This window comes from Sporosarcina cascadiensis, assembly GCF_009650995.1.
In the GTDB taxonomy this organism is placed as follows: Bacteria; Bacillota; Bacilli; order Bacillales_A; family Planococcaceae; genus Sporosarcina; species Sporosarcina cascadiensis.
The window spans coordinates 1-57671 of sequence record NZ_WHVV01000017.1; the positions used below are offsets into that span (position 1 = coordinate 1).

The following is a 57671-nucleotide window of genomic DNA, read 5'->3' on the forward strand; positions in this document are numbered from 1 at the left end:
ATATGGTTGACAGCGTCCGAATCAGCGACATTACCAGTAGAAGGAATCATCATTTCCGGAAATACACAATTCGCATCTGCGACAGCCACGCGAACGTGCAGCTTGATACCACAGGAATCGGTGGAGATCGCTGTCCAGTCCGCTGCGTTGTTTGGCAATTTCACGTAGGTCCCATCAATAATCCGAATGAGTCCCACGTTCGGTTGTAATCCTTTCGCATCCCCTTTGATTTGCCAAAAGTGAGAGGCGAGACGTCCTAATAGGTCTGCTAAATGCCCCGTATCAAGAGCGGCAAGCCGCCTGCTTAACTGCGCGTGGCTAAAGGACTCTGTACAAATTTCTTTCTGAAAATCTCGTTTTGCACGGATACCGATCTCCATCTTGCGAAGGCTTTTCCAACCGCATACGTTGGCCATAATAAAAATTTTCACGATGGCAAGATCGGTAAGTTTCCGGGCATCATAATTAAAGAGTGGGCAAGCTAACACATGGTTTGGCAAGTTCGATAGATATTGACAAAAGACTAAGTTTTGGTTTACACTTTTCATGAGAAATACTCCTTTTGATAGTGTAGGGAACTGATTTAGTCGTCGTCCCTATCTACAATAGGAGTTTTTTTGTGTCTTCGCAACGATAAAACGCTAGGATATTCAATATATTACTATTTTTTACTGGTATGCAACGCTAGTGGGCACTCTCTGGCAATTATCCGGCTAATTTCAATCCGATTGCCGAGCACAAAATAATTGCTATAAAAACCATCCTTCTCCAGTCTTTTGATTCACCAAAGAATATCATGCCGACTAATGCACCACCGACAACACCAATCCCCGTCCAAATAGCATAACCAGTTCCCATAGGGATAAATCGCAATGAATAACTGAGTAACGCAAGACTTGAACCTAATCCTAAAATTAATAAGATGACCGTTCGCAAATCACGTTTTACAGTAAGTTGATTTATCATTGCGACGCCAAATGTCTCCAACAATCCAGCCACAATCAGAGCAAACCATGCCATCAGGATTCAACTCCTTTCTTCTCCTTTTCCGGCGTAACTAACTTTAATCCGATAACTCCAATCAATAACGTTATAATCAAAATAATCTTTCCCCAATTGAATGACTCACCAAAGAAAAGTGACCCTGCAACGACCGTGCCAGCTGTACCTAAACCCACAAAAACGGCGTAAACCGTCCCAGCTGGAAGCACATATGCTGATGTAATCATTAAGTAATTGCTGACTATGATAAGGACGATTGTTCCAGTCCAAGTCAAGAAGTCATAAGCATGAGTTAAACCAATCACCCAAAAGATCTCAATAAATGCGGCAATAAAAACCGTAATCCAATTTCGATTCACGAAATGACACCTCTCAATCAATTTTTATAAAAATAAAAAAGCCCAGAAGAACGCTGTTAAACAGCATCTCCCAGGCTTTTATCCCTCCGTGACATAGCGAAAGCTATGAGTTTTCTCTCGGTCCAGTCCAACAACTTGTTGCGGAACCCTAGAAAACATTTGATTAATTTAATTAACCCCTATTTTACATTAAGATGTGGCAGTTTTCTACTAAATGGCTCTGTATATTGCAGTAACAGTTGGATACCAATAAAATTATTCAGCATTTTGCGTGACAATTTTAATATCCTAAATAAGTTGAATTAAAAAATCTGTATTCTATAAGTTACTAGTACCGCTGATTTCCGTTCCAGGCGAACGCTTTCTGGAAGGTTCGCTTTGCCGTATTTTTGCGCTCTTTGCAAAAATTAAGACAATACAGGGTTCCTTCTACATGCTATTTTCGCTCCGCTCCCTTTAGTTATCTCATCCTATCGGGCTGATCCAATCAACTGAGCACAGAACATAGCTTCCTTATGATGTAAAAAGTTTATTCGCTTATATAATACACTTTTCAAAAGTAGAAATTTCTACTTTTGATAGATGTTGTGGTGAAACCCCGATTATCCTCGTACTACAACGGAATCCCGTTTAATATCTGACTTGTCAGATCCCAATCAGTTTTGTCTAAAAGGAAAAACCTCACCCTCAATGCACTTCCTTACTCCGCAAAGGAATCGATTTCCTCCTAAGCTCCACATACCGCAGCAACCGGAAAAGTGGAGGCAGAGTAACACAGACGACGATGACCCGCAGTACTTGCACCGTCACGACAAATGTTGCGTCGCCATTGAGCACGAGGGCAGTCGTTGACATTTCGGCAATTCCACCCGGCGCAAAAGCCAGTCCAGATGTCAGGAAGCTGATGTCGGAGAACAGCGAGACGGCATACGCGCAGGCAAGCATTGCAACGATCATGCCGATCGTGCTCACCATGGAAACAACAATCATCCTGCCTAATCCTGCGAACATTTTTTTCGTGAAACGGGAACCAATGCTGGCGCCGATCAATACTTGTGAAATGATCAGCAGGCTGTGCGGCCACCAGGCAATGAAGTCAAAGCCCAGCCACGCGAATCCGATAATTTTCACGCCGGCCACGCTGAACATCGCGCCGATCAACCAAGGGGCAGGCAGTTTCAGCAGTTTCCCCGCTTTGTATCCCGCCACAGCCAGGACAGCAAATAAAACCGTAACGCCAACATGCTGTATATCAAATCCAGCCACTGCAGCTGTCGTCACATCAGACGCAGTATGACCGAACCAAATAGTTATAGCGATCGGTATAGTCAGGATAACCAAAAACGCCCGCAACGTCTGTACAATACTAACCGCGCCTGTATTCGCGCCAAATTCCTCCGCAATCCCCGGCATCGCAGAAAGTCCGCCCGGTGTAGTGGCGAAGAAACTGGTCAGCATATCGAGTTTGCTGTATTTCCATAAAAACAGTCCCGACCCCAATGAAATCACCACAGACAGCACGAGCATAATAACAATACTCAGCCAGCTCTCATGAAACACAGAAAGAACGGTGCCGTTCACTCGCTGTCCGAGTTCAATCCCCAAAATCGCTTGACCGATATACAGCCAGTACTTCGGAAGTCCGTTTTGATTGGGAGGGAGCTTGACAATTGCCGGATAAAATATAGAGAGGACGGTCGCTGTCAGGAGTGTTCCAATCATCCAGCCGATCGGAAGCCCGGTCAATGAAACGATGAATCCGCCGAAACCGCTAAGTGCGATGAACAGTAGAAATTTGTGCAGAGGTTTTCCTTTCTTCATGTCTATTCCTTCTTTCAGTCATTCTAAGTTGTGTGTATCGTCCAAATCCATTGCTTGTTATCTATAGTATAAGATACTATTAATGATAAATAAAATACTCGTTTTGTATCCTCATCCATAACCTATACCTATACCAGAAAAGGAGGAATTCATTTGAATGAAAGAGACTGGCTGGTGCTGCAGACGCTATACGAAGAAAAGAATATTACAAAGGCGGCCCAGCGGCTGTATATTTCGCAGCCTGCGCTGACCAATCGCCTGCAGGTGCTGGAGAGGGAATTCGGAGTGCAGATCGTCAATCGCGGGAGAAGGGGAATCCAGTTTACGCCACAAGGGGAGTATTTGGCAAAAAGTGCGCGCGATATGCTGCTAAGGATCCAAAGCATTAAGGAAAATGTCATCAATATGGAAGAGAATCTGACTGGTACACTGCGGCTCGGAGTTTCGACATTCTTCACCGATTATATGCTGCCCAATCTGCTGAAATTGTTCAAAGAGCAGTATCCGGATGTTGAATTCAAGGTGACGACCAATCTCAGCAGCCAGATTGCGCATCTGACGTATAATCAGGACGTGCATATCGGCATTGTAAAAGGAGACTTCAGCTGGAAAGATGAGAAGCATTTGCTGATGGAGGAGACGATCTGCATCGCTTCGAAAGAGAAGATCGATATGGAGAATCTCCCAAACCTTCCGCGAATTGATTATCATACGGATGCCCTGTTGAAGAATTCGCTCGATAATTGGTGGACAGAACGTTTCGCCCAGCCGCCGCTCGTCAGCATCGAAGTGGATAAGGCGGATACGTGCAAAAAGATGGTGATGAACGGGCTTGGCTATGCTATTTTGCCGCGGCTAATCTTGGACGACGCACCAGAGCTTGAGAAAATCGATATTTATTCTGTCGATGGAAAACCGATCGTGCGCAGGACTTGGATGCTGTATCATAAGGAATCTCTTCATTTGAATATTGTGAAGGCGTTCGTCGAGTTCATGGAAGAGGAATTCAACAAGTAAAAAACAGGCTGCCGTTCAGGACGAAATCGTCTCAAGGGCAGCCTGTTTTTTGCTGTTATACCATCATTCTCCGTTCTGACAGAACTCCCGAATCAACCGGGAAGCTTTGGACTGGCTGATCTGCAGATCTTCGGCCACTGCCCTCGTTGAACCAAACTTCTCATACGATCTTCTGACCATGGTCCGGGTTACACCGTCCAAAGCGTTTTCCAATGAATTTGAATACAGCAGTTCAGGAATTTCCTTCACCTTCTCCAAAATTACTTCCGGCAGATCTTCCACTCCTATGACTGCTTCACTCGTAATCACCAAACGCTCCATCAAATTCTCCAGCTGCCGCACATTGCCGGGCCAAGAATAGTGGTAAAGAACAGTTACGCATTCTTCTGAAATAATCTTAGTGGAATTGTATTTATCATTGAATTTACTCAGAAAACTGTAGACCAGGGGAATGATATCCTCTTTGCGTTCGCTTAACGGCGGCATCTGGATGTCGATTACGTTGAGCCGGTAATACAAATCTTCCCGGAACGTTTTATTTTCCACCATCTTCAGTAAGTCTTGATTGGTCGCCGCAATGATGCGGATATCCACCGTCTTGCTGACATTACTGCCGATCGGAATGAATTTTTTATCCTGAATCACTTGCAGGACTTTAGCTTGCAAAGTCAGAGCCAATTCCCCGATTTCATCTAAAAAGATCGTACCCTGGTCTGCTGCTTCGAATAAACCTATTTTCCCGTCCTTTTTGGCTCCTGTAAATGAACCTGCTGCATATCCAAACAGCTCTGACTCCAGCAAATCATCTGGGATAGCGGCACAATTCACATTTAGAAAAGGACCTTCTTTTCTCTGACTCAATTTATGCAGATGGTAGGCGATGACCCCTTTGCCGGTCCCCGACTGACCCTGAATTAATACGGTGGAATCCGTAGGCGCCACCTTTTCGCAGAAACGCAGGATTTTGCGCATTTTGGGGTTGTTCATAATGATGGTATTTGCCAATTCCTCTTCCATCGCACTCGGTGAAGGCTGTTCTTCCGTTTTGATGAGCCGGGTAAAATCTTTTATTTCAGTTGCCGTAAACACCATATATTCAATTTCATTTTGTGTGTTCAATATAGGGAAAGCCCTAGTCAGCAAGTCAGCGCCGATATTTGTTTGCTGACGCATTGAAATAGGGGTTTTCTTTTCTAAGACAAGCGGTACAGCAGAAGGTGACCAGTAGCCTTCGTTAAAAAAATCGTCATTATATCTGCCAATCACATCATCTTTTTTCACTCCGTAATGCTTTTCGCAGTTTCGGTTGACATAAACAATCCGCGATTCCCCGTCTAACACATAGATTTCATCTGACGAATAATCCAGTATTCTAAGCAGTGAATCCACGGATAAGTCCATTTTTATTTGTTCTTTGTCATCAGGCATTTTTATCACCTTCCTGCTGGTTGATGTGAGTCAGTTTTAAAAACACCTCTGCTTTTTCGAATCAAACCTGACTCAATTTTGACTCAATTGTAACAGCATAATGAAAAAAAACGATAGAAAACTTATTCCTATGCAAATTTCAAAAGTTGGCATGATACTTGCAATAGTATTTAGTAACGCGGTGCATGTGAGGGAATTCCCTAGTTGTCCGCAAGTAAATAATAGCTATAAGGAGGAACAACATGAATAGAACAGCTGAAGTCAGCGACATAACCATCATCGGCGGCGGTCCGGTTGGCCTGTTTACAGCTTTTTATGCAGGACTTCGTCAAATGTCCGTAAAAGTCATTGAAAGTTTGCCACAGCTTGGCGGTCAGCTTGCTGCACTGTATCCTGAAAAATACATTTATGATATCGCCGGTTTTCCTAAAGTGAGAGCACAGGAGCTTGTCGATAATCTGATTGAACAGATGAATCAATTCGAAACCACCGTATGTGTAGGCGAAACGGTAATAAAAGTCGAGAAAGAAAATGATGGCGTTTTCAAACTGACGACTAATAAAGAAACACATTATTCCCGGACGATCATCATCACTGCTGGAAACGGTGCTTTCCAGGCAAGAAAGATGGAAATAGAAAGCGAAGAGAAATTCCAAGAACAAAATATTCACTACTTCGTTCAGAACATGAATCAGTTTGAAGGTAAGAAAGTGGCTTTATTCGGCGGCGGAGATTCTGCAGTGGACTGGGCGCTGATGCTTGAACCGATTGCTGAAAAAGCATCCATTATCCACCGCAGGGATAAATTCCGTGCGCATGAACACAGCGTGGAACTGTTGAAACAGTCCAAGGTAGAGCGAATGACACCTTATGTACCGGTTGAGTTGGTAGGCGATGGGAAGATTGAAAAAGTGATTATCAAGCATTCAAAAACAGACGAGCTGGTAGAGCTTGAAGTGGATGACGTGCTGGTCAATTACGGTTTTGTCTCTTCACTCGGGCCGATTAAGGACTGGAGTTTGGAAATTGAAAAGAACTCGGTTGTCGTCAACTCGAAAATGGAGACGAATATCGAAGGCATTTATGCGGTAGGCGATATTTGCACATACGAAGGAAAAGTAAAGCTGATTGCGACCGGTTTTGGAGAAGCGCCTGTAGCAGTAAGCAGTGCGAAAGTATATATCGATCCAACTGCAAAAACACAGCCGCTGCACAGCACAAGCATCATGGGTGACCAGGAAGGGAAGCCGGAGAAAGCTGCTGCCGGAGTCAACTGATTACGTATAACAGGAGGTAGAGAAATGGCGCAATATACAATGGTGGAACGAAGTACATGCATCGCCTGCGGGGCATGCAACCCGGTTGCACCTGACTTATTTGAGTACACGGCTGACGGATTCGCCTTTGCTTTATTAGATGATAACGAAGGCGTCACAGAAGTTCCCGAAGACTTGATCGAAGACTTGGAAGACGCATTCGAAGGGTGCCCGACCAACTCTATCAAAATGTCAGAAACTCCTTTCGCTTGTCAGAGAATTGAAGCTAGTTAACGATTTAAATATAAAAACACAAATCCAAAGGAGAATGAGAAATGGCTTATAACAAAGTACAGAACGCGACAAACAGAACATTCGAGAGAACGATGCCTTATAATTTATTCACAGATCCGGCAGTATTGGAAAAAGAAAAAGAAATGATCTTTGCGAAAAGCTGGCAGCTCGTCGGTCATGTGAGCCAAGTGGAAAAGAAAGGTGCATTCTTTACAGCTGAAATCGGTGATGATCCGATTATCGTTATCCGTGGAACAGATGAAGTTCTCCGCGCGTTCTATAATGTTTGTCCGCACCGTGCGACAAAGCTTGAAAAAACTGAGTCCGGCAAAAAGAAAATTTTACAGTGTTCTTACCATGGCTGGACGTTCAAGACAGATGGCGCACTGAATAAAGCACCGAACTTCCGCAGTGAAGAAGATGCAGCCTGCGTACAGGATGCATGTCTGCGCGCAGTACGGATGGAAGTGGTTGAATCATTGATCTTTGTTAATTTGGACGATGATGCGAAACCGCTGGCTGAATCATATGGTGACTTCTTTGACCGTCTTGGGAAGTTTGAGTTCCTGAAAAACTTACAATTCACTCACCGGAAATCCCGTCACATCAAGGCAAACTGGAAAGCATTCATTGAAAACTATCTGGAATGCGACCATTGCCACGTGGCACACCCAAGCTTCATTGATACACTGGATATGGATGATTATCAGATCATTACTTGTGAAAACTACTCCATTCAGGGCTCCATGGTGAAGCCTGACAAGCAATACGGGGAAGTGAACCTGAATGAAGCCGAAATGCAGGGTGGATCATTCTTCTGGTTATGGCCGAATCTCATGCTTACTATTTATCCGGGACCTGCAAATATGGCTTCCATTCAATTGGTGCCGATCGATCATGAAAATACTGAAATCGTTTACACATACTATTTCAGCGAAGACAGCTTGGACAAATTGACTCAGGAAGAGAAAGATTTGATGACATTTGCGGAGCAAGTCCGTTTTGAAGATATAGAACTGGTTGAACTAGAGCAGCTCGGCTTCAAATCCCGTGCATTTGAAAAAGGCCGTTATTCTCAGTCTGAACAAGCAATCGTACAATTTCATGAAATGGTTCTGGAGGCGCTCAATGAATAAACTAATTGATAAATCAACGACTAAACAATTGATCATTAACGGAGAATACGTGGAAGCACCAAGCTATGCCCCACTTTTCTCTCCGTATTCCGATGAAAAGATCGCAGACATCGCGATGGCAGACCAGGCATTGACGGAGCAGGCGATTGAAGCCGCCTATCAAGCCAGAAAAGTAATTGGCAATATGCCTGCATATCAGCGGGCAGAAATCTTGGAAAACGTTGCCCGTATTCTGGCGGAAAGAGCAGAGGAAGCAGCAATTCTCATTTCTACTGAATCTGCTAAGCCGATTATGTTTTCAAGAGCCGAGGTTTCAAGAACGATTGAGACATATAAATTTGCTGCAGAAGAAGCGAAGCGCATTCACGGCGAAACGATTCCTTTTGATGCAGCTTCAGGCGGAGTGGGGCGGATCGGTTACACATTGCGCGAGCCAATCGGTGTCATCGCAGCCATTACGCCATTCAATTTCCCGATGAACCTGGTCGCGCACAAACTGGGACCGGCAATCGCTGCTGGTAATCCGGTCGTTCTGAAACCGGCATCTCAAACACCGCTGTCTTCTCTGTTCATCGCAGAAGTATTTAAAGATGCAGGTCTTCCGGCGGGCGTATTAAATGTAGTGACAGGACCCGGCGGTGTCATCGGTGATGTTCTCGTCATGGATGACCGCGTAAAATTGGTCACATTCACTGGCAGCCCGGGTGTCGGAATCGGCATCAGCAACAAGGCTGGATTGAAGAAAACGACTTTAGAACTGGGTTCCAACTCTGCATTGATCATTGATAAAGATATCGAAATCGATTCTATTATTGACCGCTGCATTATGGGTGCTTTCTCAAATCAAGGCCAGGTATGTATTTCCACACAGCGTATTTACGTTCACGAAGACCGTTACGAAGAATTTACAACGAAATTTGCGGCTGCAGCCATGGAATTGAAATTGGGTGATCCGCTGGCAGAAGATACGTATATTTCTTCTTTAATTTCGAAAAAAGAATTGGAACGAACGCTGAGCTGGATTGAAGAAACAAAGAAAGGCGATGCGGAAATCCTTGCGGGCGGCCAGGCGCAAAATGGCGTGCTAAAACCGACAATCATCGTCAACGCAGATCATGCGCTGAAAGTATCCTGCCAGGAAGTATTTGCACCGATTGTTGTAGTCAATAAAGTGGATTCTGTGCAGTCGGCGATTGAACTGGTCAATGATTCACGTTTTGGCCTGCAGGCTGGAATCTATACGAATAATGTACAGCACGCGCTGTATGCGGCGAAAACTATGGAAGTGGGCGGCGTCATTATCAATGACGTACCGACCTACCGCGTGGATCAAATGCCGTATGGCGGAGTGAAAGAAAGCGGAACCGGACGCGAAGGACTGAAATATGCCATCGAAGAAATGACAGAAATGAAACTTGTCGTCTGGAATCAAGGATGAAAGTAGTGAGTGCTAAATGAAGACTTATAAAATTGGAGTAATCGCCGGAGACGGCATCGGCCCGGAAGTCATTGATGAGGGGATTAAAGTGTTGAAAAAGGTGGCGGAACTGGACGGCGGCTTCGTATTTGATTTCACTTATTTTCCTTGGGGATGCGAATATTATACGCAGACCGGACGCATGATGGCGGAAGACGGTATGGAACAACTGAAGGGATTTGATGCCATTTACTTGGGTGCTGTCGGATTCCCGGGTGTTCCCGACCATATTTCCTTATGGGATCTGCTGCTAATCATCCGCAAAAGTTTTGATCAGTACGTCAATATCCGTCCGGTAACATTGCTGGAAGGGGCACATACCCCGCTGCAAAATGTAGAGCGCAAAGATATTGATATGCTGTTCATCCGGGAAAATACGGAAGGCGAATATTCAGGAGCAGGGGACTGGCTGTTCAAAGGGCAAGAGCATGAAGTCGTCCTGCAAAACGGCGTGTTCTCCCGCAAAGGAACAGAGCGGATCATCCGCTATGCTTTCGAGACAGCTAAAAAGCAGGGACGCAGCCTGACAAGCATCAGTAAGGCAAATGCCTTGAATTACTCGATGGTTTTCTGGGATCAGGTATTCGAGGAAGTGAGCGCAGATTATCCGGAAGTGAAAACCGCTTCTTATTTAGTCGATGCGGCCGCGATGCTGATGATTACAGACCCGAAACGGTTTGAAGTCGTGGTCACGTCGAATTTATTCGGCGATATCCTGACTGATGTCGGTGCGGCGATTGCTGGCGGAATTGGTCTGGCTGCGGGTGCGAACATCAATCCGGAAGGCACATTCCCTTCGATGTTTGAACCGGTACACGGTTCGGCACCGGATATTGCCGGTAAAGGAATTGGTAATCCGTTAGCAACAATTTGGTCTGCAAGTCAAATGCTTGATCATTTGGGTTACGAACAATACGGCAAGAAGGTAGTGGATGCCATCGAAAGATTGCTGGTGGAGGATGAAGTTCTCACACCTGACATGAAAGGCAGCGCTTCTACTTCTGAAGTAGGCGACCGGATTGTAGACATCATAGGAAACTTGCAGTCAGTAAAAGCGTAAATTCGATTTAATCGGTGTTATGCAAATAACACCGATTACAATATAACAAATGCCCGCTCGTTTGGCTGTATGTGGGGATTCTCGATACATCCACACAAGTGGGTCTTTGAAATAGGAGCGGTAATATGAGAGATAAAAAAACTGTGTTTTATTCTTCATTGGCTGTTAGCTTAGTTTTAATAAGTATCGGTATATTTGCGCCGAAGCAGCTAGAGAACTTCTCCAATTCCTCACTTAGTTTCATCTATAATAATCTAGGTTGGTTTATTTTGGGAAGCGTTTTCATCTTTTTCGCTTTTTGTATTTATATCGGAATGTCCAAATTCGGTCATATCCGATTGGGAGATGATGACGACCGGCCAGAATATAAGACGGCCACTTGGATCGGTATGCTATTTAGTGCTTCCATAGGAATCAGTCTTGTCTTCTGGGGAGTTGCAGAACCGGTCTCCTACTACATCGATCCTCCGTTCGGTACGGGTTATTCGGAAGAATCTGCAAAAACAGCCATGCAATACGTTTTCCTGCATTGGGGAGTTTCGGCATGGGCCTGCTACGCATTGGTCGGCGTATCATTAGCATTTTTCCAGTTCCGGAAAAAGCTGCCCGCTTCTTTAAGTTCCGTCTTTTATCCGTTGGTCGGCGATAAAATTCGAGGACCTTTCGGCAAGAGCATCGACGTCATCGTCATCCTGTCCATTGTAATTGGGATTGCAACTTCGCTCGGTTTCGGGACATTGCAAGTTAATAGCGGTATGAACTATCTCTGGGATGTGCCGATTGGCATCTCCACACAAGCTATCATTATCATAGTCGTCAGTATTATTTATGTGGCATCGACTGTCTCGGGCCTTCAAGGGGCAATGAAGCATCTATCAAACTTGAATATGTTTCTGGCGTTCGTTTTATTGGGGTTGGTGTTTTTCTTTGGTCCGTCACAGATGATTATGAAAATCTTCTTCCAAGGAATCGGTGATTATGCGCAGAACTTCATCAACATGTCTTTCCGTACGGAACCATATGGAGACGGTTCATGGATTTCTAGTTGGACGTTGTTCTATTTCGGCTGGTGGATCGCATGGGCTCCGTTGGTCGGCAGCTTTGTAGCCAGGATTTCGAAAGGCAGAACGATAAAGGAATTCATGTTCGGTGCGATTTTTATCCCAGTATTGGGATCTTTCGCTTGGTTTTCGGTCATGGGCGGCTCGGCGCTTACGTTTATCCAGAATGCGGGCGAGACTGCACTTGCAAATGCGGTGGAAGCCGACATTACTTCGGCACTGTTTAAGTTTTTTGAATATTTGCCAATGAGCGTATTTTTGAGTATTTTAGCCATGGTGCTAGTCATTGTTTTCTTTATTACTTCCGCAAACTCAGCAGTATTTGTACTTGGTATGATCAGTGAAAACGGCAATCCGAATCCCTCACATCTGACGAAGATCGTATGGGGAGTAATTATCGCAGCTATCTCTGTCGTGTTGATCATGACCGGTGGCTTGGCAGGACTGCAATCGGCTCTTGTTGCCACAGCCATTCCAATCGCAGTCTTGATGCTCTTCATGTGCTACTCTACATTTATCGGGTTAAAAGAAGAAGCTGCCATCATTTCTGGGAGAGAAGCGAAAGAGATGGAGAAGGCGAAGCCGAAACTTTCTAAACCAGAAAAGCCGGAAGAAACGAACATAGAACCGGCCATCTTAGCAGAAGTGGAAGAGGCACGGAAAGAGGAAATGTTAGTCACGAACAAATGATTTCTCTATCAAAAAGTAATAAGTGAGTCAGAACCGTTGTAAGCGGTAACAATGACAGGCAAAGTAAAAAAAGTGAAAAGGGCTGTTTCGGGAATTCACTACCGGGACAGCCCTATTTCGTTGCTTGGGACAAGTGTTTCAATCGTTCTCATGTAGGGCGATGATTTGGAAGCACTGCAGACGCCCTCCTCCATTATTACAGCACTGCCTGTCGCTTCATCATCTAATTGATCATGGCTATGTTTATGTGATGGATGGGAAAGATCACTCGGCAGATGTTCTCAGCCTGGCAGCTTTTTGTCTTGACTTTTTTAATAGCCGGCAATATAATAAAATCAATTACAGATATCTGGTGTCTGCGATATCTACTAATGGGAAGGAGAGAAAATAATGAGATATTCAAAAGCGACAAGCTACGCATTGCATACAATGGTCCATATTCTGCTGCAGCCTGAGGGAAGTACAGTCGGCGTGCAGGAATTGGCTGAAATGCAGCATCTTTCCCCGACGTATTTGTCCAAAATATTGACGAAACTTACGAAAGCAGGATTGATCCGTTCGACGCCGGGTGCGAAGGGCGGGTACAAGATAGTTCGCCTCAAGCATGAAATATCTTTTTTGGATGTCATTAATGCTATTGAAGGAGATGCTAGTTTGTTTGATTGCTCGATTCATCATGAAGGCTGCTTGATTGAAAATGTCATGAGAGAGGCTGAAGATCATTTGAGAAATGAACTCTCCTCGAAGCTCCTAATCGATATCGCAAAAGAAGCGGAAGCGAAGCACATAAATGAAAAGGGGATGACGCAATGATATTGGACTGTGCTGTGATTGGAGGGGGGCCGGCTGGGCTGAATGCCGCGCTCGTACTTGGCAGGTCCAGACGCAAGACGATTCTGTTTGATGATAACAAGCCGAGAAATGCTGTAACTTCTGAATCTCATGGGTTCATTACACGTGATGGCGTAAATCCACAGGAACTCAAAAGGATCGCTCAGGAAGAATTAAGCACGTACCCGGATGTGAAAATTGTAAAACAGCGGGTTCACTGTATTCATAAAGTAGATGATTTGTTCAAGTTGGAGACAGAAACTGGAGAAGTGCATCACGCGAAGAAAATTATTCTCGCAATCGGCTTCAAGGAAGTTCTTCCGGACATCCCGCGATTGAAAGAGTTCTATGGCAAGAGCCTATTCAGCTGTCCTTTCTGTGATGGATGGGAAATGAAAGATCAGCCGCTCGCCGTAATTGCAGATGACAAGAAAGCATTTCATCTGGCAAAGGTAGTCTCCAACTGGACAGATGACCTGAGCGTCTTCACGAACGGAAACAAAGTGCTTTCTTTGAAAGAACAGGAATTGCTCAAGAGTAAAGGCATCTCCATATATGAAAAAAAGATAGCTGCATTCATCGGCCAGGAAGGCAGGCTGGAAAAAATCGAACTCGAAGATGGGACAACAGTATGCATTACCGGTGGATTTGTTACCGCAGAATGGCAGCAGGCAGCTGCTTTTGATTCAACACTTGGCTATTCATTGAACGAGTACGGAGGAATTATGACAGACAGCTGGCAGCAGACGAACATTCAAGGTGTATATGCTTGCGGAGACACGAGGATTGCTGGTCCATCTCAATTAATTATGGCAGCGGGAGAAGGCTCGATGGCCGCCATAGCTGTCAATGGAGCACTTATAGAGGAGAAGTTTAACAAAAAAGAACAGCAAGCTTAAAATAAAGAGGAGGGTTCACATGCATCACTCACACAGCAAGCATCACAAAGGAAAAGTATCGTATTTAGAAAGTGCTGAAAGAAGAAAAGAATTTTCTCCGGATATGCTGTTTAATAGCATACCTGTAAAAGAAACGGCCAATATAGTAGATTTCGGTGCTGGAACCGGCTATTTTACCATTCCTGCTGCAGAAAGAACAAAAGGAAATGTTTATGCGCTCGATCAGGATGTTGATATGGTGGAAATTATAAAGGAAAAAGCTATGGAGAAACAACTTGCGAATATCGTGCCGATACTGGGAAGCATGGAGTCGCTGCCTGTAACTGATAGCTCCATCGATATCATCATCGCATCTCTTGTACTTCACGAAATCAAACCGCTGGGACCCATTCTGAAGCAAATGAAAAGTGTGCTTGCGAGTGATGGATATCTCGTTTGTCTTGAAATTAAACCAAAAGAGAATTCCGAGAGGGCTCCAAGAGTAACGATGGAAGGGATGGAACGGGAAATGATAGAAGCAGGATTCCAGGTAACAGAGAAATTTTTCCCGTCAAAATCTTTGTATGCGCTGATTGTCAGGAAAGTGAATTAACTTATTTTTTTATTCTTATTATAGATATAGAGGGTCTACGCAGTATTTAATTAAATGAGGTACCAAGTGTATTGCTGATCTTTTTCAATAAAAGGTCAGATTTTTGGAAAGTTAAAATATAGGAGTGATCATATCGTGGGAATGAAAAAGGCATTAATTATAGTTGATGTACAAGAGGCTTTTGAGGACAAAAAGTGGGGGGAACGTAATAACCTCAACGCGGAAGAAAATATCAGTCGCATTCTAAAGCTATGGAGGGAGAAGGGCTGGCTGGTGATACATATACAACACACCTCCGATAATCCTAGCTCAGTATTTTATCCGAAGAATGAAGGCTTTGCCATTAAAGAAATAGTAGAACCTATTGGTAAAGAAGTAGTCATTGAAAAGAAAGTAAACAGTAGCTTTATTGGTACAAATTTAGAAGACTTTTTAAAAGTAAATGAAATATCACAAGTTGTTATTACTGGTTTGACTACGCCACATTGTGTATCAACGACTACAAGAATGAGTGGCAATTTAGGTTTTGAAACATATCTGATTTCTGATGCAACGGCTGCTTTTGGCTTGAATGATCAAAATAATATATATTACGATGCTGAAACTATACACAATGTATCTCTAGCTACAATAAATGATGAATTTGCTACAGTACTTACAACAGATCAATTGATTAATGATTTTCTAGTCTAACCCTATTAATTGGCGCGAGGGTCCAGCAAAGCATATTCCATTCAACAATAAAATAAGACAAATAAAAACGCACATGACTGTGCGTTTTTACTCATCTTTTCCTGTAATCTATGCTTCAAGCATATCACGCATAAATATAAAACAAATATTCCTGCCCGTTTTGAACCGGTTCCTGCGCGAAAGTATATCCGTGAGCCTTTGCTTCTTCCGGAACATTGCGGAAAGATCCCGGACAGTCGGTGATGACTTGCAGAAGTTCGCCTTTGTTCATTCCCTCAAGTGTCTCCAACGTATAGATGACAGGGTAGGGACAAGATTCGCCGCGCAGATCCAGTGTGAAATCAGCTTCTCTTTCAGTTTGCATGTACGTTTGCTCCTCTCTTGATTGCTAACTTCTGATGATAGCGTTTTTCTCGATAAACCGTCAAAGCATAGAGTACGCCAAGCATAGCAAGGGTGGCTGTAATAGCTCCAATCGGTCCGATAGAATCCAGCAGATTGATTTTTGCTCCGCCTTTTACCAACACATTATACACGCCGAGGTGATCCCATGCATATGCGAGGAACGTAGCCCCGGCAATATTGCCAATGAAGACGGGCAGGAACAATACCTGTCCCTCCATCAATCTGTACATCATGCCTGTCTCACACCCTGATGCCATGACAATGCCGACTCCGAATAAAACCCCGCCGACAAATGTGCTCATTGCGGCAATCTGGGTAATCGGTGTCAAGTCATAAATCGAAATCACGATGATGGTGCAGATAGAACTGACAGCCATTCCGACGATAATCGCTTTTGCCATGACGCTGCGTCCGACAAGAAACAGATCACGGAACGCAGAAGTGAAACAAATTTGGCCGCGTTCAATCAGAATACCAAAGAAGAGGCCGAATAAAGCTCCCAGCCCGAGAAATTTCTGTCCGGATGCAAAAAAGTAGATGATCAGCCCGGTGTACACAAGGGCAATCGCACCGCCGACATACGGCTGGATGACACGTTTCTTAACAGCGGACGGCTTCCCGGCGCCCCGTGTAATCGAAGGCTTGCCTTTCCACCAGCGCGTCTTGGTCAGCTTGGCACCGAAATACGTGCCGATTCCCGTAGCGACAATGAAAATCCAGGAGTGGAAAGAGAATTGCGGAACGCCTGTGAAGAAAGCGGCCAAGTTACAGCCAAGCGCCAAACGCGCACCGAACCCGGCGATGATGCCGCCGACAAGCCCCTGTACGTAGCGGCGTTTCTGTTTTGGAAGACGGATCTTGAAACTATTGCTGAACAGCACCATAATCAGCGCGCCGATGAACATTCCCCAGACAATCCAGCCATCCGGACGATTCCATGTCGTGCCTTTCAAATGAACCATGTCGAAGTATTGCCAGCCGGATATATCCACTCCGAACAGCAGCAGAATATCGCCGCCAAGCCGGGTGAATTCACCGGTTACTGCCCAAACCTTAGATGTCAGCCCGAAATATAAAGCACTTAAAATCCCTGCAATAAGCAGAACGACATAGGGATTCCAGTAGCGAGTAAAAAGTGATTGAACTATTGTTTTCATTCGATATTGCTCCTCATAAAAAGACCTTTTTCTAGTGTAGTCCTAATTAATGAGAAATCAAGTGAAAAATACTCCAATTAAGAAGAAAACTTTCAACGGGGACCCGGCAGAATGTTTGGTATGCCCGGACTTACTGATCGATAATCGTTAATAATTCACGGATATCTGTTCGTTCCTGCGGTTCCGGAATATGTTTCGGATAACCGATCATCAGCGTGGCAACGACTTTCTCGCCCGGCTTGACACCGATGGCTTCCCTGAAAACCGGATCATAAATCCAATCATTCGAACGCCAAATCATCCCGATGCCGCGTCCCCAGGCGGCGATCTGGAAGTTCTGAATCATCGTGGAGACAGCTCCGTAATCCTCATCCCATCTGCGCTGCCGAGGATCTTCGGGCATGATGACGACGAGATGCAGCGGGATATTCCGGAAGTAATCTGCTTTTCGCTGTACTTTTTCTGGCACTTCGCCGTCAGTTTTCGGCTGGGACTCTATGTAGGCCTGCACAAATTGTTCTTTTCCTGCTCCTGCATACAGTTGAAAACGCCAAGGCTCCGTCAGCTTGTGATTCGGAGCCCACTTCGCGACGTTCAGTAATTCAATGAGTTCCTCAATATCTACAGAATCCGTCTTGAATGCCTTGATCGTTCTTCTGCTCATGATGGCTCGTTCTACATCGTTTTTTCCTTCATAATTCACGAATAAAAGCTCCCTTCATTTTCAAATTAATAACGTTAATGAAAATCATTATCAATTACCATCATATCATGAGTATATATATTCTCAACTGTTGTACATAAGCGAAAATTTGGATGAAAGGTGCGGAGAAGTACTGGATTGGTTCGTGTACTGCTGTTTTTGGTGCGGCGGCACTTGATGAATGTGCGGTTCCAAGGAGTTTTGGTTCGTTCCGGAAGCGTTTTGGGGCGGCAAATCAGTTTTTTCGCGCGGATGGACAGCGGGTAACAAAAAAAGCTGCCCCGGACAGTCATTTCTGACATGCAGGGCAGCCTTATTAACTGCTTACTTCATATAGTAGATTGGTGAACCAGGTCCTAAATCGATGCCCAGCAGCATCCAGATGATCAGTGTCAGACTCCAGAATACCAGGAAGAACATGGAGTAGGGGAACATGACCGAGACAAGCGTCCCGATACCCATTTTCTTGTCGTATTTCTGTGCAAACGCGATGATGATCGCAAAATAGGTCATCAGCGGAGAGATGATATTAGTTGAAGAATCCGCCACACGATACGCCATTTGCGTTAATTCGGGAGAATAGCCGAGCTGCATCATGATCGGCACAAACACCGGCGCCATCATCGCCCATTTTGCAGACGCACTGCCGATGAACAAGTTGATGAATGCGGCAATCAGAATGAACATCAGCAAAAGCGGAATTCCTTTTAAGTTAATGCTGTCAAGGAAATTCGCCCCGTACACGCCGAGCACCAATCCCATATTGGATTCAGAGAAAAAGGCTACGAACTGGCTCGCAGTGAATGACAGAACGATGAACATCCCCATCGCCGCCATAGTCGCGGACATCATCGCCGCTACATCTTTATCGTCACGGATCGCTTTCGTTACCTTACCGTAGACTAAACCTGGAACAAAGAACATAAATGCGATAATCGGCACGAGTGAGCTCATGAATGGTGATTTAATAATCGGCATATCGCCCTCGTCTCCGCGCAATGGCGCACCAGGGAAAATAACCAGTAACGCAACAAGCACACCTGCAACAACCACAGATACAACAGCCCAGATGAGACCTTTCTTTTCAAGAGCAGTCAGTTTCTCAACCTTTTCACGGTATTCACCGTTATACTCGCCAAGACGCGGTTCGACGATCTTTTCCGTCACCCAGGCTCCGACGAGTGTCAGCACGACAACTGAAAATGCGATGAAGTAATAGTTCATGGCAATATTCATGCCATCCGCATATTCCGGATTGATGATCGCGGCCGACATGATCGTCAATTCTCCGAGCAATGCATCTGTGCCTGACAGCAACAAGTTGGCACTGAATCCGCCGGAAACCCCTGCAAATGCCGCAGCGAGCCCTGCCAGCGGATGCCGTCCGAGAGCTGCGAATAAAACCGCACCGAGTGGCGGCAATACAACATATCCTGCATCAGAAGCAACACTGGACATAACCCCTGCAAATACTAGTCCAAGCGTAATCAGACGCTTCGGAACCGACATGACAAAGCCGCGCAGCAATGCACTGATCAGGCCTGAACCTTCTGCAACCCCGATTCCAAGCATCGTAATCAGCACAACGCCGAGCGGAGCGAAGCCAATGAAGTTATCCGTCATGTTCGTGATAATATAATGGATTCCTTCACTGCTCAGCAGATTATGTACCTCGATCATTTCTCCTTCTTTACCGGGATGCTCGGCACTGATGCCGAAATAGGAAACGACAGCCGATAAGACGATGACTAAAAGAGCAAGCAACGCAAATAATGTCACCGGATGAGGCAGACGGTTACCGGTTTTCTCGATCATATCCAAAAACTTCTGGAAAAAACCTCTTTTTTCCGTTTGCATGAAAAACACCTTCCATCTATGAATATTCTGAATCATTTTTTTAAAAAATTAAAGAATTTTTTAAACTTAATTCAGTATATAGAAGAAAGATATCAAATTAAATACTTTGATGAATTAATTAAATTGGAAAATACTTTCGACTTGCGGGAGGATGGTGAATAGTTGGATAAGTGTATATATTGCAGGCTTTTATCCGACTGTACATGCAAGTATGCCTGTTCCCGGTGTCTGCAGAATAAAATAGGTTTATCTGTATAAAAATAATTTATTTTGGACGCCGCTCCTTAAATCCTCGTTTAAAGATTTCCTGCACATTATTAATCGTGACATAGGCATCTTCATCTACACGTTCTAAAATCCGGCGCAGCTGCACGACTTCCGTCTGGTTGATGATGATATAGAGAATGGGCTGTGCTTCCAACGTATAGCCGCCCCGGCCTTCTAAAATCGTTACGCCCCGGCCCATCGTATTGAGAAGTTCCTGCCGTATGTTTTCCTGATGCTTTGAGATAATCATGACTGCTTTCCGGTCATCCGCGCCGTCCACGATCTTATCAATGATTTTTGCTCCGATATAAACTGCCACCAGCGTATACATCGCTTTCTCTTTCCCGATGACGAAAATGGACAGCGCAATTACCGTAATATCGATCACCAGCATCGATTTTCCGACACTCCAGCCAAGCAGCTGCTGCATTAGCCGGGCTAAGGTCGTGGCCCCGCCTGATGTGCCGCCGACACGGAAAATAATCCCCAGCCCGGTTCCGACAAATACACCCGCAAACAATGCCGCCAGCAGCGTGTCACTGCCGAGCTGCTCGCCCCATGCCTTCGTTAATTCGAGGAAAATGGACATGAACACAATTGTGACGAGTGTATAAATGATTGTTTTCCTGCTGAAGAATTTATATCCGACTGCAATCAATACTAGATTCAAAATGAAACTTACCAGCCCTGGCGACCATTCGAATAAATAATAGGTAATGATAGTGATTCCGATGACGCCGCCTTCGGACAGCATATTGGGAATCGCAAAATAGTTAATACCCAGCGCAAAAATTAAAGAGCCAATAATTAATGCGGAGTAATCCATTAGTTTTCGCTGCACTCAATCTCCTCTTCTCAAAAAAGGCGACATACAGTTGTATGCCACCTTACGAATTTTGTTAAAAATTATACCCGTAGTCCGGCGGGATAAAATCTCTGGCTTGCATGCAGTCTCAGTCCGCGTCGATAAAAATCCCTTTGATGACTGGTACACCGTCATCATTTTTTCCGTTATAGCTCCCATATACAATCACTTCAGTACCTTCAACAATTTCTGTGCGTTCGCTGATTCGGATATCGTCCACACGTACGATTTCATCTGCAGATTCACCTTGTACTTCCATTTTTCCGTCTTCATATGCTGTCACCGTGCCAATGAATTTCACTTTCGAGTTAACAGTCACTTCATCTTGCGAAAGAGCCGCATAATCCTGTTCTACTGTACCTGCTTTCAGACCTTCTTCCATTCCTTCTTCCATTCCAACCTCTGCCTGATCTTTCACGGCATCCTGCTGCTGTTCTGCTGCAGGTTCATTTTTCTCTTCATTGCTGCAAGCTGCGAGCATGGCAGCCGCTATTATCAACATCATCAGTTTTTTCATTCAAAATCGCCTCCGTAAGTAATCATAATGAATTTTTCACGAAAAGAAAACCCTCAACATGGTTTGAGTCATGAGCCCGATCAGAAGAATAGAATAATCAGAAGGAGACAATACGTGAGGGAAGGATGGGGCGTTGAATAAGCGGTTCACAAAATCAACGGCTGCTCTGCTGTGTCTGGTTGTGATTTGGGGAATCAGCTGGCCAATCTATAAAGCCTCTGCCGTCTATGCACCGCCTCTGCTGTTTTCAGGCATGCGCGCTTTGCTTGGCGGGTGTCTGGTTGCGCTTATTATATGGAAGAGGCGCCGCCGGTTAATGTGGCGTCAGCACTGGTGGAAATATTGTATCTCTGCATTGTTCAATACAGTGCTTTTTTTCGGACTGCATACAATCGGCCTGGGCTATTTACCCGGCGGTCTGTTTTCGGTCCTTGTCTATTTTCAGCCGGTGCTTCTCGGTGTCTTTGCATGGATGTGGCTCGGTGAGCAGATGACGCCCGTTAAACTGGCAGGCTTGATTGTCGGTTTCATTGGGATTGTGGTGGTTGGCCTGGATGGATTAACAACGCATGTGTCGGTGATTGGCGTTCTTTTAGGCCTGCTGACAGCATTTTTCTGGGCACTCGGTGTCGTATATGTCAAAAAGGTCAGCCATGAAATTGATGCGTACTGGATGGTGGCGATGCAGTTTACGATTGGCGGCATCGTTCTTCTGACGGCAGGGTCGCTGACGGAAAATTGGTCTGCGATTGAATGGAATGGTCTGTATGTATTCGGCCTTGGTTTTGGCGGTACGATGGGGATTCCAGTAGCTTATGTGATCTACTACAGCCTCGTCAACGCTGGAGAGGCCAGTAAAGTCGGCGTGTATACGTTCCTAGTGCCCGTGATTTCTGTATTCATCAGTACGATATTTTTAAACGAGCCAGTGACGTACAAATTACTGATTGGATTAGTGTTAGTGGGAATCAGTATCTACTTCGTGAACCGCAGGGCTGAGAAACCTGTTATACTAACGAAATAAATTAGTGAGGAGTGATCCGAATGAACGCACTCGAATGGATTCAGTATTTGGATTTACAGCCGCATCCGGAAGGCGGATTCTATAAGTCCACTTATCAATCGCAATTGACTACTCAGCAAAAGCAGGGTGAGCGTCCGCTTTACACCAGTATCTACTTTTTACTACGCTCACAGGATGTATCTCATTTTCACCGTCTTCAATCGGATGAAATTTGGTATTTCCACGGCGGAAGTTCGCTTACTGTTCATATGATTACGCCGCAAGGATTATATGAAGAAGTACAGCTTGGATTGGATATTCGTAATGGAGAGGTGCCGCAATTTAATGTCCCAAAACATACGATATTTGGATCATCAGTCAAAGAGCAAAACACCTTTTCATTGGTAGGATGCATGGTCTCTCCAGGGTTTGATTTCGCAGATTTCGAACTGTTTGAGGAAGAAGAACTGCTGTCACAATATCCTGGATATGAGGGAATTATAAAAAAGCTGACGTAATCGGGTCAGCTTTTTTATATCCTCTTATTTTTTCAAAATCATTTCTTTTACCAGTAAACCGATTGCTGCCAATATAATAATTCCTGAAATAATCATCCATGGCATATAGAATGTGAACGCAAATAGATAAAGGCTGCCCGCTTCCATCACGGCCAGAATCAAGCCGTAGATAAAGCCTTTATAGTGATTTCTTTTGATGACGATAAACAACTGCAAGTTAATGACGTTCGCCAACATAACGATAAGTGCTGCGATAAGATAGTCGATTGAAAATAAGCTAGTGCCTTCCGATGTGCCGAAAAGCGCAAATGAAGCGAACGAAATGGCAGGAAGGTTGATCGCAATCAGCGCCAGCACCCAAATAATCCATTGTACAGTTTTATTCATAATGTTCTTCTCCTTTAATTAAAAGTATCTGCCACAGCACCTATACTCGATGCGCGGATATAAGATGCATTTTGTAATTGCTGAAGTTCTTGTTTGGTTCCGACAACCACTGCTCCAATAATTTTAATTTCAGGTGATCCCGACTTGCTCAGGCCGTCATAAATAGAAGCCATCTCTTTTTGATAGCGTCCTTTCTGATCTTTGGCAGACTTCACAGACTCGATGAATCTTTCCTCCGGTTCTTGTACCGGGGCGCCCGTTTCATCAGTCAAGGAAAACCCGATGACTTCATTTTCTGTCAGCATATGAGAGGGCGGATCAGAAGCTTGCAGTGATTCGATAGCGCCCTTGCTATAGGTTTCCACCCATGCCCATTGAAGCGTTAACTCCTCTGGCAGCATAGACTGTACTTCGGCCAATGAATAGCCCTTGTCAAATGAAAGACCCACTTCAATGAGTTGTTGTTCACGAAAGGCATCGATAGTCTGCACTTCATTTGGAATTTGCGCGGACAGTACCTCAGGATGCAGGAAATTCATTACTTTACCGCCAAAGTAGTTGTATGTTTCATAACGGTTCGGAGATAGATGGACTTCGATATGATTGGAGTCATTGCTGATTTCTCCTCGGTAGACAGGCTGTCCGTCCAGTAATTTATACTGGGGAGCTGTCGCGTTGCTTCCTATAATTCGGATGGATTCTTCCCACGGCCCGATAAATGTATTTGCACCGTATACATCGTAGTACTGATCTTGAGCTATTATCTCTTTATTCAGCAGCCAAGGTGTCACTTGAAGCTTTAGTAAGATGACGAGGATCAGCACTAGAAAAGATACAAGTCCGCTGATGCTGGCAATACGGAGTGTACTTTTTCGTTTTGCTTTAGTAATGATATTCTTTTCGTTTCCTTCAAAACTGAAAAGATCATCCATTTCATGATTGTCTTTCAAGAAACTCACTCCACTTCTGTTTAAATGTATTCCGTGAGCGATAGAGTGTCGTTCGGATTGTGTCGACTTTCATATGCAGCAGAACACTGATTTCTTCGTACGATAAACCGAGTTCATATTTCAGGATCAACATGTTAGACTGAGCCGGGGTCAACTGATTCAGAACGAATTCTACTTCTGACTTATGTTCTTTCCTCAGCATCAGGTGTTCACCGTCTTCATCCATCCGGCACATATTCTCAAGAAAGTTTTCATCGATTTGCACATGGGGATATCGCTTTTGCTTTCGGCAAAGATCATGGTACTGATTAATGGATACCTTAAAAAGCCACGCGGAAGGATTATCCGTATTCAGATGGATCATATGCTCAAAAGCTTTGAAAAAGGCTGTCTGAACGATATCTTCAGCGTTTTCTTTAGAACAGCCGATTTTCAGAAGATATCGGAAAATGATGCGGGATCTATCCCTATATAAGTCCTCGATGGTTTGATTTTGCAAGCGGCCACCTACTTTATGTTGTTAACACCTATAAGACGGAGAAGGTCGAAAAAAGTATACATCATAAGAAAAAAATTTTGATTAATTTTCGTCATGAAAACAGCCAGTGCAGAAAACGGACCGCACTGGCTGTTGCTGTGTTGTTGTTAAATAGAATCCGTTGTTTCTTTGACTACTAGTTAACCAATAACTTTCACGATAGTGCCTTCATCGTCAGTGATCGTTGTTTTCAAAACTTGTACAGAAAGCCAGTCTGCAGAAGCCAGCTTGAATGTACGTTCTTTTGGCAGCAGCAGTTTGCTCAATTCTTTTACGGTGCGTTCATCCAAGAAGAGTTTGATGCTGTCTCCTTCTGACACGAACGTCGTCTGTTCCATCGGTTTTAATTGGATGGAGATGTCCGGACCGGAAAGAGTCAGTTCTTTCTCTTTCAACAAACGTCCTTGAAGCAGCTTACCGATAATTTCTGCTTGTTTCGCTCCGAGAGTCAGCGTTGACACTGGTTTGCGAAACAGGCCTTTTTTAGCTGTCGACCATCCTAATTGATCCACAAACAGTATGCCTGTATTGGATCCTTCGTGCTCCATTCCACTTTGTATGGCATCGGCTATCGAATCATCTGACAGGAGTGATTTTCTATTCAGGTCGGTTACGTAGCTAGGGATTTGTTCTTCTCCTGAAGCCAGTACGCCGAGTGTATTCCAAGTTTGCATAGCTTCCAGTTCATCATTCGTAATACCAACCATCTGCAAAAACTGCACATGTCCATTCGGTGTATCCATAGAATGAAGTTGCGGATCCGAAACAAATGCAAGAGCAGTCAGCGATGTGTCCGCTCCCAGACAAATCGGACCATTAGCATCTAAATAATCTCCGTTGCGAAAGACATTTCCGCTGTTGAATACATATCTGCCCATATTTTGCAATAAGTTCAGCGCCCAAGCCGGCGGTTCCATCGCATCTTTGTTGCGGGTGAGCCGGAATGTCAGTTCGAACCCGTAGCCGCTCTCTTCAGGGTCTTCCAATTCTTTGTCATAGAGTTCTGAAAATCCATACGTGACAAAATGCCAGTGGGGAACTGGCGTCTCCGATTTATAAACACTTATTCCGTCCAGGGGATCATTTCCTCCCAGGGCATAGGATAAAAGAGTTCCAAAATGTGCAGGTTCTTGCTCACCGTAAATTGTAGTCAATGCATGATCAATTGCATCCCAGCCAACTGTTGATTCTTCTTGACTCATGTACGCCGCCTCCGATAAATTCTCTCTCTATAAAATCCAATGAATGTCTCTATTTCACAGAATGCCTGCATAAAACAACTTATGAATTCGTTACTTCATGTTTGTTCTTGTACAGGCACATTATAGCGTCACTAGTAAATGGAATCAATATTCGTCAATGCACCTAGATGAATCATCGTATAAACCAGACCTGTTCCGCGTAGCCATTCATCTGCATAATGCTTCGCTGCAACATGAGGAGCAAGTGATATTTCATTCTTGCTGGATATGGAATATTCCAGGTGCACACTGTTCAGTGAATCACAAAACTGCATAAACTTTTTTGACTTGTTATAATACGGTTACGATTACTATTTCATTAGGGGAAGATCAATGAACACTAAATCCGCTTGGCTTCAGATTTCACAGTCGGAAGCAGCACGCATCGTAATTATCGCGATTTTGACAGCCCTGACAGGGGAATTAAAAGTACTGCCATTTGCGGATGAAACGTTTCGGTTTGCACTGGGCGGCATCGTATTTTTCTTGCTGATTTTAATATATCCCCCGGTTTCCATGCTGCGAACGGGTTTTATCACAGCAGTAACGGTCGTACTGTTCCGTGTAATTGAGGAAATGTGGTTCGGTGCGCCTTTAGAAGATAGTCTGCGCATGCATGTACCGGTTTTCCTATTCTATTTCATAATCGCGGTCGGCTGGCATTTTGCTGATCTGGAAAAGTATAAATCGTTTCCGCTGAGATTAGGCACTCTGGCATTTTTATTCGAAGTGATCAGCAATACGTCAGAGCATGCGCTTCGGAACTTTTTAATGCATGAATCTATGTTGGAAATGAAAGAATGTGGCATCCTGATGGGTGTAGCTTTACTGCGGAGTTTTTTCACTGTGGGACTTTACAGCTCTGTAGCGCTGTCAAAAGAAAAACAGCGGGTGGTAGAAATGCTTGGCGTTGGGTCAGAGCTCTATGCAGAAACACTGTATCTGCAGAAATCGATGAACAATATTGAACTGATTACCGCATCCAGTCATGACTTATACCGCAGGTTAAAGAGAGAAGGGCAGGGCCAGCTCAGTACGCAGGCGCTGCAGATCGCGCAGGAAATCCACGAAGTGAAGAAAGATTCCCAGCGGATTTTGGCAGGACTGTCGAAGTGGATAAATCGCGAGGAAGTGACATCATTTTACATATCCGATTTACTGGGGCTCGTTGTGACGGCAAATGAAAAGTACAGCGAATTAATTGGACGTGACTGTACGATCGAAACAGCTTTTGATGCGGATTTTCAGACAGATCAGCATATTCCACTGCTCGCAATCCTCAATAATCTGACGTCTAATGCCATAGAAGCGCTGGACGGGCAGGGGCGTGTAATGATTACTGTAGAGATTGAAGAAGGCAAGGTCCGTGTAAGTGTGCAGGATACAGGCAAAGGTATCCCTGCTGAACATGAAGAAATAATTTTCGAACCGGGGTACACGACTAAATTCAATGAACAGGGTGTTGCGGCTACGGGTATCGGATTATCGCATGTGTTGAGGATTGTTGAATCCATGCAGGGCGAGATTAGTTTGGAGCGGCTAAAAGACGGGCTGATCGTCAGTGTTAGGATCCCTGTCGAATCGGTTATGAAGGAGACGTAATCATGAGATATTTCATTGTAGATGATGATAAGGCAAGCCGTTTGATGCTAAGGAATATCTTGGCGGAGCAGGACGTGGGAATGGTTGTGGGAGAATCGGACAGCGGTGTGAAAGCGATCCCGAAAATATTGTCCATAGCCCCCGATCTAGTGCTTATCGATTTGCTGATGCCGGAACTCGATGGTATCGAGACGATTCAGCAGCTGAAATCAAAAGGGTTTACAGGACAGTTCATCATGCTGAGTCAAGTAGTCAGCAAAGAGATGGTGGGCGAAGCGTATCAAGTCGGAGTGGAGTTTTTTATTCATAAGCCGATCAATCAAATTGAAGTGCAAAGCGTATTGCGGCGGACGGCAGAACAAATCCGGCTGAAAAATTCTTTAATGACGATCCGGGAATCGCTTGCGCAGATTGGTTCTGTGGAGCAGCCGAAAATGAAGCGCCCGGCAAAGGATATTGTGCTGTCAAAGCTGCATGATATGGGAATTATCGGTGAAAGCAGCACGCGGGATATTGTGGCGATCGTAGAAGTGCTGATTGAACAAAAGGCGGCGCAATTACCTCCCTTAAAAGAGTTATATGAAATGGCTTTGCAGAAGACAGGAGTGGAACCGAAGAATATCGCCAAGGAAAGCAAAGCGATGGAGCAGCGGATCCGACGCTCTATTCAGACTGCAATGGAACATTTAGCATCGCTTGGAGCGATAGATTATACAATTGAAGAATTTGAATACTATGCACCGAGGTTTTTTGACTTCCAGGAAATCACCCAGCGAATGAAACAAATTCAAGAGGAAAGCTTTCTAATGAAGCCTGCTAAAGTCAATGCGAAGAAGTTTCTGCAAGTTTTGTATATGGAAACGTTGGAGGAGCAAAAAAAGTTTTTGTAGGATAGTGTAGAATTTTGTAGGTTTCCCATATGATTGTCCTAAGTTACTTCAAGAAAGCGTTTTCAGGAGTAAATCTAAGGGGGATTATCTATGAAAAAGAAATTCAAGCTGTCATTGGCCTATCAGATTTTAATTGGATTAGTTCTCGGTATTGCGGTCGGTGCCATTTTTTATGGTAATCCCGGCGTAGAAAAGTACTTGCAGCCGATCGGAACAATGTTCATTAATATGATTAAGATGATTGTAGTGCCGATTATCATTTCTACATTGGTCATTGGCGTGGCAGGCACGGGAGATATTAAGAAACTAGGTAAATTAGGCGGTAAAACGCTTTTATATTTTGAAATCGTTACGACAATCGCGATCGTCGTCGGTTTGATGTCCGCAAACATTTTCAAGCCGGGCGAAGGAATCGATATGTCTTCTCTTGAAAAAGGAGATATTTCGCAGTATGTTCAGACGACGGAAGAAGTGCAGAATGGCGGATTTATGGATGTATTGGTCGGCATCGTGCCGAGCAATATCGTGGAGTCTATGTCAAACGGTGATATGCTGCCGATCATTTTCTTCTCTGTTTTATTCGGATTGGGTGTGGCGGCAATCGGTGAACGCGGAAAGCCGGTTCTGGAGGTTTTTCAAGGTGTTGCCGATGCGATGTTCTGGGTGACGAATATGATCATGAAATTCGCTCCGTTCGGCGTGTTTGCACTGATTGGTGTGACGGTTTCCAAGTTTGGACTGGAATCGCTCATTCCGATGGGCAAGCTCATGCTGCTGGTGTATGCAACGATGGCATTCTTCATCATTGTCGTACTGGGCGGGATTGCAAAGCTGGTCGGCGTCAATATTTTCAGCTTTATGAAAGTGCTAAAGGACGAGTTGCTGTTAGCGTATTCAACGTCCAGCTCTGAAACGGTATTGCCGAAAGTGATGGAGAAAATGCAGAAGTTCGGCTGCCCTAAAGATATCGTGTCATTCGTCGTGCCGACCGGTTATTCGTTCAACCTCGACGGTTCGACGCTGTATCAGGCACTCGCTGCGATGTTTATCGCGCAGATGTACGGGATTCAATTGAGTATTACGGAGCAGATTACGCTTGTGTTGGTGCTGATGATCACGTCTAAAGGGATTGCAGGTGTGCCCGGCGTTTCATTTGTCGTATTGCTTGCGACGCTCGGGACTGTGGGAATTCCACTCGAAGGATTGGCGTTCATTGCGGGGATTGACCGTTTGCTCGATATGGCGCGCACAGTAGTCAACGTGGTAGGAAACGCGCTGGCAACAGTGGTGATGTCGAAGTGGGAAGGCCGTTTTGGTACGGAAGCTGCGAATGAAGAGAAAGAGCCGCAGTTCGTCTTGGCGGAAGAAAAATTGGTTTGATGAAATGCTGGCTGTCCTCTCTTGCAGGGGGCAGCTTTTTTTAGGTCAATGAAACGCCTATGCAGGCAGAGTATGAGCGCCTGCAGGGTGGTTATAAGCATTTGATCGGCGCGTATGAGCGCAGGCGGCGTCTGAATGATCGCCGCCAGGGTTGAATGATCACGTGCCGGGGATGTATGAGCACCTGTCAAGGATTTATGATCATGCTGCCGTCTGCTGTGCATTCATTGGCGGATTCAATTGTAGGAATGCTTGTTTTGTTATATGATTAGCAGTATGGAATAACTAGCGCGTGGTTTTATTAAGGAGGAAATAAGGCAATGAGCAATCAGCAGAATGATTTTACGAAATGGTATATCGATACAATCCAGAAAGCAGACTTGATGGATTACACACCGGTGCGCGGCTGTATCGCGTTCAAACCGGATGGCTTTGAAATTTGGGAGCATATTCAGGATGAAATGAATCGCCGGTTTAAGGAGACGGGGCACCGAAATGCCTATTTCCCGATGCTGATTCCCGAATCGTTCTTTGAGAAAGAGAAAGATCATATCGAAGGATTTTCTCCAGAACTGCCATGGGTGACGGAAGCTGCAGGAGAAAAGTTAGAGGAGCGTCTGGCGCTGCGTCCGACCTCTGAAACAATGATCGGTCATTTGTACTCCGACTGGATCAAGAGCTACCGTGATCTGCCTGTACTGATCAATCAGTGGGCAAACGTTTTCCGCTGGGAGAAAAAGACACTGCCGTTTATCCGGACGTCTGAATTCCTCTGGCAGGAAGGGCATACAGCGCATGTGGATGAAGAAGAGGCGCGCCATGAAACGATGCAGATGCTGGAGATCTATAAAGAAGTCGTAGAAGAGTTGCTGGCAATTCCGGTATACGACGGCCAGAAAACACCATCTGAGCGCTTTGCGGGCGCTGTGGACACGTTCTCCATCGAAGCGATGATGAAAGACGGAAAAGCCGTTCAGGCAGGAACTTCACATTATTTGGGAACCAAGTTTGCGGAAGCATTTGATATTAAATATTTAACAAAAGAAAATAAGCACCAGTTTGTTCATACAACTTCATGGGGAACATCGACACGTCTGATCGGATCAGTCATCATGGTACATGGCGATGAGCAGGGATTAGTACTGCCTCCGCGTGTTGCGCCGACACAGGTTGTCTTGATTCCGGTAGGTCCTTGGAAAAAGAATCCGGCGATCATGGAAAAACTGGATGAAATTTATGCGGAGCTAAAGTCAAAAGGCATCCGCGTGCGTCTGGATGATTCCGATCAGTCACCGGGCTTTAAGTTCAATGAATGGGAATTAAAAGGTGTGCCGGTTCGTCTGGAGCTTGGACCGCGTGACCTGGAAAATAACCAGGCATTGATGAAAGCGCGTGACGGCGAAGAAAAAGTAGCTGTCGATCTGGCTGAAGCAGTGGCAAGCATCGAAGCAGAGCTGGCAACGATGCAGACACGTCTGCTCGAGAAAGCGCGTGCGTTCCGCGAAGAACATTCGCATACGCATATCGACACGCTGGACGAGCTGAAGAAGCATATTGAAGACAGTGCTGCGAATGAAGAAATCCCAGGCTGGATCCTGGCCGGCTGGTGCGGCGATGATGCATGTGAAGAGCATGTGAAAAATGAAACGAAATTCACGACACGTAATATTCCGTTCAATCCGCCGGCTGAGAAGAAGACGTGTATGAATTGTGGTAAAGAAGCGAAACATACCGTTTGGTTTGCGCGAGCTTACTAAGCGGATGAAATGAAAAGGTGCCGTACGCGATGAACTGCGTACGGCACCTTTTTATATATGCGGGCGAACCGCGCGAAAAACCTGTGTCCGCGCGCCAAACGACGCGGCAGCCGCACCAATCGGCGTATATAACGCACCAATCCGGCCCGGCAGCGCGCCAAACCGGCCCGGCAGCGAGCCAAAACTCAGGCCCACCGCACCAAACCGGCCCGGCAGCGAACCAATACTCAGGCCCGCCGCGCCAAACCAGCCCGGCAGCGAACCAAAGTTCACGCTGGCCGCCCCAAATGCACAGCTGCACGAACCAAACACCGTCAGTCGTCCAGCTTCAAACCTTTCAATGCATCCGCAAATGGATTATTGACCGGTTCCTCGTCATTATTATTCTTCAAGTACTTTTGTACATCACGTTTATTTACTTTGCCTTTCGACTCTTTCTCGCGACGCGCTTTAAATGTAGAAAGCTTCTCGCGGTAACCGCATTTACAAGTGAAAATCTGTCCTTCGCCTTCTCCGCGAAGCTCCATTTTCTTCTTACACTGCGGACAGCGGGCATTCGTAACACGCGAGACGTTTTTGCGGTGGCCGCATTCGCGGTCCTGGCAGACAAGCATCTTGCCGTGCTTGCCATTCACTTCGAGCATCGGCTTGCCGCAGTCCGGACAGGTTTTCGTCGAAATATTATCATGCTTGAACTTGGCATCACTCGCTTTAATCTCCGACACAATTTCTTTCGTATAGCCCTTCATTTCATTAATGAAAGCTTCCTTCTTCAATTGGCCTTTGGCGATTTTCTCGAGCTTTAATTCCCACTCAGCAGTCAGAGTAGGTGACTTCAGTTCGTCCGGCACTAATTCCAGCAGCTGCTTCCCTTTATTCGTCACGTGTATATCTTTTCCGCGTTTCTCGATCAGGAAGGAATTAAATAATTTATCGATGATATCCGCACGGGTCGCGACTGTGCCGAGACCGCCGGTGGATTTCAGCGTGTCCGCCAGCTTTTTGTCCTGCGTGCCGTCCATATATTTCACCGGGTTTTCCATCGCGGATAAAAGAGTTGCTTCATTGAAACGCGCCGGCGGTTTGGTCTGGCCGGATGTTTCTTTAATCAGCTGAACTTTTAATGTATCGCCTTTTGAGAGATTCGGCAGCAGCTGTTCTTTCGTATCCTGCTCTGCTTCCTCTTCATCGAACTGGTTATTATAAACTTCTTTCCAACCGGGAACGAGAACGGTTTTGCCGCGCGCCGTGAAGCGTTCATCGGCAATTTTCGCTTGGACTGTGAGCTGTTCGTACTCATGGGCAGGAAACAGGACAGCCAGAAAGCGTTTGACAACTAAGTCGTAAATCCGGCGTTCTTTGTCGGACAGTTTATCTAGCAGAACAATTTCTTCCGTCGGGATGATTGCGTGGTGATCGGATACTTTGGTATCGTCGACGAATGATTTATTCGCTTTGATCGGTTTCTTCAGGATTTTATTGGCAGCTGAACGGTACTCACCGATGCCGGCGGACTTTAAGCGCTCCGGCAGTGTTTCGACGAGATCACTGGAGAGAAAACGCGAATCAGTGCGCGGATACGTCAGCAGTTTATGTTGCTCATAAAGCTTCTGCATGATGTTCAGCGTTTCTTTCGCAGAATAACCAAAAAGCTTGTTGGCATCACGCTGCAATTCGGTCAGGTCATACAGGCCCGGCGAGAACGTCTTTTTAGCTTTTTTATCGACATTTTCGATGACCGCCGGCTTACCGTCGATTTGCTTGACGATGGCAGACAGTTTTTCACGGTCGAATGAACGCGTGTCATTCGTTTTTCCATCCTGCCACGTTAGCTTTAATTTCGAATCGGTCTGTGCTTCGACGCCGTAAAATGTTTTCGCACGAAATGTGTTGATCTCTTCCTCGCGCTTCGCAATGATGGCGACAACAGGTGTCTGGACACGGCCGCAGTTCAGCTGGGCGTTGAATTTCGTTGTCAGCGCGCGGGTGGCATTCAGTCCAATATACCAGTCGGCTTCGGAACGGGCGACCGCCGCTTCATACAGATTTTCATACGCTTTGCCCGGCTTCAGCTGAGCAAATCCGTCTTTGATCGCTTTATCCGTAACGGATGAAATCCAGAGACGCTGAATCGGCTTCTTCACTTTCGCCTTCTCGATAATCCATCGTGCAACAAGCTCCCCTTCGCGTCCTGCGTCCGTTCCAATGATGATATTCGACACATCGGAGCGCGTGAGCTGTGATTTCACCGCATTATATTGCTTGCCTGTCTGCTTAATGACCGTCAATTTCAGATCTTCGGGCATCATCGGCAAGTCTTCCAGCTTCCACGCCTTATATTTCGTATCATACGTCTCGGGATCGGCAAGCGTCACCAAATGTCCGAGCGCCCATGTCACGATATATTTATCTCCTTCTAAATAACCGTTTCCTTTTTTATTACAATTAAGCACACGGGCAATATCCCGCGCCACGGAAGGCTTTTCCGCCAATACAACACTTTTTTTCATATAGTTAAACTCCTTTGGGTATATACATGTCAAAAAACTCCTCGCGTAGATAAGGGAAGGCCTTATGCTATCAGAAGGAGCTGCTTAATGAAAAGTGTAAACCAGCGGAGAAGATTCGTCAATTTAACAGGGCCTGTTTCCATTGAGAAATGGAAGGCGACAACACTGTTTTCCTCCGCGGAAATCGCATTGTATTTTACGGAGACGTAGGATAAAGTAGAAGGAATAGGTATCCTTTTCCAGGTAATTTATTGGAGTATATCCAGTGGAAAGGAAGCTGAAAATCGAAAAGGGATTGAGTTCTATGGTTGGAGGCAACAGCAGGAGTGCCATGCCAAAAAAGAAGATTTTTCTACTTGGGAGTTTATTTATATTGACGTTAACCATCTCGAGAATTGGTTGGATCTCCTATTTTCAGTCGCCTGACAACGTGCAAGCGGAAAAAGGTGTCATTGATTTACGGGGTTGGACGTTTACCGATGATCAGACCATTTCACTTGACGGTGAATGGGAGTTTTATCCGGAGGAGTTCATTGAGCCTTCTATGACTGGCAAATTGGAAGTTCCAAGCGGATATATACATGTCCCGCAAGACTGGAAAGAGCAAATCGCCGATGCAGAACAGAAAACGGGTTATGGTTACGGCACATATCGGATTATCATTAAGCTGCCTGACAGTGAGCAGCAGTTATACGGATTGCGATTCAAAGAAATAAAAACGGCGGCTGCGGTCTTTGTAAATGGCAAACAAGTCGGGGAATATAATACGCCAAATGAAGCGGGTACTAAAAATGCTTCCGTGCGCGGTCCGTTTTACGCGTTATTTCACAAGAATAAAAGTGACATCGAATTATTGGTCCATGTCTCCAATTATGAATATCCTTTTGGCGGAGGAATCCTGGAGTCAGTGATGATCGGTTCCGATACGGCTGTCATTAAAGAGGCTAATCAATCTTTTTCTCTGCAACTGACAGTCGGCATCATTTATTTGCTTCATAGTCTCTATGCATTTGCGATTTACTTCTCCGGCAAAAGAAAAGGTCAAAGACAGCTGCTGATCTATGGAATCTTCCTGGTGATCAGCGCGTTTTCCATTTTGCTGGACGATGATGCGGTCATTCAGCTGCCAATAGGAGTACAGGCGGCCAATCACCTGCTGATGTTTTTATTCATGAGTATCCTGCTGGCGATGTTGTATGTCGTCAAGCATTTATTTAACATCAAAAGCCGGTTTCTTACTTATATAACGGGGCTGTATGCGGTGCTCGCCATTGCGCTGACTGTCATTCCATACGCGCATTCATTGTTCCTGAGCGTGCCGCTATCCCTGTTTTATATAAGTTCGCTGTATTTTCTATTCAGCCAGACGATAAAAACAATTCGCAAAGGCTACTCTGAGGCGATTTTCATCCTGTTTTGGATAGCATGCTACTCATCAAATGTTATCTGGGGATCCATCATCAAAGCGGGCGGCCTTCACATACCGTATTACCCGTTCGACTTTATCGTTTCTGTAGTGGTTATTGCGTTTCTCTTATTCAAGCAACATGACAGGATAGTGAAAGTAAACGAGGAGCAAACACTGAAGCTGCAGTCTGCCGATCAGCAAAAAGATGCGTTCCTGGCGAATACTGCCCATGAGTTGCGTAATCCTCTCCACGGAATCATTACAATTGCACAAACTCTTATGAACAATAAAAGTCAGTCCGAAAAGGACAAAAACAGTTTGAAGTTGCTTGTGAGTGTTGGTCAGCGAATGACTCTGTTGCTCAATGATTTACTGGATGTGACGCGCTTGCGGGAGGGGTTTATACTGCTAGATCAAAAAAGTGTCAGGATTCAAGGGATTGTCCCCGGCATATTTGATTTGAATCGTTATGTGCTGGATGGTAAACCTGTGCAGCTGCATCTTGAGATGGAAGATGATTTTCCGCCGGTGTATGCGGATGAAAACCGGCTGATTCAGATATTATCCAACTTGATCCAGAATGCGATTAAGTACACCAATGAAGGCCATATCGTCGTAAGCGCAACGCAAGAGAAAGGTATGGCTGCGATTCATGTTCTAGATACAGGCATCGGTATGAGCAATGCCATGCAAGAGAAAGTATTCGAGCCGTATGAACAGGAGCATGGCAACGCCGCTTCGCAAGGGGGGATTGGCTTAGGTCTTGCAGTTTGTAGAGAGCTTGCAGAGCTGCATGGCGGTAAAATCACAGTTGCTTCATCTGTTGGCGAAGGTACCGTCTTTACTGTCACACTGCCGTTATCACCTGAGCCGGAACTGGAAGCAGCTCATCAGCCAAAAACTTCTCTGCCAGTGGCCAATCCAAATGAATCTTCTATTTTTACAGCCGAATCTTCAAGTCTTTCAATAAACAGTGCTTCCGTTAATGAAAAAGCAGCCATTTTAATCGTTGATGACGATCCTGTAAATGTCCGGGTTATGGCAATGCTGCTGGATTCAGACTATGAGGTCACGACAGCTACTAGCGGTGAAGACGCGCTTGCCTATGTAAAGAGGAACGAGTTTGACCTGGTCATTTCCGATGTGATGATGCCGCGAATGTCCGGTTATGAATTGACACGATATATCCGCCAACTGTATACAATGTCTGAATTACCAATTTTGCTGCTAACGGCAAGAAGTGAATTGCAGGATATCTATACAGGATTTGATGCAGGTGCAAACGATTATGTCGCAAAGCCTGTAGACTCAATGGAATTGAAAATGCGTGTAGAAGGGTTAATCGAATTAAAACAATCTATTCATCAGCAACTGCGGATGGAGGCGGCTTGGCTTCAGGCGCAAATACAGCCGCATTTTCTATTTAATACGCTCAATACCATCGCTTCATTGGCTGAATTTGACACGAAACGAATGCTTCGTCTGCTTGAAGAATTCGCCAACTATTTACGTAGAAGTTTCAGCAATGTCAATATCGATTCCCTCATTCCGTTAGAGGAAGAACTGGATCTGACACGTTCTTATGTCTATATTGAACAGGAACGCTTCGGTGAACGGCTGCGAATTGAATGGGAAACTGACAATAACCCGGCTATTCAAATACCTCCGCTGTCGATTCAGCCGCTTGTCGAAAATGCCATCAGACATGGTATTTTGAAAAAGGTGGAAGGAGGCACTGTCACAATACGAATTACCAATCATACAGATTATACAGAAGTCTCGATTATAGATGACGGAGTCGGAATGAATTCGGCAAAAATTCAGGAACTGACCAGTGGGGAATCAATCCAAGATGGAAACGGAATTGGAATCGTCAACACCGACCGACGTTGTAAGCAGCTGTTTGGCAAAGGTTTATTTATTTTGAGCGAAGAAGGAAACGGAACAGAGATTTCTTTCCAAATCCCTCTTCAAGAGAAAAAAAGCGACTGAAAGCAGTAATTTTTTGTATACTGATACTAACACTTTAGAAATGAGGGATCAGAATGTCTGAATTAAAAGAACGGCTGATGGCAGATATCAAGACAGCAATGAAAGAAAAAGACCAGATGAAAAAAGGCGTCATCAATTTATTGCGTGCAGGTCTGCAGAACGAGGAGCTGGAACTGAAGCGTGAATTAACAGAAGAAGAGGAAATTAAAATCGTCCAGCGCGAACTCAAGCAGACGAAACAATCTCTCGAAGAAGCGCAAAAAGCGGATCGGGATGATATTGCGGAAGCTGAAAAAGCGAAGATCACGATTGTTGAATCCTATCTGCCAAAACAGATGAATGTCGAAGAAGTGAAGGAATTAATCAGCTCACTCGGCATCTCAAAAGACACGCCGATGGGCCAGGCAATCGGCACGGTGATGAAAGAAGTTGCCGGACGTGCGGAAGGCAAGACTGTTTCGCAGGCTGTAAAAGAATATTTGCAGGGGTAAAGGCTGTCGGGAAATCGCAAGTGATGCGATTTCCCGGCAGTTTTTTTTATTGTGTGGAGCGAAAGAGGTGCCTAGATGCATCGAAGTGCTGTAGATTCGAACCAAAACAGCCTTGAACCGCGCCAAAACCCTTCTGTGCCGAACCATAAATCATCAATACCGAACCAAACGAGGCTGTAAACGAACCAAACCAGGCCGGAACCGAACCAATCGGACTGTTTACCGCACCTTTCCTCACTTCTTAAACGAAGCCCTCACTAGATACGCCACATCATACTCTTTCAATTCCTCCAAATAGCCTTCATTCTGTTCAAAAAAATCGACAGAAAAGGAGCTGACTTTCACGCCTACGGAGCTATTTGTATAGGCCACTGCACTGAGCAGCATGTTTTCGGAAAGCGGCAGGCCTTCCTGCGGATTGACGGCTGTCAGGGTAGCCATGTCCTCTATATCTGGCAGCTGATCTTCACTTGTTAAACCGGCGCCGCTGATGCTGGCGGAGAATAATAATTTATCGTCTGACGGTTTGATGGCCATAATTAATGTGCCGTTCGTTGATTCGCCGGGCAGCGGAATGGAAAGCTCACCGATGGGACCGCCAATCTTTTCCCCTTTTTCGTATTTATCCATCCAAAGCGAAATGCCGGAATAGGTTTGATCGGTTGCATAATCAAATATAAATACCTGGTCTGCAGCTGTTTGAATGATTTGTTCCTCGCGGTCTGTCAGTTCAGGGATGGTCAGTTTATTTTTATCGGACGCTGCACATGCACCGAGCGCCAGCACGCTGCTCAGGCAGAACAGCAGGATGATTTTCCTCACTTCGCTGCACCTCCTCTACTACTATTCTTCAAGTATAACAGTTTTCAAAACCTTCAGTTATTCATTTGTGAAAATATTTTACTGGGAAAGTGAAATGTTTTCCATCCTGCAACCGTTATACTGATGAAATAAAGAAACGAGACATGCGCATGGTCGTTGGATAGGGAGGTTCTTATGGAAGAGGATGTTCAGTGGGTGCGTGAGGTGCTTGCGGGGAATAAGCAGGCGTACGCCCATATTATCGATAAATACAAAAATCCGCTCTATGCCGTGATTTTACGGATGACGCGGAACCCGCAGGATGCACAGGACTTTGTGCAGGATGCTTTTTTGAAAGTGTATTATCAGCTGGATAAGTATAAAGAAACCGGGTCTTTCTCCAGTTGGCTGTATCGGGTGGCTGTGAATCATTGTATGGATGAGTTTAGGAAGAAGCGGCATCAAGCCGTGCCTTCAGAGTTTGCAGAAGAACAGGCAGTCGACCGCAACCATCCCGAAGTGGTGTTTTTGAAGAAAGAAAAACAGCGGCAATTGGAACGGCTGCTTGCCACGCTTCCGGAAGATGAGCGATTGATCATCCTGCTGCGTTATGCGAATGAATTAAGCTATGAAGAAATCAGTGAAGTAACAGATACTCCATTATCTACTGTTCGCAATAAACTTCATCGGGCGAAAAAGAAAATGAGGGAAACAGTAAAACGAGAAGGAGGCTATTTTCATGAACTGTCCAACGATAGATGAACTAGCAAAATACGTCGATGATTTATTGACGGAAAGAGAAACGGACCGTGTGCAGGCTCATCTGGAAGACTGTCCGCATTGTCGGGAAGCAGTGGAAGCGTTTCTCGGAGAGCAGCATTTTATGGTGGAAACATTTCAGACACCCGGACTGCCGGATGATTTTGCGGCAAAAATAGTAGATCAGCTGGAACCATATGAGCGGCAAGTTAGAAAACGAAAAGCACCTTGGAAAAAATTGATGCTGTCCGCGGCAGGTGTTGTGCTGGCAGTCGGGCTGAGCGCGGCATTGAGCCCGAGCTTCGCTCAATTGATTGGCGGGTTTTTCAACACCGAACAAGCGGATGACGGGCTTCGTCTGGCGATGGAGGCGGGGCTTGCCGAACGAGTAGATCTGGCAGTGGAAGATCAGGGAATTACATTAAAGGTCGAAGATGTGATGGCGGATTCTTCACGCATCACGCTGTCCTATCAGGTACTGAAAAATGGCAAGCCGAAAAATGCCTATATTGAAGAGGATGGTACTCCAAATCGTGTCATAGCAATCGACCAGAATGGCAATGAATTGGACCAGCTTGGATACAGTTGGTGGGATGGCGGCGATTATGGAGTATATGAGCTTTCATTGCGCGGATACGAGGATATCGATCAGCTGACCATCCGATTTGATGTCACCGAGTTACGTGGAGAGAAAGGGAATTGGCAACTTGATGTTCCGGTGGATCTCAGCGAAAAGCGTCAGCTGACCCAAACGCGGCCGCTGAAGGGTGCTTCATTTGACACGGATGGCGTGGCAATCGAACTGCAGAAAATGCAGATGGCACCTTCATCTACTGAGCTCTTTTATGAGACTTCATTCACAGAAGAAGAACGCGCAAGAATTGAAAAGGCGGGAGAGGAGTTCAAGCAGCGGTTCGGTGCGGAGCCGGTGGAATCATTGATGCGTACGTTTGATCCTGAAATCGCGTATCATTTGGAGGATGAAAGCGGTGCGGAACTATATTCTTGGAATCGCTGGGATACGGAAGAAGGATATGTGAGCGACGCGGGGATGCTGCAGGGAACGGGTGAAAACCTGGAGACAATAGGGAATCTCAAGTGGGTGAATTCGTTCGTGCCGCAGAAGGAACAGCCGGACATGACGTTCGTGCTGGACGGCGTGTACAAGACAGAGCCGGCGAATTTCTCTATCACATTCAATCCAAAGGAGCTCAGGAAAGAGCCGTTCTCCTTCGAATTTGAAGGCAATCAGATGAAGGTGGTCCATGCGAAGAATGAGACGGATTACTTTTTTAAGAAATCAGTCGTGCCGGTAAGGAGAGTGAAAACATTCGTTGTGGAGATGGAAGGCAAGAGAGAGAAGGACGCGGGTGAGCTGGGCATCTGGCTGCTCGAGGACGGCGAAGGAAATGTCTACTCATCAGGCCCAAGCGGCTCCATTTCAAATGAAGACATCGGTTTTACATTGGATTTTCCTGCATTAGAAAAGGTGCCGGAAGAGCTGACACTGCATCTGTTCTCAGCGAAACACTATGTGCCGGTGAAAGAGCCGTGGAAAGTGCCGCTGTATTAAAAATAGCATCCGTCTTATCATCAGCAGATGATAGGACGGATGTTTTTTCGGTTTATCTGGTTTGATAGAGTACCGGTAATCATAAATTATTAGTAAACAGTTTTAGAAATCTCGACTTTAAACCATAAATAAAAAAGGGCTCTTCACCAACACATGTGCTTGACAACCTGTCACGTGCATTTTGGCAATGGGCGGGTTTCGTTTCTCGACTTTATAGGGAGTTTAATTGAAGTGTGCGTCTGCAGTTTAGATGGGGATTGCCTTACGCTATGAGCCTACTGGCGAAGAACGTGCCAGCAGTCTCACAGCCACGGCCTACCCCGCAGTTGCGCCTTCGCTGATGTTGGAGAACGTACAATGTACTGTTTTTGCAGAGTATGGGACGCCCATCAACTCTACGCATAAGAATGCAAACCCGCAATGACCAAATTAACAAATACTTGATTAAACACAATTAGACCAAAACCTATAATTGACAGCCAGGCCGTTCTTTTTCCTTCCCAGCCTTGCGCGGTCCGCAAATGTAAAAAGGCTGCGTAAAACAACCACGTAATGAGCGCCCATACTTCCTTCGGATCCCATCCCCAGAAACGTCCCCACGCGAGATGCGCCCATATCATCGCAAATAATAGACCGCCGAGCGAGAATAACGGAAATCCAACAATCACAGCTCGATATGAGATTTCATCCATCAATACGGGGCTCACTTTATTCGTAAATGGCTTTACTAATTGAATGATCTTTTTCCTGGTCAGCAGACGAATGAGCAGATAGAGTACGCTGCCTGCCAAAAACGTCCAAAGGAGAGTATTAGTCTGTGCTGCGTCTATTGAATTCGGCAGTTCAAACCATCCAATTGGCTGTCCGCCGTTAACAGTTACGGCTCCTTCGTTTACGATAAGCGCAGGCATGGAATAAACAGCTTGCTCCAATTCCTGTGCTTTATTTTCAAATTGGATGATTGTTTCATCTGACCCCAATGAAAAGGCAATGGAACAAAAGACGAATCCTATTACCGAGATGAGACAAGACATAACGAACTCCAAGCACCATGTCTGACCAGACGTAACTTCCGGATCCAGTACACGCAGCAAATAAATAACACCCGTTGCAAACGCAACCGATAGTATGGCGCTGGAGAGGGCTACAGTAATTACATGGATAGACAGCCAATTACTTTGCAGGGCGGGGATTAGGGGAGTAGCATCACTCATGAATACTCCTCCAAATCCCAATATAATTATTGAGACAGGGATTGAGAATAACACCAGCACGATTTGTTTATATAGCTGATATAGTAGTAATGTACTTGCGATCAGCATAATACCGAAAAATGTCATAAATTCATACATATTGCTTACTGGTGCGTGCTCAATGGCAATCCATCTTAAAACGAAATAAGTGAGCTGTAACACAAAAGCGGCATAGATCAATCCTACACCGAACTTTCTTGTCCAATTGTTTGTAGATGTAACCGACAAACCAATCGGCACTATTGCGGCCAGCAGGAGAATAAACGCTGTAAATAACGACTGATTACTGATTTCTATTAAACGCTCCATATTCATGTAAGCCTCCAGACTTGAAAATAATCCGTAAGCGGATCATGGCTTATTATAATGATGGCAGGATGGTTTTTGGTGTTTTTATCGTAAACGTCAGAAATTTCATCATATCTGTACAATTACCAGACAAAAGAACAGCAAACTATAGAAGGGGCGATGAAATGACCGACATGTTTTTTCTCTTTGCTCTATTCAATTTTTTGATTATCTACGGATCGATGTTTTACATTATGGATTTGCGTATAACAATCAAGCGATTAATAGCTTCTTTGCTGATTAATACATTCGTTGCTGTATTGGCTGTCAGTTATCCGCAATCGCTGTGGATTCCGATGATTGTCAGTATTGTGGCAAGCGGCGTGTTATTTTTTGTGATGACGAGAAAGCAGCTGGCCTTTTTTCATTTACTTTTTATCTATCTCTGCTGTGTGCTCGCAGAATATATCGCATTGATTGTAGTGGATATATTTCATCTATCGATCGCAGTTCATAGCGGCATCATTTTGCTGCAAATTGCTGTCATTATGATCGGTTACAAAACGTTTCTGGCCCGCTATGATGATAAAGTCAGGCTGCCGGGGAGTTCTCAGCTGGTATTACTGCTTGTTGCTGTTAGCACGGGACTAGTCTTTTATGTGCTGATATTTTTACCTGGTGGAAAAGGGGAAATCCCGATTTCCACAGGCAACTTGGTCATTCTGATGTTTTATTTTATGACCATGCTTGTCCTGATAAGAATCCTTCTGCAAACCATGATAAAAGAGCAGGAGGTTCAGGAAAAGTTTATAGAACAGCAGCAATTCACTCAGTACATGCAGTCCTTGGAACAAGTGAATCGCAATATGCAGGCTTTTCGTCATGATCATACGAATATTCTCCTTTCAATGCGCGGCTATATGGAAAACGGAGATATGACGGGTCTTAAAACTTATTTTGATGAAGAAGTTACAAAAGTAGAGCATCATACACTGTACCAAAACCAATTGTTCAGCCAATTAGACCGGCTTCAGCTGATAGAAATAAAGGGTCTAATTTCTACTAAACTGCTGCGTGCGGATGAATTATCCATACCTGTTTCGGTTGAAGTGCCAGAGTTGATTGAGGATTGCTCTGTCAGCCGTCTGCATTTGTCTCGGGTCATAGGAAATTTATTAGACAATGCGATAGAAGCTTCTGTCGTTGTGGATAATCCACAAATTAACTTGGCATTTCTCGCTATGAAGGGCGAATTAGTGATTGTAATTGAAAACAGAATCTCGGATAGCGAACTACCGGTTCAGCCATTATTTGGCGAACGGTATTCGACCAAAGGAGAGAACAGGGGCTGGGGTTTGCCGGCGGTGAGGGGAATCTTGTCGGGATATCCGAATATCACTTGGAATACCCGCATTGATAATCAATGGTTCATCCATGAAATCATGATAAAGGAGGAGTTTGATTGAGAGTCATTATTTGCGAGGATCACCCGATTCAAAGAGAATTTATCCATAAAGAAATTGTGAATTATGCTGGTTTCCACGAGCCTGGCGTGGAAGTGGTTTTACGTGCAAGCAGGCCTGATGAAGTACTGAGTTATCTGGAATACCAAAAAGCAGATTGTTATTTCTTGGATATCGAATTAAACCACCAAATGGATGGAATGGCATTGGCTGCAGAAATCCGTAAAAAAGATCCGCTGGCGTCCATCATTTTTATCACTACGCATGCAGACCGCCTCAAACTCACATTTACTTATAAGCTGGCAGCGCTTGACTATATCGTGAAAGATACACCGGATCGGACAGCCTCCGATGTAAAGCGTGCACTGCAGGCTGCTTTTGAAAGATATGTTCAGATTGGGCAAGATACGCAGCCGGACATTCTTCAAATTACGATAGGGGAACGCATTAAAAATATTAGCCTTCAAGATATTTATTTCATCGAAACTTCCAGTATTCCGCATAAACTGAGTTTGTATGAAAAGCATGGAAATTATGAATTCTACGGCAGAATGAAAGAGTATGAAGAGATGGCCCCCTCTTTTTACCGCTGCCATACGAGCTGCTTAATTAACTTGCTGCATGTCATAGAGGTGGATAGAAGGAACCGCACGGTCACCATGTCAAACGGTGCGGTATGTCCTGTTTCATTCCGGGCATTCAAGGAATTGAAAAGCAGATTATCAGAATGAAATAAAATAGGTTCCTACATTGCTTACGTATATCAATAAAATTAGTGAAATAGTAAACAGCATGCTAATTTAATTATATTGAATTACTATTACCAAATTATCAGTTTACAATATACTTTACTTTTTTATTAAACGTGATAAAGTTGAAAGAGTACTGCTGGCTTATTAACTAAATGCAAGCTCAGCAAATTAGATAAATGGAGTGGTAGTTTTGGTAAAGAGCGCTGTAGTGGAAAAAGAAAAACAACAAGAAGGAATCATGCAAATTCCTCATTGGTGGACTTGTCCGGAAGGCCACGAGGAATTACAAAAAGCTGCACATGAGCTCGGAGAAAAAGAACTTCTATCGCGTGCGTTAGTTTCGGATCAGGAGAGAAAATATCCGCGCGAAAGTCTGCGTGAATTGGCGAAAGCGGGTTATTCTGCTGTTACCATCCCGGTTGAGGCGGGTGGTCTTGCAGAAGGATTTACTGCATTTGCCGTCCTTTCAGAAAGCTTTGCCCAGTATTGCCCGTCCACGACGATGTGCTGGGTCATGCATATGACAACTGCACATACGATCTATGAAGCAGGGACGAAAGAACAGCGTGAGCGTCTGCTTCCTCGTTTGAAAGCAGGTCATGTCGGAGGACTGGCGTTCAGTGAAAAAGCAACAGGCGGACATTTCTGGAATGTCAAAAGTGCTGCGAAACGAAATGAAAACGGTTACTTGCTGAATGCTGAAAAGTCTTTTGTCACAAGCGGCGGAGAAGCGGACTTCTATTTGGTTGCAACGACTTCACCTGAAACGAAAGATCCCGATAACCTAATGTTTTTATTGGTGGAAAATGACCAGAAAGGCGTAGAGGCATTCCCGTTTGATGCAATGGGGCTGCGGGGAAATGCCAGCGGTCCGATGAATTTCAAAGAGGTGCAAGTGGCACTCGACAACCGGATCGGCGGCGAGGGCGGCATGGGTTACTTTAATGACAACACGATTGACCCGCTGTTCCTTCTGGGCTCGGCAGCTTGCTGGGTCGGTATAGCACAGGGCGCTTTAAATATGGCGACTAAAGGTGCAAAACGAACAGTTCACGCAGACACCGGTTCTTCTGTAGCAGATTATCAAGTAATCCGTCATGAATTGGCGAAAGCGCAGATCCTAGTCGACAGTGCGCGCAGCATGCTGTACCGCACAGCAGAAGCAATGGACAAATACAATAGGGAAGGCAAGGAATTGTCAGAAACCCTGTATCCATTATGGCAGCTGAAGACTCATGCTGCAGATATGGTCATTGACGTAACGAACAAAGCACTGCAAGTTTCAGGAGGCCGCGGTTATATGACAGGCCAGGTCGAGAGATATGTGCGTGACGGACGCGCAGGTGCTATTATGGGTCCTACAAACGAAATATTACGCGAGTGGATCGGCCGTACATTGATCGAGGTTCCTTGGATGGATTAAGATAAAGCAGTAAAAACAGGCCAAAGCAGTGATTACACTGCTTTGGCCTGTTTGACTATGTGAAGTGAAGGCAAAAGGGGGAATTTTTGTCTATCACTTTACACATTACTTATTATTGTTTGAGTTGTTGTTTGAATTGTTCTGCTTGGCGCGTGCCTCTCCGCCTTTTTGGCCGATTTCCTCGTAGAATTCTTTATCGTGGTTCTTCGCAGTGGCTTCTCCGCCCTTGCGCCCGATTTCTTCATAGAATTCATGGCCATGATTTTTAGCGGTTGCATCTCCGCCTTTTTGACCTGCTTCTTCCAAAGACATTTTGTTCTGGTTATTGTTTGAGTTGTTATTGTTGTTATTACGCTGTGCCATAATAAAAATCTCTCCTTTTCTGCTAATAAATTATTCCGTGCCGTCTGTGTCATTAGGTACTAATCGATCCTCAGTTGTTAACTATTTTTGTTTTGGTTGTTTGAGTTGTTAGTGGAATCGTTTTGACGGGCGCGAGCTTCTCCGCCTTTGCGTCCGATTTCCTCGTAAAATTCATGGCCGTGGTTTCTGGCAGTCGCTTCTCCGCCTTTTTTGCCTGCTTCTTCAAGGGACATTTTATTCTGGTCCTGCTGATTATTGTTGCGTTTTGCCATAATGAAAATCTCTCCTTTTGAATTTTTTGTATGCCTTACATCCTCTTGTATAGCCCGTCAGCCATGAAGTAAACTTCTTTTTTACCTCCGAGCGTTGAAGAAGGGCTCGCTTGCTAATTACAAATAATTGGCAGCCGTGGGTTGACGGCCGGATGAAGAAATGAAAATTAATTTAGTAAATCATGTTTTTTCAAGAATTCTTCTGCTAATTCTCCGGCCTTTCTATCTTTCGCATTCACCTGGAAGTTCATTTCACGCATTTCATCATCCGTCACCAGTCCGGCAAGTACATTCAGAACTTCCTCAAGTTCGGGATATTTTTTCAGCGTTTCTTTTCTTGCCAGAGGGGCTCCTTGATAAGGCGGAAATAAATTTTCATCATCTTCAAGTACGGTCAATTCATATTCACGCAGTTCACTGTCTGTGGAATACGCATCCATTACATTAATTTCGCCTGCTTCAATTGCCTGGTAGCGCAGCTTCGGCTCCATCGTCTGTACGGAAGGGAAGGTAATGCCGTACAGTTTTTGTATGCCGAGATAACCGTCTTCCCGGTCATTGAATTCCAACGTGAAGCCCGCATTGACGGCCTGTTCCACTGCAGCGAGGTCTGATATCGTTTGCAGATTGTACTTTTGCTGGAACTCTTTTGAAACAGCCAGCGTGTACGTATTGTTGTAATCCATTGGCGGCAGCAGTGCTAATTCGAACTTTTCTTCCAAGCCCGCTCTTGCCTGTTCATACACTTGCTCCCGGTCATTGCTGACGGCTTCCTCTTTCAGAAACTCAGAAATTGCCGTCCCCGTGAATTCGGGATATAAATCAATGCTTCCTGATTGAAGTGCATTAAATACGAACGAGGTCTTGCCGAGCCCCGGCTTTAATTCAACTGTCAGATCGGTCTGATCTTCAATCAGCAGTTTATACATATTAATCAGGATCTCGGGTTCAGCACCGAGTTTGCCGCCGATAACGATCGAGTCTTTGGCATTTCCGCTGAACAAAGGAGCTGCAATCATCAATACAGCCGCCATAACAAATACAGTAAATGAAGTCATTGCTTTTTTGAATGAAAGGCCTTCAAATATCTTTAACAGGAAATCGAAGAACAATGCAAGCAGAGCAGCCGGAATAGCGCCGAGTACAATCAGTGAAGGGTTATTGCGGTCAATCCCGAGCAATATCAAATCACCGAGACCGCCTGCCCCGATTAATGCAGCGAGCGTAGCTGTTCCTACTATTAACACCATCGAGGTCCGGATTCCTGCCATCATCACCGGCATCGCCAGCGGCAGCTCCACTTTCACCAGCCGTTTCCACGTATTCATGCCCATCGCGGTCGCTGCTTCCTTCAAGGAAGGATCAACTTCCTTAATGCCGGTATACGTGTTGCGTAAAATTGGCAGCAGCGCGTAGGCAACCAGTGCAATAATGGCCGGAATCTTTCCGATGCCGAATAAAGGGATCAGCAGGCCCAGCAATGCCAGGGAAGGAATGGTCTGCAGCACGGCACTGGCACCGATGACCGATTCCGCAATTTTTCGGTGATTGGTCAAGTAGATGCCGATTGGAATGGCAATGAGCACAGCGAACAGCAGCGCAATCAATGAAATTTGAATATGCTCAAGCAGTGCGCTCAGCAGCTGTCCGCGACGATCCTGAAATACCTCCAGAAAATTATTCATTCGGCACGGCTCCTTCCATTGACTGCTCTGCTAAAAATTGCATAATGCTGTCCCTCGTTATGAAACCGGCAATCCGGCCGTCTTTCTCAATCGCCACACGCTCCTTATTTTTCAGCTCCTGTACTAACGCTCCCCAGCTGCTGTCGATGGAAAGCGCAAAAGATGAAATGAAGCCGTCCGGCACCGGCTCTAAATAGTCTTCTATAGAGAATGTCCTCGCTATAGCCGCCGCCGTGAACTCCCGCACAAAAGGAGTAGCCGGATGTGTCAGGATTTCCTGTGGAGAAGCTACTTGTTCAATTCTTCCCGCGTTCATAATGCAGACACGATCACCCAATTTAAAAGCTTCCTGCAAATCATGCGTCACAAATACAATGGTCTTTTGAATATTGCGCTGAAGTTCCAGCATATCATCCTGGAGTTTTACCCGACTGATCGGATCGAGCGCACTGAAAGGCTCGTCCATCAATAAAATATCCGGATCAGCAGCAAGTGCACGTACGACGCCGACCCGCTGCTGCTGTCCGCCTGACAGCTCGCTCGGCTTGCGGCGGCGGTAAATAGATGGATCTAGTCCGACCATTTCGAGCAGTTCAGTTACCCGCTCCTGAATCCGCTGTTTTTTCCAGCCGATCAATTCAGGCACCACCGCGATATTCTCTTCAATCGTCATATGCGGGAAGAGTGCAATCTGCTGCAGCACATAGCCGATCTGCCAGCGCAGCTCATGTATCGGATAATCACTGATTCTTTTTTCATCGAGCCGGATGGTTCCTTTTGTTAACGGAATTAAGCGGTTAATCATCTTCAGTGTAGTGGTCTTCCCGCACCCGCTTGGGCCGACCAACACTAAAAACTCTCCGCGCTCGATCTGTAAATTTATTGAATCCACCACCAAACGTTCACCATCATAACTTTTCGAAACTTCGTCAAATCGAATCAAGTCACTCACTCCTAACTGTTTTAATTTTCACATATTAATAAGATGATGGGAAATAATAGAGCTCATTTATAATGCCCAGTTCATTTTGCGTTCATCTTCATTGGGTAAGATACAGGTATACACAAAACACGGAGGCGGTATCCATGAAAATAGCATGGAAAGAAATGAAGAAAAGTAAAGCGAAATTCCTGATCCTCGGATCCATCATATTCCTCGTCAGTTTCCTGACGTTCATCATCTCAGGACTGGCTAACGGGCTGTCGCAGGATAATGCGGCACTCATCAAGGATTTGCCGGAAGGACAATTTTACTTAGACAAAGATGCAGACCAAACTTATAACTTATCGAAAATAGATGAAGAGGTACAAAAGAAAACGTTGGCAGATAACCCGGGAGCAACAGCATTCTCGGTGCAGATGGGCTTCGTCAACGACAGCGAAGACAAGCAGCACAGCGTAGCTTTCGTTGCATCTACGGATTCCAAATTGTTCGAAAATGTTAAAGAAGGCGAAATCGTCTTGGACAATTCATTGAAGGATAAAGGAATCAAAGTCGGCGATGTGCTGACCAACAATCAATTCAGCGGCGAATTCACCGTCAAAGGATTTGTTGACCAGCAGAAATACAGTCACGCACCGGTCGCATTCATTCACATGAAAAACTATCAGGAAATCTATCGTGTGATGGAAATGCAGACAATCTTCATTCCTGGAAAAGAGACGCCGGCAATCAGCGGGCTTGAGGCTTTTTCGAATAAAGAGTTCTTAAATGCCATCCCTAGTTACAGTGCGGAACAGATGTCACTTAACATGATCGTGTGGTTCCTTGTGATTATCAGTGGTATGCTGTTTGCGATTTTCTTCTATATGATGAACGTTCAGAAAATCGGTTTGTACGGTATCTTGAAAGCAATCGGTATGAAAACACTATCATTGTTCAAGATGATCTGGTATCAAATGATCGTCATTACAATTGTGGCTTTGGCGCTTTCCATCCTGCTTAGCCAAGGATTCAGCTTTATCGCACCTGAAGGCATGCCGTTCCACTTAACAATGGATACTGTTCTCATGTTGTCAGCCGTATTTTTAGCCGTCGGTTTCATAGGTGCTACGATTTCCGGTTTCCAAATCAAAAAAATCGAACCGCTTCAGGCGATTCAACAAGGAGAGATGTAAGATGTCTGCCTTTACTATAGATGAAGTGAAAAAAACCTTTACGAACGGTGAAATTGAAGAAGAGATTTTAAAAGGTGTCAACTTATCGCTGAAAGAAGGAGAAATTACGGCACTTGTAGGCCCGTCTGGCTCGGGCAAGTCAACCATCCTGACGATTGCTGCAGGTTTGCAAAGAGCATCTGGCGGAGAGATCATGTTTGAAGGAAAAGATATGACAAAGATGAGCCAAGAAGAAATCCGTCATATACGCGCTACAGATTTCGGCTTTGTCTTCCAGTCCTCTCATCTTGTGCCCTTCTTGACAGTAGAAGAGCAGCTGCAGTTGATGCTGGATGTCTCTGAAACAAAAATTAATAAAAAAGAGCAGGCAAAAGCGATTGCTGAAATTTTACAGTTAGTCGATATGGAACATCGAAAAGACGCCTATCCTTCTTCTTTATCAGGAGGGGAGCGTCAGCGTGTGGCAATTGCGCGTGCCATCATTCACCGTCCGAAAATTTTGTTCGCAGATGAACCGACGGCAAGTCTCGATACAAAGCGTTCAAAAGGCGTCATGGAACTGTTGCAGGAACTAACGAGGACGTTGAATTTAACGACGTTAATGGTCACACATGATGAGGAAATGCTGCCGTACGCAGATCGCATTATTACAATGCGGGACGGCTATATAGTGGAATAAACAGATGGCGGCGTTCTGTCGCCGTCTGTTTTGTAATTTGTCATAAAAAAATTCCAGTACAGGAAACACCTACATAGCGAGCTTTCGACATATTTCGCACTGACTTTGAGTCAGGAGTGATATAGACGAGGTCTTCCAAATATGGTAAGTTTGCAGTGTAAGATATGAAAAAAATGTAGAATAAAGGAGGAGTAAACATGAAACGAACAACATCGTTAGTCTTGGGTTTTATTGTCATCGTCTGTTTGGTTGTCATCGCATTGATGGGTAATCAAATCCGTGTCAACAAGGATCAAGCGTCAGAAACTCCTGAAAATGAAGAAGCAACACAAGAAGTAGCTGGAATTCAACACAACCCGCCATCAATGGATGATGTACCAGATGGACCTGAAGGGGAAGCGATCAAACGAGGATTTGACTTGTTTGATGATACATCAAATGTACTGCGCTCAGAAGCAGCGTCAGTAGAAGACGGAATTGCACGTGTAAACGAATTGTCCTGCACAAGCTGTCACGCAGGAGCGGGAACAGATGAAGGAGTTTCTTCAATGGTCGGTATGTCTGCGGTTTATCCGATGTACATCGGACGCTCCGGACAAATGGTGACATTGGAAGAACGCATCAATGGTTGTATGGTTAGAAGTATGGACGGCCAGAAATTTGCGGCAGACGATGAAGATCTGGATGCAATGGTTGCCTATTTAACGTACATTTCTGAAGGTATTCCAGTAGGTGCTGAGTTAGATTGGCGCCATCAGAACAGTATTGATGAGTTGCCGACACCAAACGTAGAGAACGGCGAAGAACTGTATCAGGCGTCTTGTATTGCCTGTCATGGTGAAAACGGCGAGGGAACCGGTTCGAACACAGGCCCAAAACTATGGGGTGACGGTTCATTCAATGACGGAGCCGGAATCGCACGTATGACGAAAATGGCCGGCTATGTACAGAAAAACATGCCGGTGGGTCAGGAAAACACACTTTCGGATCAGGAAGCAAGTGACCTGGCAGCCTTCATTCTTTCCAAAGACCGTCCTGAATGGAAAAATCATGATAAGGACTGGCCGAACGGCGGACGTCCGAATGATACCATGACGAAAGAGCGCCGCGATGAAATTAAAGATGGCACAATTAATTGGGATGAAGTACTTGCTCCCGCTGAAAAGAAATAAGGATTTGAAGACGTCTGCCGGGTAATCATGGCAGGCGTTTTTTTCTATGGTAAACTATAAAAAAGAATGGAAGAAGAAAAGGGGGAATACAGATGCAATCACCATTTACGTTTACGCATACAGCACCTGCAGAAAAAGAGGGGAAGCAGCCAGCAATATTCTTGTTTCACGGCATGGGCAGTCATGAAGGAGACCTTCCTCAACTTGTCTCGGACTTCCAAGACAGCCATCATATATTCAGTTTAAGGGGGCCGGTAGTTCATGCACCCGGCTATGCATTTTTTACAATCGAAGAAGAAGGCAAACCGGTGCGTGAAGTATTTGATAAAGTAGTGGTTTACATCCAGGCATTCATCCGCGAAGCGATTACGGAATTTAACTTGGATCCGGACCGCTTGACGACCGTCGGGTTCAGTCAGGGAGCGGTGCTTGCGCAAACGCTCGGTTTGTCGATGATTCCATCTTTACATGGAGTAGCAGCGCTCAGCGGCTATATCCCCGACTTTGTGAAGAATGAATATGCAAAGCAGCCAGTTGATCAATTGCAAGTCTTCATTTCGCACGGGGACTATGATTATGTCATACCTTCTCAGTCGGGTGTGGAAAGCAAAGACTATTTTGAATCCCTCGGGGCAAATGTGACGTTTAAGACGTATGGTGACGGGCATGGCGTGACGCCTGAGAATCAACGTGATCTGACTGCATTTCTCAAGACATTGTAAGGAGGGGAGCAGATGAAAATTCAGCCGTTTTGGGTGCTGATGGCGATTGCGGTCGTCAGCTGGATTGCGAATTATGCGTATGCGGAATCCACAAAGCTTGCCCATCCTATCTTCTTGGATCATTATATAGACGTCTGGCGGGAGGAGAGTCCGGAACTTTCATTGTATTATCTTGCCAATAAAGAGGATCGCTCGATGATACAATGGGTGGAATTAGGCGATTGGCAAGGTGCACCCTTACATTTTGGCACAGGCCCTGAATTTGAAGAAGTCGAGCACTATGGCCGCTATTCCTTGCGCCGTGTGACGCTGCAGATGGATCAGCCGTCGGCCATGACGGAGGCGCAGAAGTTCCGTGAGATAACGGTTAACTTTACGGATGGTGCAACTGTCCAGACGGAGATCGGGCAAGTTACGGTTCAGCCACCTTATGATTATGATGGAGCCCAGCCGTTTACAGATCAGTCAAGTGCCAGTGGAGAGTACGAAAAAACGCAGCTATTGCCGGGTGAGGATGTGACGATAGAATCGGTGAAGACTTCTTTTGATGACGTACTGCAAAATCAATTTTTCATCAAGCTATATATGCGTGAACATTCACTGGATCAAGGAACTCTGCCTGAAGGGATGTCAGAGTATGAAGAAAAGTCCTGGCAGAATGTTCCTGGAATAGACGTACGGACCGCTCAGTTTCCGTTTGATATGAAGAAAGGTGAGCGTTTGACCATCACCAGCGCAGCGGATCTCAAGCTGCGGGGCGTTATGCAGATGGATATTGAAGTAGCAGGAAAAACAGCTGCAAACGAGCCTTTTACGACAATAGCCAACTATATCTCCTATCCGCAGTTTACCTTAGAGGAAATAAAGCAGCTGATAAAGAAGCGAACGGAGGCGAAATCGAATGAATAAAGCGTTTCGCCTGATGTTCTGGGGCTATATTTTTATTTTTTTTCGGATTCAATTCGGCATCGATTTGCTGGCAGATCCGATTGGCTATTATCTAATTTATTTGGGTGCCGACCTCATGACGGAACGTTTTCCCGCAGCGAAGAAAGCGGAGAAGGCGGCATTTGTCGGCATACTGATTTCTGTGCCGGGCGTTTTCGTGAACTTGTCTGAAGTGACCGGAGGCTTGTGGACGCTGTACGCAGAAGGCTTGTTCATCTGGAAAGTGATAACGGTCTATTATTTATTCGGAGCATGGAAATCGGCCATTCAGAACGTCGGACAGAGCCGGCTGCGCCAACGCGTGCAAATAACGTATGTGTGGTATATGGGTATTCATTTTGTGATGATGCTGCTCACTGCATTTTCGTTAAATGTCGGCGGCAATGAGTGGTCGTCAGTATTCTTGTTTTTCAGTCTGATGGTTATTGCGATGGACATTGTTCTGCTGGCGCTGATTGCAGCGCTGCGCAGGATGGATTGGGAAACGCCTATAGAACTTGATGAGTCCTCACCGGAGACGTGAGGACTTTTTTAAATTTTCATGAGAATACTTGTTGTGTTCATTCGTTGTAGTAAGTGAGAACAGTTTTTCAAGGAGAATTGCTGATGAAATCGACAGAGAGAAATTTTATCCGGCGGCTGAAACGCAAAAAGGAAGATGCGGTGGAATATATCGTGGATGCTTATTTGCCCGTCGTCAAAGCGGTGGTGTATAAAGTGCTAGGCCCCCTGCAGAAGGACGCGGATATTGAGGAGTGCATCAGTGATGTATTTCTGGCGGTGTGGGAGAACAGTGAGCAGTTCGAAGGGGAAGCAGAGGATTTTAAAAAGTGGATCTGCATGGTCGCAAAGTACAAAGCGATTGATCAGTACCGGCGAATGGAGAAACGGAATAATCGGGAACAGGGGATGGATGACATGTATTTCATCAGCGACAGCAATGCAGCAGGCGAACTTCTGGCGAAAGAGGAGCAGGAAGAATTATTGATGGCGATGAGCAAGCTGAATGAAATGGACCGAGATATTTTCACAATGAAATATTTTCTCGACATGTCGAACGGGGAAATTGCGGAATCCCTGCGCGTGACAAAGGCAGCTGTTGATAACCGGCTGTATCGCGGCAAAAAGCAATTGTCTGCCTTAATTAAGAGCGAGTGGGAAGGAGAATGCATATGAAATCCTTGTATAAGCGGTTCAACGAGCTGAAAAGTGAGGAGGAGATTGAGCCGATGGACGTTTCGAATGAAGAGAAAGAGGCGATGAAGCAGCAAGTGCGAATGAAAATACAGCGGAGGAGACGTGTTCCGAGAGTCTGGCGGAATGTGGCGGCTGCGGCAATCATCACTGTAGCGTCAGTGACGGCAGTCGGCATCGCCTTCCCGACACTTGCCAGCCAAATCCCGATCGTCAGCAATATCTTCTCTATATTCAACGAAGACCAAGATGGATTTTACACCGATTATGAAGAATATGCTGTCGACATTGCCGAGTCACAGACGAGTAAAGGGATTACCATCATGGTGGATCGGGCGGTATATGACGGAAAGACGGTCACACTTACCTACTCCGTTGAAACCGCAAAAGAACTGGGGCAAAATGCAGGCGTCAATTCACCAATGGATATAAAACACACCAATGGTTCTTCAGGAACTTCCACGGCGTTGAAGAAGGTGGCGGACAATAAGTATGTCGGAATGATCACGACTACTCCAGACTTTGACAAGAAACCAGATTTCGTCGACGTCAGCTGGGTTCCAGACAGTATCGTGAATTATGACACGATGAAAGAAACAGCAGGAGACTGGGAATTTCACTTTAAGCTGAAGCCGATGACGGGCGATGTTCAGCTGGTTGACCAGTCGGCTGCCAAACGAGGTGTTGAAATAACTATTGAGGAAATTCGCTTCACCGAGATCTCGACAATCATCGAATACAGTCAGAAAGTTGATTCTGCGGTAACGGATGAATGGGAATGGGTCACGGCCGATCTGGCAGTGAAAGATAATCTGGGGAGTGAATATTTGTCCAATGGCAATGGTGGGTTCAGTGAAAATGGCCAGGATTACCACTTTAGCACGACTCTGAAAAAAATCGACAAAGAGGCAACCTCTCTAATTTTTACTCCGGAAATCTATATGTATAATGGCAGTGGAAATAAAAACGAAACAGTGATGCTTGAACCGATTGAAATTGAGCTGGTTAAGAAATAAGAACTGTTCAGTGTAAGGATACATCCGTTCAAAGAGAAAAGATAGAAACAAAAAAACGCTCAAAACTGAGCGTTTTTTTCATTCCTGCCAATCAAATGACTGAGAGATCAGGGAATGTATGGTAAAGTGGTAAGAATTATTACGAAAGATTCGGGGTAAAAAGACGTAAAGGTTCATTCTACAAACTGGAGGTGTGCTATGGTTTGGATTTGGATGAAAGCAGGTTTGGTTGCAGCACTTACTTTTCTTGGCATGTTTATAGCTCAAACACTAATGCGAAAGATTTTTGATATTGAAAGAAGATACGAAGATGCCTCTTCCGACAATCATATCAATCAATCGTATCGGAAAATAGACAAGATACTTAGAGACTATTCTATAGTTATCGTATTTATTGTTTTGGTCGCAGGCATAGTCTATTTTGAGGAATCCTTTAATTTGGTTCTAATAGTTGCCTTTATTTTAGTGTCTGTAAGGATGCTGGTAAAAGCATTTTTTGAGTGGAAATATTCTGCGTATCCAAAACAGGCCATTTTAACTTTGTCCGAGATGGCGGTCTTATTCATAATGGTTATAATGATCTTACAAACCAACTTTATTCCTTAAAGCCCATGAGCGTATTTTCTGGAAAAGTATGTACGGCCTTTCAACAATGCTAAATGTGGGCAGGTAAAATGGTGAAACAAAAGAGGTGCTTTCTTGGTTACTTTCTTCTGTCTCCATTATTTTTCATGGTTATCTCATTCGTTTGGAATTATCGCAACTCAAATAGCCTTTGTATTATTTACTGTTAGTTCATTGCTGAAGATTTTAGATAATAGCTAAGAATGGAGTGAGAGATAATGGTAAGTCAGGTTTTTGGGATGATTATTCTCTGGATTATAGGATTATTCATTCTTTATCTAGTGATTTATAAAGCAGTCAAAGAAGGAATTAACAAGTCTGTGGTGGGACAATCAATCGAAAGAACACCCGAGTCTGTAGTGAATAAAAAATCATTTCTTGATAATGATTTAGATAATTAAAGGGTTTACTGTTATCAGGGGCAATTCTGGAATAAGGATTGTGCCGTAAAAGGATCATTTTGATAAATTGAATTAGTGGCGTCGCTCTGCTAATATCATTGGGAACGTACA

At 45.0% G+C, this 57671-nt stretch carries 57 protein-coding genes, 2 pseudogenes and 1 riboswitch; of the genes and pseudogenes, 35 read left to right on the forward strand and 24 right to left on the reverse strand.

All coding sequences use genetic code 11. The features are described from left to right. The 4 genes and pseudogenes from GDZ68_RS14960 to GDZ68_RS14975 all read right to left on the reverse strand — a co-directional run. Positions 1-548: pseudogene (locus tag GDZ68_RS14960) on the reverse strand (hypothetical protein); the annotation flags it as partial. Positions 549-705: 157 nt separating this feature from the next. After that, positions 706-1020: a DMT family transporter gene (locus GDZ68_RS14965; RefSeq protein WP_153723118.1), complete on the reverse strand. Its 315-nt coding sequence runs from the start codon at positions 1018-1020 to the stop codon at positions 706-708. Then, the gene (locus tag GDZ68_RS14970; protein WP_153723119.1) at positions 1020-1361 is read right to left on the reverse strand and encodes a DMT family transporter; all 342 of its coding nucleotides are present in this window, start codon (positions 1359-1361) and stop codon (positions 1020-1022) included. The genes GDZ68_RS14965 and GDZ68_RS14970 overlap by 1 nt, the downstream gene beginning before the upstream one ends. A 65-nt stretch (positions 1362-1426) precedes the next feature. Further along, positions 1427-1524, reverse strand: a riboswitch (guanidine-I (ykkC/yxkD leader). A 524-nt stretch (positions 1525-2048) separates the two neighbouring features. Then, positions 2049-3182 (reverse strand): AbrB family transcriptional regulator, encoded by a 1134-nt coding sequence (locus GDZ68_RS14975; RefSeq protein ID WP_153723120.1) that lies wholly within the window; start codon positions 3180-3182, stop codon positions 2049-2051. A 153-nt stretch (positions 3183-3335) separates the two neighbouring features. Between GDZ68_RS14975 and GDZ68_RS14980 the strand changes: the two genes are divergently transcribed. Continuing rightward, complete coding sequence (locus GDZ68_RS14980) at positions 3336-4199, forward strand: LysR family transcriptional regulator (RefSeq protein WP_153723121.1); 864 nt, start codon at positions 3336-3338, stop codon at positions 4197-4199. A gap of 63 nt (positions 4200-4262) precedes the next feature. On the opposite strand, the gene GDZ68_RS14985 is transcribed toward GDZ68_RS14980, so the two are convergent. Then, positions 4263-5627, reverse strand: a complete 1365-nt coding sequence (locus GDZ68_RS14985) for a sigma-54 interaction domain-containing protein (protein ID WP_194841191.1) — start codon at positions 5625-5627, stop codon at positions 4263-4265. Positions 5628-5869: 242 nt separating this feature from the next. Between GDZ68_RS14985 and GDZ68_RS14990 the strand changes: the two genes are divergently transcribed. The 10 genes from GDZ68_RS14990 to GDZ68_RS15035 all read left to right on the forward strand — a co-directional run bounded on the left by GDZ68_RS14990 (position 5870) and on the right by GDZ68_RS15035 (position 15616). Continuing rightward, positions 5870-6904: an NAD(P)/FAD-dependent oxidoreductase gene (locus GDZ68_RS14990; RefSeq protein WP_153723122.1), complete on the forward strand. Its 1035-nt coding sequence runs from the start codon at positions 5870-5872 to the stop codon at positions 6902-6904. A gap of 24 nt (positions 6905-6928) precedes the next feature. Then, positions 6929-7177 carry a ferredoxin gene (locus GDZ68_RS14995; RefSeq protein ID WP_153723123.1) on the forward strand — a complete coding sequence of 83 codons (249 nt, stop codon included), beginning with the start codon at positions 6929-6931 and terminating at the stop codon, positions 7175-7177. 41 nt (positions 7178-7218) lie between these two features. Next, complete coding sequence (locus GDZ68_RS15000; protein WP_153723124.1) at positions 7219-8313, forward strand: aromatic ring-hydroxylating oxygenase subunit alpha; 1095 nt, start codon at positions 7219-7221, stop codon at positions 8311-8313. Continuing rightward, a complete protein-coding gene (locus GDZ68_RS15005; RefSeq protein ID WP_153723125.1) occupies positions 8306-9751 on the forward strand; it encodes an aldehyde dehydrogenase family protein in 1446 nt (481 codons plus the stop codon). The genes GDZ68_RS15000 and GDZ68_RS15005 overlap by 8 nt, the downstream gene beginning before the upstream one ends. A 16-nt stretch (positions 9752-9767) precedes the next feature. Beyond that, positions 9768-10850: a tartrate dehydrogenase gene (locus GDZ68_RS15010; RefSeq protein WP_153723126.1), complete on the forward strand. Its 1083-nt coding sequence runs from the start codon at positions 9768-9770 to the stop codon at positions 10848-10850. A gap of 125 nt (positions 10851-10975) precedes the next feature. Continuing rightward, positions 10976-12601: a BCCT family transporter gene (locus GDZ68_RS15015; RefSeq protein WP_153723127.1), complete on the forward strand. Its 1626-nt coding sequence runs from the start codon at positions 10976-10978 to the stop codon at positions 12599-12601. A 390-nt stretch (positions 12602-12991) separates the two neighbouring features. Continuing rightward, positions 12992-13414, forward strand: a complete 423-nt coding sequence (locus GDZ68_RS15020) for an RrF2 family transcriptional regulator (RefSeq protein WP_153723128.1) — start codon at positions 12992-12994, stop codon at positions 13412-13414. Beyond that, positions 13411-14331 carry an NAD(P)/FAD-dependent oxidoreductase gene (locus GDZ68_RS15025; protein WP_153723129.1) on the forward strand — a complete coding sequence of 307 codons (921 nt, stop codon included), beginning with the start codon at positions 13411-13413 and terminating at the stop codon, positions 14329-14331. The genes GDZ68_RS15020 and GDZ68_RS15025 overlap by 4 nt, the downstream gene beginning before the upstream one ends. 19 nt (positions 14332-14350) lie before the next feature. Beyond that, on the forward strand, positions 14351-14923 hold the full coding sequence (locus GDZ68_RS15030; protein WP_153723130.1) for a class I SAM-dependent methyltransferase: 573 nt from the start codon (positions 14351-14353) through the stop codon (positions 14921-14923). Positions 14924-15058: 135 nt separating this feature from the next. Further along, positions 15059-15616, forward strand: coding sequence for a cysteine hydrolase family protein (locus GDZ68_RS15035; protein WP_153723131.1), 558 nt, complete (start codon positions 15059-15061; stop codon positions 15614-15616). Positions 15617-15740: 124 nt separating this feature from the next. On the opposite strand, the gene yedF is transcribed toward GDZ68_RS15035, so the two are convergent. The 6 genes from yedF to GDZ68_RS15065 form a co-directional block, all read right to left on the reverse strand. After that, the gene (yedF, locus tag GDZ68_RS15040) at positions 15741-15980 is read right to left on the reverse strand and encodes a sulfurtransferase-like selenium metabolism protein YedF (protein WP_153723132.1); all 240 of its coding nucleotides are present in this window, start codon (positions 15978-15980) and stop codon (positions 15741-15743) included. Next, the gene (yedE, locus tag GDZ68_RS15045) at positions 15970-17178 is read right to left on the reverse strand and encodes a selenium metabolism membrane protein YedE/FdhT (protein WP_153723133.1); all 1209 of its coding nucleotides are present in this window, start codon (positions 17176-17178) and stop codon (positions 15970-15972) included. The genes yedF and yedE overlap by 11 nt, the downstream gene beginning before the upstream one ends. Before the next feature lie 130 nt (positions 17179-17308). Beyond that, a complete protein-coding gene (locus tag GDZ68_RS15050; RefSeq protein ID WP_228551129.1) occupies positions 17309-17881 on the reverse strand; it encodes a nitroreductase family protein in 573 nt (190 codons plus the stop codon). 324 nt (positions 17882-18205) lie between these two features. Then, positions 18206-19738 carry an AbgT family transporter gene (locus GDZ68_RS15055; protein ID WP_153723134.1) on the reverse strand — a complete coding sequence of 511 codons (1533 nt, stop codon included), beginning with the start codon at positions 19736-19738 and terminating at the stop codon, positions 18206-18208. A gap of 265 nt (positions 19739-20003) precedes the next feature. Further along, positions 20004-20831, reverse strand: a complete 828-nt coding sequence (locus tag GDZ68_RS15060) for a YitT family protein (RefSeq protein ID WP_153723171.1) — start codon at positions 20829-20831, stop codon at positions 20004-20006. Positions 20832-20958: 127 nt separating this feature from the next. After that, positions 20959-21387, reverse strand: a complete 429-nt coding sequence (locus GDZ68_RS15065) for a hypothetical protein (RefSeq protein WP_153723135.1) — start codon at positions 21385-21387, stop codon at positions 20959-20961. Between the two features lie 133 nt (positions 21388-21520). Here GDZ68_RS15065 and GDZ68_RS15070 point away from each other — a divergent pair, with 133 nt between their 5' ends. Both GDZ68_RS15070 and GDZ68_RS15075 read left to right on the forward strand, forming a co-directional pair. Beyond that, a complete protein-coding gene (locus GDZ68_RS15070; RefSeq protein ID WP_153723136.1) occupies positions 21521-22411 on the forward strand; it encodes a DMT family transporter in 891 nt (296 codons plus the stop codon). A gap of 20 nt (positions 22412-22431) precedes the next feature. Next, on the forward strand, positions 22432-22908 hold the full coding sequence (locus tag GDZ68_RS15075; RefSeq protein WP_408020124.1) for a cupin domain-containing protein: 477 nt from the start codon (positions 22432-22434) through the stop codon (positions 22906-22908). A 24-nt stretch (positions 22909-22932) separates the two neighbouring features. Here the strand turns inward: GDZ68_RS15075 and GDZ68_RS15080 are convergent, their stop codons facing one another. The 5 genes and pseudogenes from GDZ68_RS15080 to GDZ68_RS18255 form a co-directional block, all read right to left on the reverse strand. Then, positions 22933-23295: a hypothetical protein gene (locus tag GDZ68_RS15080; RefSeq protein WP_153723137.1), complete on the reverse strand. Its 363-nt coding sequence runs from the start codon at positions 23293-23295 to the stop codon at positions 22933-22935. Between the two features lie 14 nt (positions 23296-23309). Beyond that, a complete protein-coding gene (locus GDZ68_RS15085; protein ID WP_153723138.1) occupies positions 23310-24245 on the reverse strand; it encodes an anti sigma factor C-terminal domain-containing protein in 936 nt (311 codons plus the stop codon). Next, entirely contained in the window at positions 24229-24744 is a 516-nt protein-coding gene (locus GDZ68_RS15090) for an RNA polymerase sigma factor (protein WP_153723139.1), read from the reverse strand. The genes GDZ68_RS15085 and GDZ68_RS15090 overlap by 17 nt, the downstream gene beginning before the upstream one ends. Before the next feature lie 179 nt (positions 24745-24923). Next, positions 24924-25985 (reverse strand): suppressor of fused domain protein, encoded by a 1062-nt coding sequence (locus GDZ68_RS15095; protein WP_153723140.1) that lies wholly within the window; start codon positions 25983-25985, stop codon positions 24924-24926. A gap of 149 nt (positions 25986-26134) precedes the next feature. Beyond that, a pseudogene (locus tag GDZ68_RS18255) lies at positions 26135-26233 on the reverse strand (SDR family oxidoreductase); the annotation flags it as partial. A 124-nt stretch (positions 26234-26357) separates the two neighbouring features. On the opposite strand from GDZ68_RS18255, the gene GDZ68_RS15100 reads away from it, so the two are divergent. From GDZ68_RS15100 to proS, 4 genes are all read left to right on the forward strand, one after another. After that, positions 26358-27626 carry a sensor histidine kinase gene (locus GDZ68_RS15100; protein WP_153723141.1) on the forward strand — a complete coding sequence of 423 codons (1269 nt, stop codon included), beginning with the start codon at positions 26358-26360 and terminating at the stop codon, positions 27624-27626. A 2-nt stretch (positions 27627-27628) separates the two neighbouring features. Continuing rightward, on the forward strand, positions 27629-28516 hold the full coding sequence (locus GDZ68_RS15105) for a response regulator (protein WP_153723142.1): 888 nt from the start codon (positions 27629-27631) through the stop codon (positions 28514-28516). Positions 28517-28606: 90 nt separating this feature from the next. Continuing rightward, positions 28607-29896: a cation:dicarboxylate symporter family transporter gene (locus GDZ68_RS15110; protein WP_153723143.1), complete on the forward strand. Its 1290-nt coding sequence runs from the start codon at positions 28607-28609 to the stop codon at positions 29894-29896. A 320-nt stretch (positions 29897-30216) separates the two neighbouring features. Then, complete coding sequence (gene proS, locus GDZ68_RS15115) at positions 30217-31653, forward strand: proline--tRNA ligase (RefSeq protein ID WP_153723144.1); 1437 nt, start codon at positions 30217-30219, stop codon at positions 31651-31653. Positions 31654-31704: 51 nt separating this feature from the next. On the opposite strand, the gene GDZ68_RS15120 is transcribed toward proS, so the two are convergent. Both GDZ68_RS15120 and GDZ68_RS15125 read right to left on the reverse strand, forming a co-directional pair. Next, positions 31705-31926, reverse strand: a complete 222-nt coding sequence (locus GDZ68_RS15120; RefSeq protein ID WP_153723145.1) for a hypothetical protein — start codon at positions 31924-31926, stop codon at positions 31705-31707. Positions 31927-31967: 41 nt separating this feature from the next. Beyond that, complete coding sequence (locus GDZ68_RS15125) at positions 31968-34163, reverse strand: DNA topoisomerase III (protein ID WP_153723146.1); 2196 nt, start codon at positions 34161-34163, stop codon at positions 31968-31970. A gap of 87 nt (positions 34164-34250) precedes the next feature. Here GDZ68_RS15125 and GDZ68_RS18330 point away from each other — a divergent pair, with 87 nt between their 5' ends. From GDZ68_RS18330 to GDZ68_RS15135, 3 genes are read left to right on the forward strand one after another with little or no spacing between them, the layout of a single operon-like run. After that, the gene (locus tag GDZ68_RS18330) at positions 34251-34373 is read left to right on the forward strand and encodes a hypothetical protein (RefSeq protein ID WP_255425151.1); all 123 of its coding nucleotides are present in this window, start codon (positions 34251-34253) and stop codon (positions 34371-34373) included. Positions 34374-34428: 55 nt separating this feature from the next. After that, positions 34429-37563 carry an ATP-binding protein gene (locus GDZ68_RS15130; RefSeq protein ID WP_153723147.1) on the forward strand — a complete coding sequence of 1045 codons (3135 nt, stop codon included), beginning with the start codon at positions 34429-34431 and terminating at the stop codon, positions 37561-37563. 53 nt (positions 37564-37616) lie between these two features. Then, a complete protein-coding gene (locus GDZ68_RS15135; protein ID WP_153723148.1) occupies positions 37617-38054 on the forward strand; it encodes a GatB/YqeY domain-containing protein in 438 nt (145 codons plus the stop codon). A gap of 234 nt (positions 38055-38288) precedes the next feature. Here GDZ68_RS15135 and GDZ68_RS15140 read toward each other — a convergent pair whose 3' ends face one another. Then, positions 38289-38876, reverse strand: coding sequence for a hypothetical protein (locus GDZ68_RS15140; protein WP_153723149.1), 588 nt, complete (start codon positions 38874-38876; stop codon positions 38289-38291). A 174-nt stretch (positions 38877-39050) separates the two neighbouring features. On the opposite strand from GDZ68_RS15140, the gene GDZ68_RS15145 reads away from it, so the two are divergent. Then, positions 39051-39617, forward strand: a complete 567-nt coding sequence (locus tag GDZ68_RS15145) for an RNA polymerase sigma factor (protein WP_228551130.1) — start codon at positions 39051-39053, stop codon at positions 39615-39617. Further along, on the forward strand, positions 39595-41187 hold the full coding sequence (locus GDZ68_RS15150) for a DUF4179 domain-containing protein (RefSeq protein WP_153723173.1): 1593 nt from the start codon (positions 39595-39597) through the stop codon (positions 41185-41187). The genes GDZ68_RS15145 and GDZ68_RS15150 overlap by 23 nt, the downstream gene beginning before the upstream one ends. 395 nt (positions 41188-41582) lie before the next feature. Here the strand turns inward: GDZ68_RS15150 and ccsB are convergent, their stop codons facing one another. Then, complete coding sequence (gene ccsB, locus GDZ68_RS15155; RefSeq protein WP_153723151.1) at positions 41583-42755, reverse strand: c-type cytochrome biogenesis protein CcsB; 1173 nt, start codon at positions 42753-42755, stop codon at positions 41583-41585. 158 nt (positions 42756-42913) lie between these two features. Between ccsB and GDZ68_RS15160 the strand changes: the two genes are divergently transcribed. The 3 genes from GDZ68_RS15160 to GDZ68_RS15170 all read left to right on the forward strand — a co-directional run bounded on the left by GDZ68_RS15160 (position 42914) and on the right by GDZ68_RS15170 (position 46366). Beyond that, positions 42914-44194: a sensor histidine kinase gene (locus tag GDZ68_RS15160; protein ID WP_194841192.1), complete on the forward strand. Its 1281-nt coding sequence runs from the start codon at positions 42914-42916 to the stop codon at positions 44192-44194. Beyond that, positions 44191-44922 carry a LytR/AlgR family response regulator transcription factor gene (locus GDZ68_RS15165; protein ID WP_153723153.1) on the forward strand — a complete coding sequence of 244 codons (732 nt, stop codon included), beginning with the start codon at positions 44191-44193 and terminating at the stop codon, positions 44920-44922. Before GDZ68_RS15160 ends, GDZ68_RS15165 begins: the two co-directional genes overlap by 4 nt. A gap of 211 nt (positions 44923-45133) precedes the next feature. Then, complete coding sequence (locus tag GDZ68_RS15170; RefSeq protein ID WP_228551131.1) at positions 45134-46366, forward strand: acyl-CoA dehydrogenase family protein; 1233 nt, start codon at positions 45134-45136, stop codon at positions 46364-46366. 105 nt (positions 46367-46471) lie between these two features. On the opposite strand, the gene GDZ68_RS15175 is transcribed toward GDZ68_RS15170, so the two are convergent. The 4 genes from GDZ68_RS15175 to GDZ68_RS15190 all read right to left on the reverse strand — a co-directional run bounded on the left by GDZ68_RS15175 (position 46472) and on the right by GDZ68_RS15190 (position 49629). Next, positions 46472-46729 (reverse strand): KGG domain-containing protein, encoded by a 258-nt coding sequence (locus GDZ68_RS15175; RefSeq protein WP_153723154.1) that lies wholly within the window; start codon positions 46727-46729, stop codon positions 46472-46474. A gap of 77 nt (positions 46730-46806) precedes the next feature. Next, positions 46807-47001, reverse strand: coding sequence for a KGG domain-containing protein (locus tag GDZ68_RS15180; RefSeq protein ID WP_153723155.1), 195 nt, complete (start codon positions 46999-47001; stop codon positions 46807-46809). Between the two features lie 167 nt (positions 47002-47168). Next, complete coding sequence (gene opuFB / locus GDZ68_RS15185) at positions 47169-48686, reverse strand: osmoprotectant update ABC transporter permease/substrate-binding subunit OpuFB (protein ID WP_153723156.1); 1518 nt, start codon at positions 48684-48686, stop codon at positions 47169-47171. Beyond that, positions 48679-49629 (reverse strand): ABC transporter ATP-binding protein, encoded by a 951-nt coding sequence (locus GDZ68_RS15190; RefSeq protein WP_153723157.1) that lies wholly within the window; start codon positions 49627-49629, stop codon positions 48679-48681. The genes opuFB and GDZ68_RS15190 overlap by 8 nt, the downstream gene beginning before the upstream one ends. Before the next feature lie 143 nt (positions 49630-49772). On the opposite strand from GDZ68_RS15190, the gene GDZ68_RS15195 reads away from it, so the two are divergent. The 10 genes from GDZ68_RS15195 (at position 49773) to GDZ68_RS15240 (ending at position 57560) form a co-directional block, all read left to right on the forward strand. Further along, the gene (locus GDZ68_RS15195) at positions 49773-50804 is read left to right on the forward strand and encodes an ABC transporter permease (RefSeq protein WP_153723158.1); all 1032 of its coding nucleotides are present in this window, start codon (positions 49773-49775) and stop codon (positions 50802-50804) included. A gap of 1 nt (position 50805) precedes the next feature. Next, entirely contained in the window at positions 50806-51483 is a 678-nt protein-coding gene (locus tag GDZ68_RS15200) for an ABC transporter ATP-binding protein (protein WP_153723159.1), read from the forward strand. 197 nt (positions 51484-51680) lie between these two features. Further along, on the forward strand, positions 51681-52655 hold the full coding sequence (locus GDZ68_RS15205; protein ID WP_153723160.1) for a c-type cytochrome: 975 nt from the start codon (positions 51681-51683) through the stop codon (positions 52653-52655). 92 nt (positions 52656-52747) lie between these two features. After that, positions 52748-53377: an alpha/beta hydrolase gene (locus GDZ68_RS15210; RefSeq protein WP_153723161.1), complete on the forward strand. Its 630-nt coding sequence runs from the start codon at positions 52748-52750 to the stop codon at positions 53375-53377. Positions 53378-53389: 12 nt separating this feature from the next. Next, on the forward strand, positions 53390-54286 hold the full coding sequence (locus GDZ68_RS15215) for a hypothetical protein (RefSeq protein ID WP_153723162.1): 897 nt from the start codon (positions 53390-53392) through the stop codon (positions 54284-54286). Continuing rightward, positions 54279-54848 (forward strand): hypothetical protein, encoded by a 570-nt coding sequence (locus tag GDZ68_RS15220; RefSeq protein WP_153723163.1) that lies wholly within the window; start codon positions 54279-54281, stop codon positions 54846-54848. Before GDZ68_RS15215 ends, GDZ68_RS15220 begins: the two co-directional genes overlap by 8 nt. Before the next feature lie 83 nt (positions 54849-54931). Continuing rightward, positions 54932-55501: a sigma-70 family RNA polymerase sigma factor gene (locus GDZ68_RS15225; protein WP_153723164.1), complete on the forward strand. Its 570-nt coding sequence runs from the start codon at positions 54932-54934 to the stop codon at positions 55499-55501. Then, the gene (locus GDZ68_RS15230; RefSeq protein ID WP_194841193.1) at positions 55498-56535 is read left to right on the forward strand and encodes a DUF4179 domain-containing protein; all 1038 of its coding nucleotides are present in this window, start codon (positions 55498-55500) and stop codon (positions 56533-56535) included. The genes GDZ68_RS15225 and GDZ68_RS15230 overlap by 4 nt, the downstream gene beginning before the upstream one ends. Before the next feature lie 198 nt (positions 56536-56733). Next, positions 56734-57141: a DUF4181 domain-containing protein gene (locus GDZ68_RS15235; protein ID WP_153723166.1), complete on the forward strand. Its 408-nt coding sequence runs from the start codon at positions 56734-56736 to the stop codon at positions 57139-57141. A gap of 236 nt (positions 57142-57377) precedes the next feature. Continuing rightward, positions 57378-57560, forward strand: a complete 183-nt coding sequence (locus tag GDZ68_RS15240; protein ID WP_153723167.1) for a hypothetical protein — start codon at positions 57378-57380, stop codon at positions 57558-57560. Positions 57561-57671: the final 111 nt, after the last annotated feature.

Coding starts and splice junctions, on each gene's coding strand:
- GDZ68_RS14965 (WP_153723118.1), bottom strand. CDS start 1,020: ATGGCATGGTTTGCTCTGATTGTGGCTGGATTGTTGGAGACATTTGGC.
- GDZ68_RS14975 (WP_153723120.1), bottom strand. CDS start 3,182: ATGAAGAAAGGAAAACCTCTGCACAAATTTCTACTGTTCATCGCACTT.
- GDZ68_RS14985 (WP_194841191.1), bottom strand. CDS start 5,627: ATGCCTGATGACAAAGAACAAATAAAAATGGACTTATCCGTGGATTCA.
- GDZ68_RS14990 (WP_153723122.1), top strand. CDS start 5,870: ATGAATAGAACAGCTGAAGTCAGCGACATAACCATCATCGGCGGCGGT.
- GDZ68_RS14995 (WP_153723123.1), top strand. CDS start 6,929: ATGGCGCAATATACAATGGTGGAACGAAGTACATGCATCGCCTGCGGG.
- GDZ68_RS15000 (WP_153723124.1), top strand. CDS start 7,219: ATGGCTTATAACAAAGTACAGAACGCGACAAACAGAACATTCGAGAGA.
- GDZ68_RS15005 (WP_153723125.1), top strand. CDS start 8,306: ATGAATAAACTAATTGATAAATCAACGACTAAACAATTGATCATTAAC.
- GDZ68_RS15010 (WP_153723126.1), top strand. CDS start 9,768: ATGAAGACTTATAAAATTGGAGTAATCGCCGGAGACGGCATCGGCCCG.
- GDZ68_RS15015 (WP_153723127.1), top strand. CDS start 10,976: ATGAGAGATAAAAAAACTGTGTTTTATTCTTCATTGGCTGTTAGCTTA.
- GDZ68_RS15020 (WP_153723128.1), top strand. CDS start 12,992: ATGAGATATTCAAAAGCGACAAGCTACGCATTGCATACAATGGTCCAT.
- GDZ68_RS15025 (WP_153723129.1), top strand. CDS start 13,411: ATGATATTGGACTGTGCTGTGATTGGAGGGGGGCCGGCTGGGCTGAAT.
- GDZ68_RS15030 (WP_153723130.1), top strand. CDS start 14,351: ATGCATCACTCACACAGCAAGCATCACAAAGGAAAAGTATCGTATTTA.
- yedF (WP_153723132.1), bottom strand. CDS start 15,980: ATGCAAACTGAAAGAGAAGCTGATTTCACACTGGATCTGCGCGGCGAA.
- yedE (WP_153723133.1), bottom strand. CDS start 17,178: ATGAAAACAATAGTTCAATCACTTTTTACTCGCTACTGGAATCCCTAT.
- GDZ68_RS15055 (WP_153723134.1), bottom strand. CDS start 19,738: ATGCAAACGGAAAAAAGAGGTTTTTTCCAGAAGTTTTTGGATATGATC.
- GDZ68_RS15060 (WP_153723171.1), bottom strand. CDS start 20,831: ATGGATTACTCCGCATTAATTATTGGCTCTTTAATTTTTGCGCTGGGT.
- GDZ68_RS15065 (WP_153723135.1), bottom strand. CDS start 21,387: ATGAAAAAACTGATGATGTTGATAATAGCGGCTGCCATGCTCGCAGCT.
- GDZ68_RS15075 (WP_408020124.1), top strand. CDS start 22,432: ATGAACGCACTCGAATGGATTCAGTATTTGGATTTACAGCCGCATCCG.
- GDZ68_RS15080 (WP_153723137.1), bottom strand. CDS start 23,295: ATGAATAAAACTGTACAATGGATTATTTGGGTGCTGGCGCTGATTGCG.
- GDZ68_RS15095 (WP_153723140.1), bottom strand. CDS start 25,985: ATGAGTCAAGAAGAATCAACAGTTGGCTGGGATGCAATTGATCATGCA.
- GDZ68_RS15100 (WP_153723141.1), top strand. CDS start 26,358: ATGAACACTAAATCCGCTTGGCTTCAGATTTCACAGTCGGAAGCAGCA.
- GDZ68_RS15105 (WP_153723142.1), top strand. CDS start 27,629: ATGAGATATTTCATTGTAGATGATGATAAGGCAAGCCGTTTGATGCTA.
- GDZ68_RS15110 (WP_153723143.1), top strand. CDS start 28,607: ATGAAAAAGAAATTCAAGCTGTCATTGGCCTATCAGATTTTAATTGGA.
- proS (WP_153723144.1), top strand. CDS start 30,217: ATGAGCAATCAGCAGAATGATTTTACGAAATGGTATATCGATACAATC.
- GDZ68_RS15125 (WP_153723146.1), bottom strand. CDS start 34,163: ATGAAAAAAAGTGTTGTATTGGCGGAAAAGCCTTCCGTGGCGCGGGAT.
- GDZ68_RS18330 (WP_255425151.1), top strand. CDS start 34,251: ATGAAAAGTGTAAACCAGCGGAGAAGATTCGTCAATTTAACAGGGCCT.
- GDZ68_RS15135 (WP_153723148.1), top strand. CDS start 37,617: ATGTCTGAATTAAAAGAACGGCTGATGGCAGATATCAAGACAGCAATG.
- GDZ68_RS15145 (WP_228551130.1), top strand. CDS start 39,051: ATGGAAGAGGATGTTCAGTGGGTGCGTGAGGTGCTTGCGGGGAATAAG.
- GDZ68_RS15150 (WP_153723173.1), top strand. CDS start 39,595: ATGAACTGTCCAACGATAGATGAACTAGCAAAATACGTCGATGATTTA.
- ccsB (WP_153723151.1), bottom strand. CDS start 42,755: ATGAATATGGAGCGTTTAATAGAAATCAGTAATCAGTCGTTATTTACA.
- GDZ68_RS15160 (WP_194841192.1), top strand. CDS start 42,914: ATGACCGACATGTTTTTTCTCTTTGCTCTATTCAATTTTTTGATTATC.
- GDZ68_RS15175 (WP_153723154.1), bottom strand. CDS start 46,729: ATGGCACAGCGTAATAACAACAATAACAACTCAAACAATAACCAGAAC.
- GDZ68_RS15180 (WP_153723155.1), bottom strand. CDS start 47,001: ATGGCAAAACGCAACAATAATCAGCAGGACCAGAATAAAATGTCCCTT.
- opuFB (WP_153723156.1), bottom strand. CDS start 48,686: ATGAATAATTTTCTGGAGGTATTTCAGGATCGTCGCGGACAGCTGCTG.
- GDZ68_RS15195 (WP_153723158.1), top strand. CDS start 49,773: ATGAAAATAGCATGGAAAGAAATGAAGAAAAGTAAAGCGAAATTCCTG.
- GDZ68_RS15200 (WP_153723159.1), top strand. CDS start 50,806: ATGTCTGCCTTTACTATAGATGAAGTGAAAAAAACCTTTACGAACGGT.
- GDZ68_RS15205 (WP_153723160.1), top strand. CDS start 51,681: ATGAAACGAACAACATCGTTAGTCTTGGGTTTTATTGTCATCGTCTGT.
- GDZ68_RS15210 (WP_153723161.1), top strand. CDS start 52,748: ATGCAATCACCATTTACGTTTACGCATACAGCACCTGCAGAAAAAGAG.
- GDZ68_RS15215 (WP_153723162.1), top strand. CDS start 53,390: ATGAAAATTCAGCCGTTTTGGGTGCTGATGGCGATTGCGGTCGTCAGC.
- GDZ68_RS15220 (WP_153723163.1), top strand. CDS start 54,279: ATGAATAAAGCGTTTCGCCTGATGTTCTGGGGCTATATTTTTATTTTT.
- GDZ68_RS15225 (WP_153723164.1), top strand. CDS start 54,932: ATGAAATCGACAGAGAGAAATTTTATCCGGCGGCTGAAACGCAAAAAG.
- GDZ68_RS15230 (WP_194841193.1), top strand. CDS start 55,498: ATGAAATCCTTGTATAAGCGGTTCAACGAGCTGAAAAGTGAGGAGGAG.
- GDZ68_RS15235 (WP_153723166.1), top strand. CDS start 56,734: ATGGTTTGGATTTGGATGAAAGCAGGTTTGGTTGCAGCACTTACTTTT.
- GDZ68_RS15240 (WP_153723167.1), top strand. CDS start 57,378: ATGGTAAGTCAGGTTTTTGGGATGATTATTCTCTGGATTATAGGATTA.